55 protein-coding genes (2 of these 55 running past the window's edge) are annotated in these 57,207 nt (G+C 57.0%); 25 read left to right on the top strand and 30 right to left on the bottom strand.

Going from position 1 to position 57,207, the window contains the following annotated elements:
* The 6 genes from phnK to phnP all read left to right on the top strand — a co-directional run.
* Nucleotides 1-63: the final stretch of a phosphonate C-P lyase system protein PhnK gene (gene phnK / locus N6P30_RS15125; protein WP_006177354.1), read on the top strand. Its footprint begins 693 nt before the window's first position; only the last 63 of its 756 coding nucleotides appear in the window; its start codon lies off the left edge, out of view; the stop codon is at nt 61-63.
* A gap of 106 nt (nt 64-169) precedes the next feature.
* Complete coding sequence (phnL, locus tag N6P30_RS15120) at nt 170-850, top strand: phosphonate C-P lyase system protein PhnL (protein WP_023293496.1); 681 nt, start codon at nt 170-172, stop codon at nt 848-850.
* Nucleotides 847-1,983: an alpha-D-ribose 1-methylphosphonate 5-triphosphate diphosphatase gene (gene phnM, locus N6P30_RS15115; RefSeq protein WP_023293497.1), complete on the top strand. Its 1,137-nt coding sequence runs from the start codon at nt 847-849 to the stop codon at nt 1,981-1,983. Before phnL ends, phnM begins: the two co-directional genes overlap by 4 nt.
* Nucleotides 1,980-2,531 carry a ribose 1,5-bisphosphokinase gene (phnN, locus tag N6P30_RS15110; protein ID WP_031275336.1) on the top strand — a complete coding sequence of 184 codons (552 nt, stop codon included), beginning with the start codon at nt 1,980-1,982 and terminating at the stop codon, nt 2,529-2,531. The genes phnM and phnN overlap by 4 nt, the downstream gene beginning before the upstream one ends.
* Nucleotides 2,524-2,958 (top strand): aminoalkylphosphonate N-acetyltransferase, encoded by a 435-nt coding sequence (gene phnO / locus N6P30_RS15105; RefSeq protein ID WP_021242924.1) that lies wholly within the window; start codon nt 2,524-2,526, stop codon nt 2,956-2,958. Before phnN ends, phnO begins: the two co-directional genes overlap by 8 nt.
* Nucleotides 2,959-2,967: 9 nt before the next feature.
* Nucleotides 2,968-3,726, top strand: coding sequence for a phosphonate metabolism protein PhnP (gene phnP / locus N6P30_RS15100; RefSeq protein ID WP_023293498.1), 759 nt, complete (start codon nt 2,968-2,970; stop codon nt 3,724-3,726).
* A gap of 82 nt (nt 3,727-3,808) precedes the next feature.
* Here phnP and yjdP read toward each other — a convergent pair whose 3' ends face one another.
* The 6 genes from yjdP to N6P30_RS15070 all read right to left on the bottom strand — a co-directional run bounded on the left by yjdP (nt 3,809) and on the right by N6P30_RS15070 (nt 12,120).
* A complete protein-coding gene (gene yjdP / locus N6P30_RS15095) occupies nt 3,809-4,132 on the bottom strand; it encodes a DDRRRQL repeat protein YjdP (protein ID WP_008500050.1) in 324 nt (107 codons plus the stop codon).
* A 92-nt stretch (nt 4,133-4,224) separates the two neighbouring features.
* Nucleotides 4,225-6,009: a DUF2235 domain-containing protein gene (locus N6P30_RS15090; protein ID WP_023293499.1), complete on the bottom strand. Its 1,785-nt coding sequence runs from the start codon at nt 6,007-6,009 to the stop codon at nt 4,225-4,227.
* A 3-nt stretch (nt 6,010-6,012) separates the two neighbouring features.
* Nucleotides 6,013-6,555 (bottom strand): hypothetical protein, encoded by a 543-nt coding sequence (locus N6P30_RS15085; RefSeq protein ID WP_260629959.1) that lies wholly within the window; start codon nt 6,553-6,555, stop codon nt 6,013-6,015.
* A 9-nt stretch (nt 6,556-6,564) separates the two neighbouring features.
* On the bottom strand, nt 6,565-7,392 hold the full coding sequence (locus tag N6P30_RS15080) for a DUF4123 domain-containing protein (protein WP_021242930.1): 828 nt from the start codon (nt 7,390-7,392) through the stop codon (nt 6,565-6,567).
* A 3-nt stretch (nt 7,393-7,395) separates the two neighbouring features.
* Entirely contained in the window at nt 7,396-9,735 is a 2,340-nt protein-coding gene (locus tag N6P30_RS15075) for a type VI secretion system Vgr family protein (protein WP_023293501.1), read from the bottom strand.
* Between the two features lie 105 nt (nt 9,736-9,840).
* Nucleotides 9,841-12,120: an ATP-binding protein gene (locus N6P30_RS15070; RefSeq protein ID WP_023293502.1), complete on the bottom strand. Its 2,280-nt coding sequence runs from the start codon at nt 12,118-12,120 to the stop codon at nt 9,841-9,843.
* Nucleotides 12,121-12,301: 181 nt separating this feature from the next.
* On the opposite strand from N6P30_RS15070, the gene N6P30_RS15065 reads away from it, so the two are divergent.
* From N6P30_RS15065 to lpxO, 7 genes are all read left to right on the top strand, one after another.
* Nucleotides 12,302-13,822 carry a sugar ABC transporter ATP-binding protein gene (locus N6P30_RS15065; protein ID WP_021242933.1) on the top strand — a complete coding sequence of 507 codons (1,521 nt, stop codon included), beginning with the start codon at nt 12,302-12,304 and terminating at the stop codon, nt 13,820-13,822.
* On the top strand, nt 13,819-14,814 hold the full coding sequence (locus N6P30_RS15060; protein ID WP_023293503.1) for an ABC transporter permease subunit: 996 nt from the start codon (nt 13,819-13,821) through the stop codon (nt 14,812-14,814). Before N6P30_RS15065 ends, N6P30_RS15060 begins: the two co-directional genes overlap by 4 nt.
* A gap of 30 nt (nt 14,815-14,844) precedes the next feature.
* On the top strand, nt 14,845-15,786 hold the full coding sequence (locus N6P30_RS15055) for an ABC transporter substrate-binding protein (protein WP_021242935.1): 942 nt from the start codon (nt 14,845-14,847) through the stop codon (nt 15,784-15,786).
* A gap of 49 nt (nt 15,787-15,835) precedes the next feature.
* Nucleotides 15,836-16,522: a D-lyxose/D-mannose family sugar isomerase gene (locus N6P30_RS15050; protein WP_023293504.1), complete on the top strand. Its 687-nt coding sequence runs from the start codon at nt 15,836-15,838 to the stop codon at nt 16,520-16,522.
* A 10-nt stretch (nt 16,523-16,532) separates the two neighbouring features.
* Nucleotides 16,533-17,393, top strand: coding sequence for a ketose 1,6-bisphosphate aldolase (locus N6P30_RS15045; protein ID WP_032664714.1), 861 nt, complete (start codon nt 16,533-16,535; stop codon nt 17,391-17,393).
* On the top strand, nt 17,390-18,397 hold the full coding sequence (locus N6P30_RS15040) for a carbohydrate kinase family protein (RefSeq protein ID WP_023293506.1): 1,008 nt from the start codon (nt 17,390-17,392) through the stop codon (nt 18,395-18,397). The genes N6P30_RS15045 and N6P30_RS15040 overlap by 4 nt, the downstream gene beginning before the upstream one ends.
* 143 nt (nt 18,398-18,540) lie before the next feature.
* Nucleotides 18,541-19,449 (top strand): lipid A hydroxylase LpxO, encoded by a 909-nt coding sequence (lpxO, locus tag N6P30_RS15035; RefSeq protein ID WP_023293507.1) that lies wholly within the window; start codon nt 18,541-18,543, stop codon nt 19,447-19,449.
* 3 nt (nt 19,450-19,452) lie between these two features.
* Here lpxO and N6P30_RS15030 read toward each other — a convergent pair whose 3' ends face one another.
* Entirely contained in the window at nt 19,453-20,184 is a 732-nt protein-coding gene (locus N6P30_RS15030) for a response regulator (RefSeq protein WP_023293508.1), read from the bottom strand.
* 256 nt (nt 20,185-20,440) lie between these two features.
* Here N6P30_RS15030 and fdhF point away from each other — a divergent pair, with 256 nt between their 5' ends.
* The 3 genes from fdhF to N6P30_RS15015 all read left to right on the top strand — a co-directional run bounded on the left by fdhF (nt 20,441) and on the right by N6P30_RS15015 (nt 23,860).
* The gene (fdhF, locus tag N6P30_RS15025) at nt 20,441-22,588 is read left to right on the top strand and encodes a formate dehydrogenase subunit alpha (RefSeq protein ID WP_084831941.1); all 2,148 of its coding nucleotides are present in this window, start codon (nt 20,441-20,443) and stop codon (nt 22,586-22,588) included.
* Between the two features lie 323 nt (nt 22,589-22,911).
* Nucleotides 22,912-23,064, top strand: a complete 153-nt coding sequence (locus N6P30_RS15020) for a Hok/Gef family protein (protein WP_008500037.1) — start codon at nt 22,912-22,914, stop codon at nt 23,062-23,064.
* 121 nt (nt 23,065-23,185) lie between these two features.
* Nucleotides 23,186-23,860 (top strand): tetratricopeptide repeat protein, encoded by a 675-nt coding sequence (locus N6P30_RS15015; protein ID WP_023293510.1) that lies wholly within the window; start codon nt 23,186-23,188, stop codon nt 23,858-23,860.
* Nucleotides 23,861-23,943: 83 nt separating this feature from the next.
* On the opposite strand, the gene gltP is transcribed toward N6P30_RS15015, so the two are convergent.
* Nucleotides 23,944-25,257, bottom strand: coding sequence for a glutamate/aspartate:proton symporter GltP (gene gltP, locus N6P30_RS15010; protein WP_008503398.1), 1,314 nt, complete (start codon nt 25,255-25,257; stop codon nt 23,944-23,946).
* A gap of 423 nt (nt 25,258-25,680) precedes the next feature.
* Between gltP and acs the strand changes: the two genes are divergently transcribed.
* The 3 genes from acs (at nt 25,681) to actP (ending at nt 29,682) form a co-directional block, all read left to right on the top strand.
* Nucleotides 25,681-27,639, top strand: a complete 1,959-nt coding sequence (gene acs / locus N6P30_RS15005) for an acetate--CoA ligase (protein ID WP_008503397.1) — start codon at nt 25,681-25,683, stop codon at nt 27,637-27,639.
* 82 nt (nt 27,640-27,721) lie between these two features.
* Nucleotides 27,722-28,036, top strand: coding sequence for a DUF485 domain-containing protein (locus N6P30_RS15000; protein ID WP_008503396.1), 315 nt, complete (start codon nt 27,722-27,724; stop codon nt 28,034-28,036).
* Nucleotides 28,033-29,682, top strand: coding sequence for a cation/acetate symporter ActP (actP, locus tag N6P30_RS14995; protein WP_023293511.1), 1,650 nt, complete (start codon nt 28,033-28,035; stop codon nt 29,680-29,682). The genes N6P30_RS15000 and actP overlap by 4 nt, the downstream gene beginning before the upstream one ends.
* Nucleotides 29,683-29,714: 32 nt before the next feature.
* On the opposite strand, the gene N6P30_RS14990 is transcribed toward actP, so the two are convergent.
* Nucleotides 29,715-30,404 carry an LrgB family protein gene (locus tag N6P30_RS14990; protein WP_023293512.1) on the bottom strand — a complete coding sequence of 230 codons (690 nt, stop codon included), beginning with the start codon at nt 30,402-30,404 and terminating at the stop codon, nt 29,715-29,717.
* Nucleotides 30,397-30,807: a CidA/LrgA family protein gene (locus N6P30_RS14985; RefSeq protein WP_021242769.1), complete on the bottom strand. Its 411-nt coding sequence runs from the start codon at nt 30,805-30,807 to the stop codon at nt 30,397-30,399. Before N6P30_RS14985 ends, N6P30_RS14990 begins: the two co-directional genes overlap by 8 nt.
* A 102-nt stretch (nt 30,808-30,909) precedes the next feature.
* On the opposite strand from N6P30_RS14985, the gene N6P30_RS14980 reads away from it, so the two are divergent.
* Nucleotides 30,910-31,797: a LysR family transcriptional regulator gene (locus N6P30_RS14980; protein WP_021242768.1), complete on the top strand. Its 888-nt coding sequence runs from the start codon at nt 30,910-30,912 to the stop codon at nt 31,795-31,797.
* 81 nt (nt 31,798-31,878) lie between these two features.
* On the opposite strand, the gene N6P30_RS14975 is transcribed toward N6P30_RS14980, so the two are convergent.
* From N6P30_RS14975 to soxR, 4 genes are all read right to left on the bottom strand, one after another.
* Nucleotides 31,879-33,525, bottom strand: a complete 1,647-nt coding sequence (locus N6P30_RS14975) for a Na+/H+ antiporter (RefSeq protein WP_023293513.1) — start codon at nt 33,523-33,525, stop codon at nt 31,879-31,881.
* Between the two features lie 150 nt (nt 33,526-33,675).
* Nucleotides 33,676-35,025 carry a guanine/hypoxanthine transporter GhxP gene (gene ghxP, locus N6P30_RS14970; protein WP_008503390.1) on the bottom strand — a complete coding sequence of 450 codons (1,350 nt, stop codon included), beginning with the start codon at nt 35,023-35,025 and terminating at the stop codon, nt 33,676-33,678.
* 294 nt (nt 35,026-35,319) lie between these two features.
* On the bottom strand, nt 35,320-35,991 hold the full coding sequence (locus N6P30_RS14965; RefSeq protein WP_008503389.1) for a glutathione S-transferase family protein: 672 nt from the start codon (nt 35,989-35,991) through the stop codon (nt 35,320-35,322).
* Nucleotides 35,992-36,365: 374 nt separating this feature from the next.
* Nucleotides 36,366-36,824 (bottom strand): redox-sensitive transcriptional activator SoxR, encoded by a 459-nt coding sequence (gene soxR / locus N6P30_RS14960; protein WP_008503388.1) that lies wholly within the window; start codon nt 36,822-36,824, stop codon nt 36,366-36,368.
* A 98-nt stretch (nt 36,825-36,922) separates the two neighbouring features.
* On the opposite strand from soxR, the gene soxS reads away from it, so the two are divergent.
* Nucleotides 36,923-37,249, top strand: a complete 327-nt coding sequence (soxS, locus tag N6P30_RS14955) for a superoxide response transcriptional regulator SoxS (RefSeq protein WP_008503387.1) — start codon at nt 36,923-36,925, stop codon at nt 37,247-37,249.
* Between the two features lie 6 nt (nt 37,250-37,255).
* Here the strand turns inward: soxS and N6P30_RS14950 are convergent, their stop codons facing one another.
* Entirely contained in the window at nt 37,256-38,821 is a 1,566-nt protein-coding gene (locus N6P30_RS14950) for an EAL domain-containing protein (RefSeq protein ID WP_023293514.1), read from the bottom strand.
* Nucleotides 38,822-39,456: 635 nt separating this feature from the next.
* On the opposite strand from N6P30_RS14950, the gene N6P30_RS14945 reads away from it, so the two are divergent.
* A complete protein-coding gene (locus tag N6P30_RS14945) occupies nt 39,457-39,738 on the top strand; it encodes a YjcB family protein (RefSeq protein ID WP_008503385.1) in 282 nt (93 codons plus the stop codon).
* A gap of 63 nt (nt 39,739-39,801) precedes the next feature.
* Here the strand turns inward: N6P30_RS14945 and ssb1 are convergent, their stop codons facing one another.
* Nucleotides 39,802-40,326, bottom strand: coding sequence for a single-stranded DNA-binding protein SSB1 (gene ssb1, locus N6P30_RS14940; protein ID WP_008503384.1), 525 nt, complete (start codon nt 40,324-40,326; stop codon nt 39,802-39,804).
* A gap of 251 nt (nt 40,327-40,577) precedes the next feature.
* Between ssb1 and uvrA the strand changes: the two genes are divergently transcribed.
* The gene (gene uvrA / locus N6P30_RS14935) at nt 40,578-43,400 is read left to right on the top strand and encodes an excinuclease ABC subunit UvrA (protein WP_008503383.1); all 2,823 of its coding nucleotides are present in this window, start codon (nt 40,578-40,580) and stop codon (nt 43,398-43,400) included.
* Nucleotides 43,401-43,403: 3 nt separating this feature from the next.
* On the opposite strand, the gene N6P30_RS14930 is transcribed toward uvrA, so the two are convergent.
* From N6P30_RS14930 to dnaB, 8 genes are all read right to left on the bottom strand, one after another.
* The gene (locus N6P30_RS14930) at nt 43,404-43,757 is read right to left on the bottom strand and encodes an MmcQ/YjbR family DNA-binding protein (RefSeq protein ID WP_008503382.1); all 354 of its coding nucleotides are present in this window, start codon (nt 43,755-43,757) and stop codon (nt 43,404-43,406) included.
* Nucleotides 43,758-43,759: 2 nt separating this feature from the next.
* Nucleotides 43,760-44,176, bottom strand: coding sequence for a secondary thiamine-phosphate synthase enzyme YjbQ (locus N6P30_RS14925; RefSeq protein ID WP_023293516.1), 417 nt, complete (start codon nt 44,174-44,176; stop codon nt 43,760-43,762).
* Between the two features lie 113 nt (nt 44,177-44,289).
* Entirely contained in the window at nt 44,290-45,003 is a 714-nt protein-coding gene (aphA, locus tag N6P30_RS14920) for an acid phosphatase AphA (RefSeq protein ID WP_023293517.1), read from the bottom strand.
* Between the two features lie 253 nt (nt 45,004-45,256).
* Complete coding sequence (gene tyrB / locus N6P30_RS14915; protein ID WP_023293518.1) at nt 45,257-46,450, bottom strand: aromatic amino acid transaminase; 1,194 nt, start codon at nt 46,448-46,450, stop codon at nt 45,257-45,259.
* 75 nt (nt 46,451-46,525) lie between these two features.
* Nucleotides 46,526-47,536: an AAA family ATPase gene (locus N6P30_RS14910; protein ID WP_023293519.1), complete on the bottom strand. Its 1,011-nt coding sequence runs from the start codon at nt 47,534-47,536 to the stop codon at nt 46,526-46,528.
* Nucleotides 47,533-48,090, bottom strand: a complete 558-nt coding sequence (gene pnuC / locus N6P30_RS14905) for a nicotinamide riboside transporter PnuC (RefSeq protein ID WP_023293520.1) — start codon at nt 48,088-48,090, stop codon at nt 47,533-47,535. Before pnuC ends, N6P30_RS14910 begins: the two co-directional genes overlap by 4 nt.
* A gap of 22 nt (nt 48,091-48,112) precedes the next feature.
* Nucleotides 48,113-49,192, bottom strand: a complete 1,080-nt coding sequence (alr, locus tag N6P30_RS14900) for an alanine racemase (RefSeq protein ID WP_008503376.1) — start codon at nt 49,190-49,192, stop codon at nt 48,113-48,115.
* 16 nt (nt 49,193-49,208) lie between these two features.
* Complete coding sequence (gene dnaB, locus N6P30_RS14895) at nt 49,209-50,621, bottom strand: replicative DNA helicase (RefSeq protein WP_008503375.1); 1,413 nt, start codon at nt 50,619-50,621, stop codon at nt 49,209-49,211.
* 60 nt (nt 50,622-50,681) lie between these two features.
* On the opposite strand from dnaB, the gene N6P30_RS14890 reads away from it, so the two are divergent.
* On the top strand, nt 50,682-51,665 hold the full coding sequence (locus tag N6P30_RS14890; RefSeq protein WP_008503374.1) for a quinone oxidoreductase: 984 nt from the start codon (nt 50,682-50,684) through the stop codon (nt 51,663-51,665).
* 184 nt (nt 51,666-51,849) lie between these two features.
* Here the strand turns inward: N6P30_RS14890 and pspG are convergent, their stop codons facing one another.
* The 4 genes from pspG to N6P30_RS14870 all read right to left on the bottom strand — a co-directional run bounded on the left by pspG (nt 51,850) and on the right by N6P30_RS14870 (nt 55,278).
* Nucleotides 51,850-52,092, bottom strand: coding sequence for an envelope stress response protein PspG (gene pspG, locus N6P30_RS14885; protein ID WP_023293521.1), 243 nt, complete (start codon nt 52,090-52,092; stop codon nt 51,850-51,852).
* A 136-nt stretch (nt 52,093-52,228) separates the two neighbouring features.
* Nucleotides 52,229-53,224: a tRNA dihydrouridine(20/20a) synthase DusA gene (dusA, locus tag N6P30_RS14880; RefSeq protein WP_023293522.1), complete on the bottom strand. Its 996-nt coding sequence runs from the start codon at nt 53,222-53,224 to the stop codon at nt 52,229-52,231.
* A gap of 82 nt (nt 53,225-53,306) precedes the next feature.
* Nucleotides 53,307-54,617, bottom strand: coding sequence for a conjugal transfer protein TraF (locus tag N6P30_RS14875; protein WP_021242754.1), 1,311 nt, complete (start codon nt 54,615-54,617; stop codon nt 53,307-53,309).
* 172 nt (nt 54,618-54,789) lie between these two features.
* A complete protein-coding gene (locus tag N6P30_RS14870) occupies nt 54,790-55,278 on the bottom strand; it encodes a cupin domain-containing protein (protein WP_023293524.1) in 489 nt (162 codons plus the stop codon).
* A gap of 115 nt (nt 55,279-55,393) precedes the next feature.
* On the opposite strand from N6P30_RS14870, the gene zur reads away from it, so the two are divergent.
* Complete coding sequence (gene zur / locus N6P30_RS14865) at nt 55,394-55,906, top strand: zinc uptake transcriptional repressor Zur (RefSeq protein WP_008503369.1); 513 nt, start codon at nt 55,394-55,396, stop codon at nt 55,904-55,906.
* Nucleotides 55,907-55,975: 69 nt separating this feature from the next.
* Here zur and N6P30_RS14860 read toward each other — a convergent pair whose 3' ends face one another.
* Both N6P30_RS14860 and dinF read right to left on the bottom strand, forming a co-directional pair.
* On the bottom strand, nt 55,976-56,185 hold the full coding sequence (locus N6P30_RS14860; protein ID WP_014830284.1) for a CsbD family protein: 210 nt from the start codon (nt 56,183-56,185) through the stop codon (nt 55,976-55,978).
* Nucleotides 56,186-56,305: 120 nt separating this feature from the next.
* Nucleotides 56,306-57,207: the 3' portion of an MATE family efflux transporter DinF gene (gene dinF / locus N6P30_RS14855; RefSeq protein ID WP_023293525.1), read on the bottom strand. It continues 436 nt past the right edge of the window; 902 of the gene's 1,338 nt are visible here — the last part of the coding sequence; its start codon lies beyond the right edge, outside the window; it ends in the stop codon at nt 56,306-56,308.

The raw sequence follows: 57,207 nt of genomic DNA, 5'->3' as shown, positions 1-57,207 counted from the left end.
GTGCTCGACGATCCCCATCATCCGTACACCCAGCTTCTGGTGTCGTCCGTGTTGCAGAACTGAGGGGGCTGTTGCCGGGTGGCGCTGCGCTTACCCGGCCTACGAATAGCGCACCTGTGGGCCGGGTAAGGCGAAGCCGCCACCCGGCAAAACGAATCGCGAGGCCAACATGATCCACGTACAAAACGTAAGTAAGACCTTTGTGCTCCACCAGCAAAACGGCGTGCGCCTGCCGGTGCTGCAAAATGCCTCGCTGGAGGTTAATCGCGGCGAATGCGTGGTGCTGCACGGCCACTCCGGCAGCGGAAAATCGACCCTGCTGCGCTCCCTGTACGCCAACTATCTGCCCGACGAAGGCCATATTCATATTCGCCACGGCGATGAATGGATCGACCTGGTGCAGGCCCCGGCGCGTAAGGTGCTGGAGGTGCGCCGCTCGACGATCGGCTGGGTGAGCCAGTTTCTGCGGGTGATCCCGCGGATCTCCGCCCTGGACGTGGTGATGCAGCCCCTGCTGGATCTTGGCGTACCGCGCGAAACCTGTGCCGCCAAAGCCGCCAGCCTGCTGACGCGTCTGAACGTGCCCGAGCGCCTGTGGCACCTTGCCCCGTCGACCTTTTCCGGCGGCGAGCAGCAGCGCGTCAATATCGCCCGCGGCTTTATCGTCGACTATCCGATTTTACTTCTGGATGAACCTACCGCCTCGCTCGACGTTAAAAACAGCGCGGCAGTGGTTGAGCTGATCGAACAGGCCAAAGCGCGCGGGGCGGCGATCGTCGGGATCTTCCACGACGAGAACGTTCGCACCCGCGTCGCGGACAGGCTGCACCCAATGGGGACTCCCGCATGATTATCAATAACGTCAAGCTGGTACTGGACAATGAGGTGGTTGACGGCTCGATTGAGATCCAGGACGGAACAATCCGTGCATTTGCTGAAACCCAGAGCCGCTCGCCCGAGGCGATGGACGGCGACGGCGGCTGGCTGCTGCCGGGGCTGATCGAACTGCATACCGATAATCTGGACAAGTTCTTCACCCCCCGCCCGAAGGTGGACTGGCCCGCGCATTCAGCGATGAGCAGCCACGACGCGCTGATGGTCGCCAGCGGCATCACCACCGTACTGGACGCGGTGGCTATTGGCGACGTGCGCGACGGCGGCGACCGTCTGGAGAACCTGGAGAAGATGATCAATGCCGTCGAGGAGACGCAAAAGCGCGGCCTCAACCGCGCCGAGCACCGCCTGCACCTGCGCTGCGAGCTGCCGCACCACACCACCCTGCCGCTGTTTGAAAAGCTGGTCGGCCGCGAGCCGGTGTCGCTGGTCTCCCTGATGGACCACTCGCCGGGGCAGCGTCAGTTCGCCAACATTGAAAAGTATCGCGAATACTATCAGGGCAAATATTCTCTCAGCGACGCGGAGATGGCCCGTTACGAAGAAGAGCAGCTGGCGCTTGCGGCACGGTGGTCGCAGCCTAACCGTGTCCGAATTGCGGCGATGTGCCGGGACCGCAATATCGCGCTGGCCAGCCATGACGATGCCACGCACGATCATGTCCTTGAATCCCACCATCTTGGCAGCGTGATCGCCGAATTCCCCACCACGTTCGAGGCGGCTGAAGCCTCCCGCAAGCACGGCATGAACGTGCTGATGGGCGCACCGAACATCGTGCGCGGCGGCTCGCACTCCGGCAACGTTGCGGCAAGCAAGCTCGCGTCCCTCGGCCTGCTGGATATTCTCTCGTCCGACTACTACCCCGCCAGCCTGCTCGACGCGGCGTTCCGGGTGGCCGACGACGAGGGCAACCGCTTTACGCTGCCGCAGGCGATTCGCCTGGTGACGAAAAACCCGGCCTCGGCGCTTAACTTGCAGGATCGCGGCGAGATAGCCGAAGGCAAGCGGGCGGATCTGGTGCTGGCCCACCGCAGGGGCGAACACGTCCATATCGACCACGTCTGGCGTCAGGGAAAGAGGGTGTTCTGATGGGAAGACTTATCTGGTTAATGGGGCCGTCCGGCTCCGGTAAGGACAGCCTGCTGTCCGCCTTACGGCAGCAGGAGCATCCGCAGCTGCTGGTGGCGCACCGGTACATTACCCGCGCGGCAAATGCGGGGAGTGAAAACCATATCGCCCTGAGCGAGCAGGAGTTTTTTACCCGTGCCGGGCAAAATCTGCTGGCGCTGAGCTGGCACGCCAACGGCTATTACTATGGGATCGGCATCGAGACCGATCTGTGGCTGCATGCGGGGTTCGACGTGCTGGTCAACGGTTCACGGGCGCATCTTTCGCAAGCGCGCGCCCGCTATGGGGCGGCCCTGCTGCCGGTCTGCCTGCAGGTTTCACCGGACGTCCTGCGCAGCCGGTTGCAGAGCCGGGGTCGTGAATCCGCCCGTGAGATCGATCAGCGGCTTGCGCGTGCGGCGCGCTACACCCCGTCCGACTGCCATATCCTTAATAACGACGGAAGTTTGCTACAGTCAGTCGAGACCTTTTTATCGCTTATCCGTCAGAAGGAGAAACAGCATGCCTGACTGCACGCTTCGCCCCGCCACCGCCGACGATGCGCAAATCGTCTATGCGTTAATCTGCGAATTAAAGCAGGCCGAATTTGATCACCAGGCGTTTCACGCGGGCTATCTTGCCAATCTGCAGGATCACAACATGCGCTACCAGCTTGCCGAACTGGACGGGCAGGTCATCGGCATGATCGGCCTGCACATGCAGTTTCACCTCCACCACGCACGCTGGATCGGCGAGATCCAGGAGCTGGTGGTGATGCCGCAGGCGCGCGGGTTAAAGGTGGGCAGCCAGCTGCTGGCCTGGGCGGAAGGGGTGGCACGAGAGGCCGGTGCGGAGCTGACCGAACTCTCCACCAGTGTGAAGCGCACCGACGCCCACCGTTTTTACGTCCGTGAAGGATATACGCAGAGCCATTTCCGATTCACCAAACCGCTGTAGAGGTGCGTTATGAGTCTGACAATCACGTTAACAGGAACCGGAAGCGCGCAACTCGTGCCGGTCTTTGGCTGCGACTGCGCGGCGTGCCGCCGGGCGCGCCTGCAGGAGACCTATCGCCGTCGCCCCTGTAGCGCGGTGGTCAAATTCAACGATGCGGTGACCCTGCTGGATGCCGGTATTCCACACCTGATGGACGACTGGGCTGCAGGCAGCTTTCAGCAGTTTTTGCTGACCCATTACCATATGGATCACGTTCAGGGACTCTTCCCCCTGCGCTGGGGCGTGGGCGCGACGATTCCGGTTTACGGTCCGCCGGACGAAGCAGGATGCGACGACCTGTTTAAACATCCGGGGATTCTGGATTTCAGCCACACGGTCGACCCCTTTGTGATGTTTGAGCTTCAGGGTATGCGGGTTACGCCCCTGCCGCTCAACCATTCGAAACTGACCTTCGGGTATTTGCTGGAGTCAGCCCACAGCCGCGTGGCCTGGCTGTCCGACACCGCCGGGCTGCCGGAAAAAACGGTGAAGTTCCTGCTCAACAATCAGCCGCAGGCGATGATTATCGACTGCAGCCACGAACCGCGCGACGAGACGCCGCGAAACCATTGCGACTTAAATACCGTGATGGCGTTAAACGAAGTGATTGGCTGCCCGCAGGTGATCCTGACGCACATTAGCCATCAGTTTGACGTGTGGATGATGGATAACCCGCTGCCGTCCGGCATTGAAGCGGGGTATGACGGGATGGTGCTGGTTCTCGACTGAGTTTTGCCGGGTGGCGGCTGCGCCTTACCCGGCCTACGCGCCAGGGTTTTGCAGGCCTGCGTCAGCGAAGCGCCACCAGGCTTTAGCCTCGATCGTAATCGTCTTCTAACCTGCGCTCATCCTCTTCCAGACGGCGTCTGTCGTCATCCAGCTGGCGCTGACGCTCGTCTAAACGGCGGCGTCTGTCTTCAAGCTGCCGACGGCGATCGTCATACTGACGGCTATCCATGCGACGGTTATCGTCATAACGATCGTCATCATCGTTGCTGCGGCTGCTGCTGGGGTTATAGGCGTCGTTGATCGCCTGCTGAATGTTGCCAATGGCGTCATCAATCACATCGGCATGCGCCAGCTGGCTGGTGAGTGACAGCAGACCAAATAACAGAGCGGTAGAGTAACGTTTCATAATGCCAGACTCGCAGGTGAACTGGCCTTAAGGTAATGAACAGCAGGGTGTGGGGGTAGCGGAGGAATCTCAAATTCTGTCGCCCCCATAAGTCAGGCTTCAGGCATTTCCATCGAGCGGATAACAAAAAAGTCCTGCGAGATACCTGCGCCTTTGTCCACCGTTTGCAGGTCGTGTACAAACCATGCGTACATCTCGGGTGGGGCAGTGTCGATCGGGAACGGCTGGGGTTTACCGAGATTTGCCGCGTGGAAATAGTCGAGAAACCGCTTCGCGCGCCGCAACGCTGAGTCATACACCTCAGGTACAATTTCTCTGCGCCTGTCCGCCGGGTTTTGTTCCATACTGTTTCGCATTTTGATTGCTGCATCCTTCACGTCGTCGAGCCATCCCCAGTGCTGTTGTAACACGCTGAGTTCACTGGCGTACTCTCCGGCTCTGTTTTTCGCCTCCTGCGTAATGCCAGCAAACCCCGCAGATGCCCCAGCAGAGGCCAGCGTATCGCCGCGCTGCTTTTCATATTTCATGCATTCCGTGCGGTACTGATAGTATTGACGGCCCAGCCAGTCGATATAGCTGTCCAGATGACGGTTCTGGTTTGCCGTGTTTACTGACGTAAGCGGCAATGCGCTCTGGTACGCCTTTGCCCACTGAAGAACGGACTGATTTTTGACGTTGTCCTGGACGATGAAATAAGCAGCTACATCCGTATCTGTTTTATCAAGCATCTGAAAATAAGGGAAAGGCACGCCCGCCATGGTCGCCTCACGGTACATTCTGTGCAGCGCCACCCGGCAGAGTTCCGCACTCGGTTTCTGTTCGTCCGGTTTCAGACCCCCGCCGATATCCTCCGCGCACCCGGGATAGAGTTCTTCCTTATGCGCTGGATTACTGCCGGTGCGGTACAAGCAGCGCCAGACGCGGGTTTCATGGGCGGCAACCAGATGCAGGCTTTTCTTTACCGCTTCTGGCAGTGAGGTATCCTGGTCGATAGATTTATCCCCCAGTAATACGCTGATCCCTTTTACCGGACCGCCGAACGCAGAGATAAAGTAATCCACGCCGTTGTTGTTACTGGCAGATGTACGCCGCGAGCAGTCAAACAACCCGGTAAAGACAATATCGACCGGTATGCCCTGGTAAGTGTATTTATCGCCCTGTTTCTTACAGATATCTTTCAGCAGACTGTCCAGGAATTTACGTGCCAGGGTAGCGCCGAGATCAAAACCGAACAGTGAAACAGAGATGAGCCTGATGGGAACCGGGCTTTTTTTAATAGCTTCTTTGTAGCCTTCTTGAAACGTTAGCTTTGTGGAGGTGATACGGGTATCGACGCCTGTTACCAGCATATCGGCTACCGTAGGATTATCACGCAGCCAGGGCGTTGATTCGATACTAACTTTTTTAACAGCATTTTTAGCCGTATCAAAGGCCAGGTTTTTCCATTCCGTCGGGTTAAGAAGTTTCTTTCCCTGATTTTTTAAAACCTCGTACCAGTTGTCGCCTTTTATAAAATCCATACCCGCTTCTTTGGCCATTTCACCGGGCTGGCCTGTTATATCATCCGTTATGCTGCCCAGACCGCTGTCCATGATGGTATGAAGTTTTTCGGCGATAGTTTCCCTAAAAGGGGTCCCTAATCCTGAAATATAAAATGCATCATAACTTTCTCGAGGAGTGTTTTGCTGTATGCTTGGGAATGCTCTATACAAGCGAGCAATATTGCTGAGGCGATGTTCTGGTGTATCCTTTTCTATATTGCGATGAATCCCATCAAAAAAGAAGCCCGCATGCCATATCCGTGAACAGTTACCTAAATCAGCATCTTCCGCCTGCTGGGCCCGGTTTGCCGCGGCGATGAGACTTTCGATATCCATATGTTATTTTCCTTTTTTTAATTCTGTAGTTTGGTCATTAATATCGTGAGAGTCCGGATGATTAAATCCAGTGCTCCACCATAAATAGACTTTGTCACCCGGCAGGAAATAGGTATGGAGATAGTTTTCGCCCCACTCACGTTTTGGCAAAAGAGTTGTTAGCTTGCGAGTCTCTTTACGAAGCCCTGCATTGTATTGGGCTCTTGTGGTACTGAGCGTCCAGATAATTTCTGCCTTATCCCCGCTGATGCTTCCGCAGCAAGTTGATTTACCAGGACCGGTCCCGTACGGATTGCTTTTATCACGCGCGAACGCATTCCCCCCTGCCATGCCATTCACGCTAAACTCTAAAATGGGCCTGTCGAGTTCGCTGTGAATAATCAGCGTCACTGGCCCTGACGGCGGCCCCCAGATAGCAGCCCACACCGCCCAGCCAAGGTAAATCACCACCGGCAATAACAACACACCCCAGAGCCATTTTACCCAGCGGGCATAACCCCGGTTCACCGCACCGTCTACTTTGTCGAACGATTTAAAAAATCCCATTGTTTATTTTCATCCCTGAGAGTGAACATAGTTGGTTAAGACATATTCTAACGATACCTTTCCCTGGGTAACTTTATCTAATGCAGGTTGTATATCGACTGACTCCAGCATTTGTTTACCGCCATTAAGGTAATAAAGGGCATACAGTTTTTGTTCGGTACCTGCTTTCATTTTCGCTGCGCTGGCTTTGTTAAGAGCTTTTTCAACCATGTCCCGTTGAACACAAGGTGGGAAATGCTGGCTGGACGGCATTTTTTGCCATGATGCTAATACTGCGGTTACCTCAGGTTTATCCATGAGGTATTGCCATTCTTTTTCATTCAATTGAATGGCGCAGTTTCTGGCATCGGTCACCAGGGAAGAGGGAATGTTTACAGGTTGCCATTCATTCTTTTTGGGTGACCACCATTGAGAAATCCCATTAAATAAAAAACGATGCCATTCTTGATCGTGGCATCCAGCCAGGAGGCTTATGACATTGTGCATATAAAAACGCACTACAGCCGCTTTTCCGTCAGGAGATATAATTGTGCAGGCAGCAGAAAGCTGAACGGCTAAAGCCCCACCTGAGCGTGAAGAAGCAATAACAGCAACCAACCCCGGTGTGGACTTGATACGAGTTTCTAACGCTTCTTTATCCCTTATCGCAAACAACCATGGGCCATAGTTTCTGGCTTCGACAAGCTGCGGATGAAGATACAGCGAATGCATAGCTGAAGCATGTTCGTTATAAAATGTCTGAAAAGCATCCGTTGTTTGCGCCCCGCCCTCCAGTAACAGAAACATACTTGCGTTATTCGATTCCGGTAACGTTTGGATCATCCTTGTGGCATCCATTTACTACACTCCCTGTACAATTGCGTCATTGCCTTTGATGGCGTTGAGGAGGCACTCGATGCAAATCTTTCCTTCAAGCGATGGATACTGACCGGGAAGAAGTGGAATAGGTAATGGCATGGTGGCCGGAGCCGCCGCCATCGTCCGCTTCACTTTGCGCAGATACATCGCCGTCGTGCCGTACTCGATCTTCCCCGCCTCCAGCCGCAGGTAACTGCCACCACCTATCAGCGTGATGCGTTTTTTACCGGCAAACGTGATATCACTCGCCGAGCTCATCGTCAGCTTTTTCTCTGCAAACAACCGCAGGCTGGCGTTCTGCGCCTGGACCTCCACCGGCCCTTCGCTGGCCTTCAGGCTCAGCTGGCCGGTTCGCGCGAACAGGCCGAGCTTTTCTCCCGCCAGGGCGGTCATGCTGCCCATGACGCCGGTGCTGATATCCCCTCCGGCGTTAAGGGCGACGTTTTTCGTGGCCGCCATCTGCAGATGTTCCCCGCTGGTCAGCGCCATCCCTTCCGGGGCCGACATCAGCAGCGCCTCGTTCAGCGGTTTCAGTCGCTGCTCAAACATCTGTATCTGGCTGTCAACGTCCGCCTTCAGGGCCTGCGCCTGTTCTGCCGCGATTTCCAGTTGCTGCAGCTGCTGGTTAAGCCGGTCGATTTCCTGCAGGGCGGCGCTCATATCAAGTGCGTCACCCTGCGCTTTCGCCTGCGCATCCGCGCTGACAAACAGTCCTTTACCGGCACGTATCGTGCCCCACTCATCGGTGCGCAGCTCTGAGCCTGTGCCGCGACGCTGCCCCTGGCTGTCCACCAAGTGCCCGCTGTTGAGCTGCGTTTTGCCGTACTCCGTGGCGAGCTTGATATGCTCCTCACCACGCCTGTCTTCCATCCGCAGCTTGTTGTTCGCCGGGGTGCGCAGCACGTTGCGCGTGTGGTTGTCGCGGGAGACAGGGTCCGGATGTTCAGAATCGTGCAGGGCATATGCGATATACGGCAGGTCAATATCACCGTTGCTGTACGCTATCGCCACTTCGGTCCCGTCGGTGAGCGGTGTGTGCCACCCCAGCGTGTCTCCGGCATAAGGCTTTGCCATCCGCAGCCACAGGTAGCCGTACCCGGGTTCTGTCCCTTCCCGGTCGAAGTCGAGCTTCACCCGGTAGCGCCCCTGTTCGTCAAGGTGAGCGTAAATATCGTTCTTTTCCCGGCTCTCAATACGGGCCGGAAGCGTGCCGTGGATTTCCGGACGCGGGATGTCCGCCGGGCGGAAGCAGTAACGCTCGGTGTAGGGCATGCCCCACACCGACACGTGCAGGCGGGAATCACGGGCTCCCCGGAAGGTCACGAGCGTGAGGACAACCCCCTCTTTCAGGGCCGTAATGACGTCGCCCTGCGGCTCCAGCACCTGCCCGGGCGTGAGATGGGCAGCATTGCTGAACAGGTGGATGCGGGCTGATTTGTTCAGTTCCCGCTCATGATGGATGCGGGCATAAAAGGCGCCGGATTCGGTTTCCGGCTCCGGGCTGGTGTCGTCACCTGCGTCACGGTAAGGCGCTGCGTAGCGGTAATACTCCCCGGTGGTGACCGCATCGTTACGCACGCTGACCGTCGCATCCATCGGCGTGGAGGCAGTCCGGTAGTTGTAATCCCGCGTGGCGACGGTGCCGGTGGCAACCCTGTGCCAGGTCCGCACATCCCAGACCGATTCTGCCGCGCCGTCAAACAGGCCCGATGGCTCGCTGTAAGGCAGGCGCACGTCAAACCGGTAGTTAAGCTGGCTGTCGGCAAATATGTACGTATCCAGACCGCGCACGTCGTCCATCTCCGTACGCCAGTAAATGCCCACCTCGGACAGAATGCGCCGGATAAACTCCAGGTCCGTTTCCCGCCACTGGGTGATAATTTCACGCGGCGGGTAGGTGCGCGCCAGCCTGAATTCAAAATCAGGTCCCTCCAGCCCGTGTCTGCGCAGCACCTGCTCCACCACCTCAGGAACGGACTGGTTCTGAAACACGGCGCACTGCCGGGTGTATCCCAGCAGCGCCAGGCGGGAACTGAGCGTAAGCCGGTAGTGAGACTGGTCTTTTGAGGTGGAGAGCCATTCCAGGCGGGTCACCCTGCCGTGAACACTTTTACCGCTTCGCATCCGGAAGGTGGCATATTTCATCAGCACCTGTTCCGGGGGGATGTTCGCCTGCGGCGTGGTGAACTCAATGTCCCATCTGAACGGCTCACTCAGGGCTTCCCTACCGCGAAAGCGCAAAACATCCGGCTTCACTGGACTGTCAAAAATATCCAGAAAGTAACGGGTCTGTCCGTCAAAAAGCGCCAGCCAGTTATCCATAACAAAGCCTTATTATTAGCATGGTTAAATCAGAATGGTTGCATGGAGAAACGGCGCTGTAAACGGTTGAAACACGTGTCAAATTCTGAAAATAAAGGGCAAATCTCAAATTACCATCACTCTCCGCAGCGCCTGCGCCAGCTGCACCCGCGTAAACGGCTTGCGCAGTAGCTGAACGTCCGGCAGCTGAGGATTATGCGTGGGCCGTAAATCCTGTCCGCTGATCAGCAGCACCGGAAGCTGCGGATAGTGGCTGCGCACATGGCTAATCACCTCGGCTCCGCTCAGGCTTCCCGGCAACATCAGGTCGCTGATAAACATGCCAATATCCGGCGACGCCGCCAGCATGTTCAGCGCCTGCTCGCCGTTTTCCGCTTCGAGCGTCAGGTAGCCAAGCTGGTGCAGCTGCTCGCACAGGGTCTGACGGACATCAGCTTCATCTTCCAGCACCAGTACCAGCCGCTCGCTATCGACGGAGGCGGTGGCAGAGAGCGTTTCATCTTCAGGAACTACGGGTAGCGTCGATCGCGGAAGGTGAAGCCGGACGGTCGTCCCCTGCCCCGGCGCGCTCTCGATCTCCACGCGGCCGCCGGACTGGCGGACAAAGCCGTACACCATCGACAGGCCTAACCCGCTCCCGCTCCCGGTCTGTTTGGTGGTGAAGAACGGCTCAAAGACGCGGGATTTCACCTCCTGAGACATCCCGCAGCCGCGGTCAATGACCTCCAGCGCCACCATATCCTGCCTGCGCCCGTCGCTGCGGGTGACGCGCTGATTCCAGGTGCGGATTTTTATCACCCCGCTTTGCCCTTCCATTGCATCGCGCGCGTTCATCACCAGATTAATGATGGCGTTTTCCAGCTGGCTAACGTCTATCCAGGCGGGCCATGCCGGGGATTGCGCTTCGATCTCCAGGGTCAGGGTGGCAGGGAGGGAGTGACGCAGCAGTTCCCGGAGGTTCTCCAGCAGCGGCTGCATCTCTACCGCATGCGGGGTCAGGGATTGCTTGCGGGAAAACGCCAGCAGGCGCTGGGTCAGCAAGGCGCCACGCTCGGCCGCCTTCAGCGCCCGGGTAATGCGCGGCGCGTCGTTTGATTCGGGGTCGGTCAGCTCAAGGCTGCCGATGATCACCGCCAGCAGGTTATTAAAATCATGCGCCAGCCCGCCCGTCAGCTGTCCGACGGCCTTCATTTTCTGGCTGTGCAGGAGCGCCTCTTCCAGCCCCTGACGCTCAATGCGGTCGATCTCCATCTGCGTGGTTTTTTCTTTCAGCAGACGCGTGGTGTGCTCAAGCGAGGCGGTGTTGCGGGCAAAAACGTTGAACGCGCGCGCCAGTTCACCCAGCTCATCACGCCGCTGCAGCGCGGGAACGGAAACATCCTGTTCGCCGTGCGCAAGGCGTGACATCGCCCGGGAAATGGCCGTCAGATTGGAGGCCAGATGGCGGTAGATATACCAGCAGGCACACCCGGTGATGATCAGCGCCAGCACGGCGAAAATGGTGATAAACACGCTGATGGATTGCAGTTCGTGATGGCTCTGGGCCGTGCGAAGCCGGGAGGCCTGCGCCACCTGCTCAACGTACTGATTAATATCGCTGTTGAGGATCGCCACCAGCGCCTTGATGTGGAACATGTACCAGCTTATCGTCAGATCGCTCTCCTCCAGCTGCTTCGACAGCGGGGCGAGCTGACCTAGCTCGGCATTAAAATCAGGCAGAACCGCCTTCACAACCGGCTGTGCGGCACTCCGGGGCAGCGTTGCGGCCACCGCGTCCAGTTGCTGAACGGTCGCACGCGGCGAAGGGGTATCGATGGCGGCGGCGATCAGCCGGTCCATCTCCATCAGCTGCTGCGCATCCGGTACGTTACTGTGATAGCGGCGGTTGATATCCTGCAGATGGCGCAGGTAGCTCTGGCTTTGGTACAGCGAGCTCAGCAGCGCGTTACGCTCCAGATGGCGTCGCTGTCCGCGCTCCAGCATCTCCGTCACGCTCTGCTGTAGCTCATTGCTTCGTTGAATAATACGCGCCACCAGGGCTGGCTCCTGCTGCGCCAGCGGCGCCTCCGCAAGCTGCTCCAGCGAGTGGCGCAGGGCCATTTGCGTCTGCTTCAGGCGCTCGGCTTCACCTTTGTACTCGAGCGCCCCGACCACCTGCGAGAGCCGCACCGCCGCCGTTGCCACGCTGGCGGTGTCGCGGGCCAGGTTCATGCTGCCGGTCATGTCGTCCAGCGTTTGCTGCTGGACCTGCTCCTGGATTTGGCTGGCGTGGCGGAAGCCGAGCACCGCCACGCCGCTCACCATCAGCGTCACGGCGACCACCAGCAGATTGAAAATCAGCAGGCGGCCTCGGGCGCTGGCGAAGAACGGGGGGCGTGATGGCATGGGGTTGGGCTCCTGTGCGGTTTGGTGCCCTCACCCTGGCCCTCTCCCACAGGGAGAGGGAAAAGGAAAATGTGATGGCGATTAGCTATTCATAACTATGACAAATATGAACAGCTTCTGACATTTTGCATTTACGCACCTGTGATGAAGTGCAGAAATCGGCATTCACAGGAGATCCGCCATGAGCAGAACCCCGGTATTAGAGATGCGCAGCATTGCCAAAACGTTTGGCAGTTTCCACGCGCTCAAGGGTGTGGATTTGACAGTCTTTGCCGGTGAGATCCACGCGCTGATGGGTGAAAACGGCGCAGGCAAAAGCACGCTGATGAAAATCCTTGCGGGCGCCTATACCGCCACCGGCGGCGAGATCCTGATCGACGGCCAGCCGTTTCACATTAAAGGGCCGAAGGATGCGCTGGCCGCAGGCATCACGCTGATTTACCAGGAGATGCAGCTCGCGCCCAATCTGACCGTAGCCGAAAATATCTTCCTCGGCAGCGAGCTGTCGCGCGGCGGGCTGGTCCAGCGCAAGGAGATGGCCGCCCAGGCGCAGGCGGTGATTGACCGCCTCGGCGCGCAGTTTAGCGCCACCGATCTGGTGATGAAGCTCACCATCGCCGAACAGCAGCAGGTGGAAATTGCTCGCGCGCTGCACCGCAACAGCCGCATTCTGGTGATGGATGAACCCACCGCCGCCCTCTCCTCCCGCGAAACCCATCGCCTGTTTGAACTGATTTTGCGCCTGCGCGATGAAGGGATGGCGATCATCTATATCAGCCACCGCATGGCGGAGGTCTATGAACTCTCTGACCGCGTCAGCGTTCTGCGCGACGGGCAGTACGTCGGGAGCCTGACGCGCGACAAGCTGAACGCGTCGGAACTGGTAAAGATGATGGTGGGCCGCCCGCTAAGCGACCTGTTCAACAAGGAGCGTGATATTCCCCTCGGCAGCCCGCGTCTCAACGTCCACCACCTCACCGACGGTAAAAAAGTACAGCCGTGCAGCCTGCAGGTGCGTTCCGGCGAAATCGTCGGGCTGGCGGGACTGGTCGGGGCCGGACGTTCCGAGCTGGCACAGCTTATCTTCGGCGTACGTAAAGCCACGGGCGGGATGATTGAGGTCGACGGCGAGCCGGTGGTGATCCACTCCCCGCGCGCGGCCATCGAAAACGGCATCGGTTTTCTCACCGAGAACCGCAAGGAGCAGGGGCTGTTTCTGGAGCTGGCGGCGCAGGAGAACATCACTATGGCGACGCTGGAGCGCGACGCCACCTTCGGCTGGCTGAACCGCAAAAAAGCCCAGTCCATTTCCGATGACGCCATTGCCCTGCTCAATATCCGCGTGCCCCATTCGCAGGTGCGCGCAGGCGGTCTTTCCGGCGGCAACCAGCAAAAACTGCTCATCTCCCGCTGGGTCGCCATCGGCCCGCGCATTCTGATTCTGGATGAACCCACGCGCGGCGTGGACGTCGGCGCAAAAAGCGAGATCTACCGCATCATGAACCAGATGGCGCGCAAAGGCGTGGCGATCCTGATGATCTCCAGCGAGCTGCCGGAAGTGGTGGGGATGAGCGACCGGGTTTACGTGATGCGGGAAGGCAGCATCGCGGGCGAGCTTCACGGGCGTGACATCTCTCAGGAAAACATTATGACGCTGGCAACCGGCGTGAACGACACTCATCATCAGGCGGTGCAATCATGACAACTCCAACCCAACCGCAGCAGGTGGCGAAATCCGCCTCCGCCAAAAAAATGCTGATGAGCGATCTGATGCAAACGGTCGGTATTTTGCCGATTCTGATCCTGATTGTGGCGGTTTTTGGCTTTATTGCGCCCAACTTCTTCACTGAGAGCAACCTGCTCAACATCACCCGTCAGGCGTCGATCAACATCGTGCTGGCGGCGGGAATGACCTTTATTATCCTCACCGGCGGGATTGACCTCTCGGTGGGGTCGATTCTCGGCACCACGGCGGTGGCGGCGATGGTGGTGTCGCTCATTCCCGAATTCGCCGGGCTGTCCATTCCGGCCGCGCTGATGCTCGGCATGGTGCTGGGCCTGTTCAACGGCGCGCTGGTGGCCTTTGCCGGGCTGCCCCCCTTCATCGTCACGCTCGGCACCTATACGGCGCTGCGCGGCGCGGCCTATCTGCTGGCCGACGGCACGACGGTCATTAACTCCAACATCAACTTCGAGTGGATCGGCAATAACTACCTCGGCCCGATCCCCTGGCTGGTGGCGATCGCCCTGGCGGTCATTGTGGTGTGCTGGTTCATCCTGCGCCGCACCACGCTCGGCGTTCACATCTACGCCGTGGGCGGCAACATGCAGGCGGCGCGCTTAACGGGCATTAAGGTCTGGCTGGTGCTGCTGTTTGTCTACGGCATGAGCGGCCTGCTCTCCGGCCTCGGCGGCGTCATGAGCGCCTCACGCCTCTACAGCGCTAACGGTAACCTCGGCACGGGCTACGAGCTGGATGCGATTGCGGCGGTGATCCTCGGCGGCACCAGCTTCGTTGGCGGGATCGGCACGATCACCGGCACGCTGGTCGGTGCCTTGATCATCGCCACCCTCAACAACGGCATGACGCTGATGGGCGTCTCCTACTTCTGGCAGCTGGTGATCAAAGGGGCGGTGATCATCATTGCGGTGCTGATCGACAAATACCGTACCCGACACCATCAAAGTGCATAACAACAATACCCTACGAGTGAGGAAGACAAGATGCGTTTGAAACCCTTAGTGACCGCGCTCTGTGCTGGCGCGCTGCTTGCCGCAACGCCGTTTGCGCAGGCGAAAGATCTGAAGTCCATTGGCGTGACGGTGGGCGACCTGGCTAACCCGTTCTTCGTGCAGATCACCAAAGGTGCCGAGCTGGAAGCGCGCAAGCTGGCGGGCGATAACGTCAAGGTGACGCTGGTCTCCAGCGGGTACGATCTGGGCCAGCAGGTGGCGCAGATCGACAACTTCATTGCCGCGAAAGTGGACATGATCATCCTCAACGCCGCGGATTCCAAAGGGATCGGCCCGGCGGTGAAGCGCGCGAAGGACGCCGGGATTGTGGTCGTGGCGGTTGACGTGGCGGCGGAAGGGGCTGATGCCACCATCACCTCCGATAACACCCAGGCGGGTGAGATGGCCTGTAAGTACATTACCGACCGCCTGAAAGGGAAAGGCAACGTGGTGATCATCAACGGACCGCCGGTCTCTGCGGTACAAAACCGCGTAGAAGGGTGCCAGACGGAGTTCAAAAAACATCCTGATATCAAGGTGCTCTCGGATAACCAAAACGCCAAGGGCAGTCGTGAAGGCGGTCTGGAAGTCATGACCTCCCTGCTGGCGGCCAATCCGAAGATCGACGGCGTGTTTGCGATTAACGATCCGACCGCGATCGGCGCCGATCTGGCCGCGAAACAGGCGCAGCGCAACGAGTTCTTTATCGTTGGCGTGGATGGTTCACCGGACGGTGAGGAAGCGCTGAAGCGTGAAAACTCGCTGTTTGTTGCTACCCCGGCGCAGGATCCGCAGGTCATGGCGGCAAAAGCGGTGGAGATTGGCTATGACATTCTTCAGGGCAAACCTGCGCCGAAAGCGCCCGTGCTGATCCCGGTGACGATGATCGATAAAAAGAACGTCGGTACCTATAAGGGTTGGACGGTTAAATGATCCTTTTCCCTCTCCCGCAGGGAGAGGGAACTGTTTTCAAGGAGTCCCCATGAAACGCTCCGACATCAATGAAATCCTCGGCCACACGCGGCAGTTTTTCTCCATGCACGACGTTCATCTCCCGCCTTTTGCCAGCTTTCCGCCAACGAAATGGCAGCAGCTAGACCAGGCCGCATGGCAGGAAGTGTTCGATCTCAAGCTCGGCTGGGACGTGACGGCGTTCGGCGGCAACAACTTTGCCGCTGAGGGCCTGACGCTGTTCACCCTGCGCAACGGCTCGCCCAACGGCGTGCCTTATGAAAAAAGCTATGCCGAAAAAATCATGCACGTGCGCGACGGCCAGGTGACGCCGATGCATTTTCACTGGCGCAAGCGCGAAGACATCATCAACCGGGGCGGCGGGAATCTGATCATTGAGTTATGGAATGCCGGAGCGCATGAAGAGACGGAAAACACCGACGTGACCGTCACCGTCGACGGCTGCCGCCAGACCCACGCCCCCGGCAGCCAGCTGCGCCTCACGCCAGGGGAAAGCATCTGCCTGACGCCCACTCTTTACCACAGTTTCTGGGGCGAACGCGGCTTCGGCGACGTGCTGGTGGGGGAAGTCTCCTCGGTTAATGACGATGAACACGACAACCACTTTTTGCAGCCGGTTGCCCGCTATAACAACATCGAAGAAGACGAACCGGCACTGCTGGTGCTGTGCAACGAGTACAACCTGTTCCGGATATAAGGGGTGAATGATGCCATTGATTTCTCTTGCCGACGGTCTTGCGCACGCCAGACAACACCGCTATGCGCTGGGCGCGTTTAACGTGCTCGACTCCCACTTCCTGCGCGCGCTATTCGCCGCCGCAAAGCAGGAACGCTCGCCGTTTATCATCAACATCGCGGAAGTGCATTTTAAGTACGTGTCGCTGGATTCCCTTGTCGAAGCGGTGAAGTTCGAGGCCGCTCGCCACGCTATTCCCGTGGTGCTCAACCTCGACCACGGCCTGCATTATGACGCCGTCGTGCGCGCCCTGCGCTTAGGGTTCAGCTCGGTGATGTTCGACGGCTCTACGCTGAGCTATGAGGAAAACATCCGCCAGACGCGGGAAGTGGTGAAGATGTGCCACGCGGTGGGCGTCTCGGTGGAGGCGGAGCTGGGCGCGGTCGGGGGGGATGAAGGCGGCGCGCTTTACGGACATGCGGATGAAGCCTTCTTCACCGACCCACAGCTGGCGCGCGAATTTGTCGATTCAACCGGCATCGACGCGCTGGCCGTCGCCATCGGCAACGCACACGGCAAGTATAAAGGCGAGCCGAAGCTCGATTTCCCGCGTCTGGACGCCATTCGTCAGCAGACGGGGCTGCCGCTGGTTTTACACGGCGGCTCCGGGATTAGCGATGCCGACTTCCGCCGCGCCATCGAGCTGGGCATTCATAAAATCAATTTCTATACCGGCATGTCGCAGGCCGCGCTCGCCGCCGTGGAGCAGCGTATGGCAAAACGCCAGCCGCTGTACGACGAGTTTGCCGAGCTGCTGCTGGGGATAGAAGAGGCGATTACGGATACGGTCGCCGAACAGATGCGCATTTTCGGCAGCGCGGGGCAGGCATGATGGAACGCAAAGGCATCATCGCCGCAGGCAATATGCTGGTGGACCACGTCCACCAGATCGTGCAGTGGCCGGAGCGCGGCTGGCTGGCGGAAATCACCCACAGCGAACGCTCAACCGGCGGCGCGCCGCTCAACGTCCTGCTGACGCTGGCAAAAATGCACGTTGGCCTGCCGCTGCAGGCGGTGGGGCTGATTGGCGAAGACGGCGACGGGGACTACATTCTGGCGATGCTCGACCAGTACCACGTCAACCGCCAGCGCGTACAGCGCACCACCTTTGCGCCAACCTCCATGTCGCAGGTGATGACCGACCCCAGCGGACAGCGCACCTTTTTCCACTCGCCGGGGGCCAACCGCCTGCTGGATCTTCCTGCTTTCGATCGCTTAGACGGATCGATGAAGATCTTCCATCTCGGCTATCTCCTGCTGCTCGACAGCCTGGATATGCCCGATGACGAATTTGGCACCCGCAGCGCGCGGCTGCTGGCGCAGATGCGTGACCAGGGGTATGAAACCTCGCTCGATCTGGTTTCCCGTAAGGGCGACCCGCGCTATCAGCCGCTGGTGCTCCCTGCCCTTCGCCATCTCGACTATCTGGTGATTAACGAGCTGGAGGCCGGTGAGTTTAGCGGCCTGACAATGCGTGACGAAAACGACGCCCCGCACATTGCCCATATCGCGGACGCCGCGGCGCAGCTGCTGGCGGCCGGCGTACGCCAGCGGGTGGTGATCCACTGTCCGGAAGGCGCATGGGGAGAAGCTCGCGGTGAAGAGGGTCGCTGGATCCCGTCATGGATGCTGGAGCAGGAAGAGATTATCGGCAGCGTCGGCGCGGGCGATGCCTTTTGCGCGGGCTTTTTATACGGCTGCCATGAATCGCTCCCGCTAACAGAAAGTATTTATCTGGCGCACGCCTGCGCGCGGGCAAGCCTGCTGGCCGCCAATGCGATTGACGGCGCAAAAACGCTGGCCGAGCTGCAGGCGTTTATTCGCGAGAGCATTTAATTTAACAATAATTGCGATTTTTCATTACAGTTCTATGAATTTTATATTCCCGAACTACACTCTCTCCATCTGGCATATTCGGCGTGGGCAGCACTCTGTCCGCACGCTTTTCCGAAATGAGATAGAAAGAGGACAAGGGAAAAATGTTCGCAGTCATCATCATCGGTATTTTCATTATCAGCGTTATTTATGCGCATTCCCGCGGCAAAGAAAAACAGACGCTTTCCCGTCAGCTCTTCGACCATTCGACGTTTATGGCGCCCATCAATATGTTTATGACGGCGTTTTCTTCCCTGCCCGCCAGGCAGCCTTTCTTTGAAACAGAACGCTTCCCGGAATTAAATAAGCTGACGGAAAACTGGCTGGTTATTCGCGAAGAGGCGCTGCGTTTGCAGCATCATATTAAGGCAGCGGAAAATAATAACGACGCTGGCTTTAACACCTTTTTTAAACGCGGCTGGAAACGTTTTTATCTGAAGTGGTATGCCGATGCCCATCCCTCCGCGCAGTCTTTATGCCCGGTGACGACCCGGCTGGTGAGTGAAATCCCTTCGGTGAAGGCGGCCATGTTTGCCGAGCTGCCGGCGGGTGCAAAGCTTGGCAAGCACCGGGATCCGTATGCGGGCTCGGTTCGTTACCATCTGGGCTTATTCACCCCGAATGACGATCGCTGCTTTATTGAAGTCGACGGGCAGCGCCACAGCTGGCGGGATGGTGAAGCCGTTATTTTTGATGAGACCTACGTCCACTGGGCAGAAAATAAATCGGATCAAACGCGCATTATTCTCTTCTGCGATATCGAGCGTCCGATGAAATGGCGCTGGGCGCAGGCGGTTAACCATTGGGTGGGAACCACGCTGATGTCTGCGGCCAGCTCACCGAATGACGAGAATGACAGCACCGGCGGCATTAACCGCATTTTTAAATACGTTCATGCGGGCCGCGAACGGGGGCAGCGTCTGAAAAAAAGGAACCGCAAGGCCTATTACGCCCTCAAGTATTTGTGCATCATTGCGATTTTTGCCGCCATCATTGTTCCGGCGATAACGTAAGCCTTATGCCGCCTGTTCGGGCCGGCTCACGTCAGTGGCAAACACGTAACCCAACCCGCGGATGGTTTTGATGAGCGCAGGCTGATGCGGGTTAGCCTCTATTTTCCGGCGCAGGCGCATGATCAGCACGTCAATCGTGCGGTCGAACACGTCGGCGCTTTCGCTGTGGGTCAGCTCAAGCAGCCGATCGCGGCTCAGCACCCGGCGGGCATTTTGCGTGAGCGCCAGCAGCAGGCCGTACTCGCCCTGGGTTAAGGGCACGGTATTACGCTGCGGATCAATCAGCTCACAGCGGGTGGTATCAAGCGTCCATCCGTTAAACGCAATGCCCGCGACGGGCGCTGCGGAGGCTTCTGCCGCCAGCGCGCCCGTTCGGCGCAACACCGCTTTCACCCGGGCGACCACCACGCGCGGGTTGAACGGTTTGCCAATATAATCGTCGGCCCCCATCTCCAGCCCCACCACCACGTCTGACTCACTGCCCAGGCCGGTTAACATCACAACCGGTAGCGCCGGACGCTGCTTTTGCAGCTGCAGCAGAACCTGCAGGCCGTTGATATCCGGCAGCATCATATCCAGCAGCACAAGCGCGATATTCGGCTCCTGCTGCACCTGGCGCAGCGCATCCTGGCCGTTATGGCAGACAAGCACGCTAAAGACGTGCTCGCTCAGCACGTCCTGAAGCAGTTCGCAGACTGCCGTATCGTCATCAACCACCAGAATCGCCGGTTTCATCGTATGCTTCCGTCAGGGGATTATGTTAAGTCTGAACTATTCTGCCGTCGGCTCCAGTCAAAAGGTTTTTTCAGTGACGGAAATTCAACCCATGTCACATCCGCCGCCCTGTCGACACGTCAATTTTGACGATTGACTGCTTTTTGTCAGGGTTTTCACCCCGGATGGGCCGTAAAGTCAGGGGATACCCATACAAAAAACATGGCATAGAAGCTGCATAGTGGGTGCGAACGATTCGATTAACTGGAGCAGACTGATGAAAAAAGTCGTCACGGTTTGCCCTTATTGTGCCTCAGGTTGCAAGATCCACCTGGTGGTCGATAACGGCAAAATCGTCCGGGCGGAGGCCGCGCAGGGGAAAACCAACCAGGGCACGCTGTGCCTGAAAGGTTACTACGGCTGGGATTTTATTAACGATACCCAAATTCTTACCCCGCGCCTGAAAACCCCTATGATCCGCCGCGAGCGCGGCGGCAAGCTGGAAGCCGTCTCCTGGAACGAGGCGCTGGATTATGTCGCCACGCGCCTGAGTGCCATTAAGGCCAAGTATGGCCCGGATGCGATTCAGACCACCGGCTCTTCCCGCGGGACGGGAAATGAAACCAACTATGTGATGCAAAAATTCGCGCGCGCCGTTATTGGTACCAATAACGTCGACTGCTGCGCTCGCGTCTGACACGGCCCATCGGTTGCAGGTCTGCACCAGTCGGTCGGTAACGGCGCAATGAGTAATGCCATCAACGAGATAGATAATACCGATCTCGTCTTCATCTTTGGTTATAACCCGGCGGATTCTCACCCTATCGTCGCGAACCACGTTATTCGCGCTAAACAGAATGGGGCGAAAATCATCGTCTGCGATCCGCGCAAAATTGAAACCGCGCGCATTGCGGATATGCACATTGCATTGAAAAACGGCTCAAACATCGCGCTGTTGAACGCAATGGGGCACGTCATTATTGAGGAGAACCTGTACGACCAGGCGTTTGTCGCGACCCGTACAGAAGGCTTTGAAGAGTATAAGAAAATAGTCGAGGGCTATACGCCTGAATCCGTCGAAGCGATAACCGGCGTTAGCGCACAGGAGATTCGTCAAGCGGCCAGAATGTATGCCGGGGCAAAAACCGCCGCCATTCTCTGGGGTATGGGCGTGACCCAGTTCTACCAGGGCGTGGAAACCGTGCGCTCGCTCACCAGCCTCGCGATGCTGACCGGTAATCTGGGTAAAGCCCACGTTGGCGTGAACCCGGTGCGCGGTCAGAATAACGTGCAGGGTGCCTGCGATATGGGCGCGCTGCCGGATACTTATCCGGGCTACCAGTACGTGAAGTTCCCGGAAAACCGCGCCAAGTTCGCGAAGGCGTGGGGCGTGGAAAGCCTGCCGGAACACACCGGGTATCGCATCAGCGAGCTGCCGCACCGTGCGGCGCATGGCGAAGTGCGTGCGGCCTATATCATGGGTGAAGATCCGCTTCAGACCGACGCCGAGCTTTCTGCAGTGCGTAAAGGGTTTGAGGATCTGGAGCTGGTGATTGTCCAGGATATCTTCATGACCAAAACCGCGGCGGCGGCGGATGTCATTTTACCGTCGACCTCCTGGGGCGAGCATGAAGGCGTCTACACGGCGGCCGACCGCGGCTTCCAGCGCTTCTTCAAGGCGGTCGAGCCGAAGTGGGATCTGAAAACGGACTGGCAGATCATCAGTGAAATCGCCACCCGCATGGGCTACCCGATGCACTACAACAACACCCAGGAGATCTGGGATGAGTTGCGCAGCCTGTGTCCGGACTTCTACGGCGCCACCTATGAAAAAATGGGTGAGCTGGGCTACATCCAGTGGCCGTGCCGGGACGAGTCGGAGGCCGATCAGGGGACGTCCTATCTCTTTAAGGAGAAATTCGACACCCCGAACGGGCTGGCGCAGTTCTTCACCTGCGACTGGGTCGCGCCGATCGATAAACTCACCGATGAGTATCCGATGGTGCTCTCCACCGTACGCGAAGTGGGCCACTACTCCTGCCGCTCGATGACCGGAAACTGCGCCGCGCTGGCGGCGCTGGCGGATGAACCGGGCTACGCGCAGATCAACACCGCCGATGCGGAACGGCTCGGTATTGAGGATGAAGCGCTGGTGTGGGTGAACTCGCGCAAAGGGCGGATTATCACCCGTGCGCAGGTCAGCGATCGTCCAAACAAAGGGGCGGTCTATATGACCTACCAGTGGTGGATTGGTGCCTGCAACGAGCTGGTAACCGAGAACTTAAGCCCGATAACCAAAACGCCGGAGTATAAATACTGCGCCGTAAACGTTGAGCCGATTGCGGATCAGCACGCCGCGGAACAGTATGTGATCGACGAATATAACAAGCTGAAAGCCCGACTGCGCGAAAGCGCAATGGGTTGAAGCCGTTAATTCATCATTGAATAAAGGGAGTGAGATATTCACTCCCTTTTTATTTCCGATTAACTCATCAAATATATCAATTATTATTCTGGAAAGCGGCTCGCAGAAATAATGTAATTTTCGCGAAAAAGAATTACATCTTTGCATTTTAATTCAGAGGGATAAGATGTGCGGCGGGTGCTTAAGACTTTCTGTCTTGGGCATTGTTGAGGGACAGAAAGTAGAAAGCCCCGGGAAATTTTCATTTACCCGAGGCTACTCTCCCTCAACTCCAACAAGTTGAGAGTAGCCTCTTATTCTTTTTTTGACAAGGAGTAAAAGGCATGACGCCATTAAAAACTGCGTTAGGCATCGTCTTTATTGTTTGCCTGACGATAGTGATCTTTACCTTTATTACTCGCGGCAGGCTCTGCGAGTTTTCAATAAAGAGTGAGCATCAGGAGGTGGCGGCTAAATTAGCCTGCAACCCAGGCTAACCTCTACGGGCGGAACAACGGTTCCGCCCGGCTTGTAGGATGCTGAGGTCTTAATGCACCCATTTTTTTCTTTTGCGCCCGCGATTATACTGCGCGGCGTGTACCCAGATGATAAGAATCCATGAAAGCCATTTTTCTGTTGTTAGTGTTTTTAACATCCTTCGCCCGCGCCGATGAGATAGGCAGCCAGTATCGGAAACAGGCGGAAGCCGGTGATGCGCGTGCCCAGTATTATCTTGCCGATACGTACTTCAGCTCCGGCGACAGCAAGCAGGCCGCGCTGTGGGCCGAGAAAGCCGCGAAAGGCGGCGATGTCGACGCCATGGGGTTGCTCTCGCAAATCCTCTTTACGCAGGGCGATTACACACAGGCCAAAGCCCTGGCACAGCAGGCAAACATTGCTGGCAGCAAACGCGGCGCGATCATGCTGGCGCGCATTCTGGTGAATACTCAGGCGGGGAAAACGGACTATCCCCAGGCCATCAGACTGCTGCACACGGCAACCGAAGATATCGACAGCGACTCTGCGGTCGATGCACAGCTGCTGCTGGGGCTGATTTATGCCAACGGCGTCGAAGTAGCGCAGGATGACGTGCAGGCCGCCTCGTGGTTCAAGCGGAGTTCAGCCCTTTCGCGCACCGGCTACGCCGAGTACTGGGCTGGGATGTTGTTCAGGCAGGGTGAGAAAGGCTTTATCACGCCCAATAAACAGAAAGCGCTGTACTGGTTAAACCTGAGCTGTACGGAAGGGTTTGATACGGGGTGCGAAGAGTTTGATGCGTTGAGCGGGGAGTAAACCATTGCCCGGTGGCGCTGCGCTTACCGGGCCTACGGCTTGTGTAGGCCGGGTAAGGCGAAGCCGCCACCCGGCTTTTTACATCACTGGTCAGCCGTCTTATCAAAACGACCCAGCACCTCGCGTTCATACGCCAGCGCCTTTTTACGGTCGAATTTGTGTTCCCACTTGGCGATAACCAGCACCGCCAGCGCATTCCCCACCACGTTCAGCGCCGTACGCGCCATGTCGAGGATACGGTCCACACCCGCGATAAAGGCCAGGCCTTCCAGCGGAATGCCTACGCTGCCCAGCGTCGCCAGCAGTACCACGAACGAAACGCCCGGTACGCCTGCGATACCTTTAGACGTCACCATCAGGGTCAGCACCAGGACGATCTCCTGCCACAGCGACAGGTCAATGCCATACAGCTGCGCAATAAAGATAGCGGCGATACTCTGGTAGAGCGTGGAACCATCCAGGTTAAAGGAGTAACCGGTCGGCACCACGAAGCTGGTGATCGACGCTGGCGCGCCGTAGGCTTCCATCTTCTCAATAATACGCGGCAGCACGCTCTCAGAGCTTGCCGTGGAGTAGGCCAGAATCAGCTCATCTTTCAGGATACGAATCAGGATCCAGATGCTCAGCCCACACAGACGCGCCACAATTCCCAGCACCACCAGCGCAAAGAACAGGATGGCAAAGTGCACCAGGAGCACCAGCTTCGCCAGCGGCCAGAGGGAGGCAAAACCGAAGTTCGCCACGGTGACGGCGATAAGCGCAAACACCCCTACCGGCGCGTAACGCATCACCATGTGGGTCACTTTAAACATGGTTTCGGAGATCGAGCGGAACACGGTCACCAGCGGTTCGCGGTGCGTCGCGGGCAGTGAAGAGAGCCCCAGACCAAACAGGACCGAGAAGAAGATAATAGGCAGCATCTCGCCCTTCGCCATCGACGCCACGATGTTGGTCGGTACCAGAGAAAGGATCGTGCCCATCAGGCCGTGTGCATGGCTTTGCACGTCAGCGGTCGTACTTTGGTATTTCGAAATATCCACCGTCGCCAGCTGCGACATATCAATCCCGGAACCCGGCTGGAAAACGTTCGCCAGGGTGATACCGAGAATGATCGCAACCGTAGTGATCACTTCGAAATAGATAATGGTTTTCGCACCAATACGACCTAACTGCTTCGCATCGCCGACGCCTGCAATACCCACCACCAGCGTCGAGATCACAATCGGTACTACGATCATCTTGATCAGGTGAATAAAGATATCCCCTGCCGGTGAAAGCAGGTTCGCAATCAGCCAGTCGCGGCTGTCGCTGTGATAGTGGAGGTAACTGCCCAGCAGGATGCCCAGCACAAGGGCGATTAAGATCTGCCAGGCCAGGCTGACTTTAACGTTTTTCATAGAAACTGACTTCCTCAATGAAGCGCCTTATTCACTTAAACTGCATGAATATGGGGACATACTGAAAGGGTATGAATTGTGTTGCGTCGATTTATGGGATTTTTTAACGCGGCGTATGAGTATCATTTGCGCGGCCTGTTGCGCAAGCCTTAAAGAACGACGCATTTCACTCGTAAAAGCGTCTGTGACGGGAGTTTCTCCTGATTCTAATAAATAACCTTTTGTTATAAAAAACCTTTTTTAAACATAAATGTGAATAATCGTCAGCATAAATTATTTTCCTTCAAAGTTTCATTCGCTCATTTTTCAACCTGTTCAAACAATGCGTGATCTGTCGCCCAAATAATAAACAAAGCTTGTAAAGCCCCTACTATTAACGTTTTTGCGACATATTATTAACATCTTACAAGGAGAAAAAAAGCCATGAGCCAAATACACAAACATGACATTCCCGCAAACATTGCGGACCGTTGCCTGATCAACCCGGAGCAGTACCACGAGAAATATCAGCAATCTATTACCGCCCCGGACACCTTCTGGGGTGAGCAGGGCCATATCCTTGACTGGATCAAACCTTATCAGAAGGTAAAGAACACCTCCTTTGCGCCCGGTAACGTCTCCATTAAATGGTATGAAGATGGCACGCTGAACCTGGCGGCAAACTGTCTGGACCGTCACCTTGCCGCGCGCGGGAACGAGACGGCGATTATCTGGGAAGGCGATGATGCCTCGCAGAGCAAACACATTACCTATAAAGAACTGCACCGCGACGTGTGCCGCTTTGCCAACGTCCTGCTGGATAAAGGCATTAAAAAAGGCGACGTGGTCGCTATCTATATGCCGATGGTGCCGGAAGCGGCGGTGGCCATGCTGGCCTGTGCGCGTATCGGCGCGATTCATTCCGTTATTTTCGGTGGGTTCTCGCCAGAGGCGGTTGCGGGTCGTATTGTCGATTCAAGCTCAAAACTGGTGATCACCGCCGATGAAGGCGTGCGCGCAGGACGCAGTATCCCCCTGAAAAAAAACGTCGACGAAGCGCTGAAAAACCCGAACGTCAACACGGTCAGCAACGTCATCGTCCTTAAGCGTACCGGCGGCAAAATCGACTGGCACGAGGGGCGCGACCTGTGGTGGAGCGACCTGATTGAAAAGGCGAGCGACCAGCATCAGCCGGAAGAGATGAACGCGGAAGATCCGCTCTTCATTCTTTATACCTCTGGCTCAACCGGCAAACCGAAAGGCGTGCTGCACACCACCGGCGGTTATCTGGTCTACGCGGCCACTACCTTCAAATACGTCTTCGACTACCACCCGGGCGACATCTACTGGTGTACCGCCGACGTGGGCTGGGTCACCGGACACAGCTACCTGCTGTACGGTCCGCTGGCCTGTGGCGCCACCACGCTGATGTTTGAAGGCGTGCCGAACTGGCCGACCCCGGCGCGTATGTGCCAGGTGGTCGACAAACACCAGGTCAACATTCTCTACACCGCACCAACGGCCATCCGCGCGTTAATGGCGGAAGGCGACAAAGCCATCGAAGGCACCGACCGCTCTTCATTGCGCATCCTCGGTTCCGTGGGTGAGCCTATTAACCCGGAAGCCTGGGAGTGGTACTGGAAGAAAATCGGCAACGAGAAATGCCCGGTCATGGACACCTGGTGGCAGACCGAAACCGGCGGCTTTATGATCACCCCGATGCCGGGCGCCACGCAGCTGAAAGCGGGCTCGGCAACCCGTCCGTTCTTCGGCGTACAGCCTGCGCTGGTGGATAACGAAGGCAACCCGCTGGAAGGGGCCACCGAAGGCAACCTGGTGATCACGGACTCGTGGCCAGGTCAGGCGCGTACCCTGTTCGGCGATCACGATCGCTTCGAGCAGACCTACTTCTCGACCTTTAAAAACATGTACTTCAGCGGCGACGGCGCGCGTCGTGATGAAGATGGCTATTACTGGATCACCGGACGCGTAGACGACGTGCTGAACGTCTCCGGCCACCGTCTGGGCACCGCGGAGATTGAATCGGCGCTGGTGTCGCATCCGAAGATTGCCGAAGCCGCCGTTGTCGGCATTCCGCACAACATCAAGGGCCAGGCAATTTACGCTTACGTCACCCTGAACCACGGGGAAGAGCCGTCGCCAGAGCTCTATGCTGAGGTGCGCAACTGGGTGCGTAAAGAGATTGGCCCGCTGGCGACGCCGGACGTGCTGCACTGGACCGACTCGCTGCCGAAAACCCGCTCCGGCAAAATCATGCGCCGTATCTTGCGCAAAATCGCGGCAGGGGACACCAGCAACCTCGGTGATACCTCAACGCTCGCGGATCCTGGCGTGGTGGAAAAACTGCTCGAAGAGAAGCAGGCCATCGCAATGCCTTCCTAGTGTTTTCTCCCTCTCCCCTCACCCTCTCCCCATAGGGGAGAGGGGATAAAAACAAACCAACCTTACCTTTGGAGACTCTGTGATGAATGACCATATTTGTCAGCAGATAGAGAATAGTGCGCACTACAGGGAGCTCGTCGATAAGCGGCAACGGTTTGCCTTCACCCTTTCCATCATCATGCTGATTATCTATGTCGGCTTTATTCTGCTGATCGCCTTTGCGCCGCACTGGCTGGGCACCCCGCTGCACGAGGGCACCAGCGTGACGCGCGGTATTCCCATTGGCATTGGCGTCATCGTGATTTCATTTGTGCTGACCGGCGTCTACGTCTGGCGCGCGAACGGTGAATTCGATCGCCTTAATAAAGCGGTACTGCAAGAGGTAAAAGCATCATGAAGAGAATTCTGACGGCGCTCGCCGCCACGCTTCCCTTTGCCGCCCACGCGGCAGATGCGATTACCGGCGAGGTAAAGCGCCAGCCAACCAACTGGCAGGCGATTGTGATGTTCCTGATTTTCGTGGTGCTGACGCTGTACATCACTTACTGGGCGTCGAAACGCGTGCGCTCCCGTAACGATTACTACACCGCAGGCGGCAACATTACCGGCTTCCAGAACGGGCTGGCGATTGCGGGTGACTTTATGTCCGCCGCCTCGTTCCTCGGGATCTCCGCGCTGGTCTACACCTCCGGCTATGACGGCCTGATTTACTCCCTCGGCTTCCTCGTCGGCTGGCCGATCATTCTGTTCCTGATTGCCGAGCGCCTGCGCAATCTGGGCCGCTACACCTTCGCCGACGTGGCCTCGTATCGCCTGAAGCAGGGACCGATTCGCACCCTCTCCGCCTGCGGTTCGCTGGTGGTGGTGGCGCTGTATCTGATTGCGCAGATGGTGGGCGCGGGTAAATTGATCCAACTGCTGTTCGGCCTGAACTACCACATCGCGGTGGTCCTGGTGGGCGTGCTGATGGTGATGTACGTGCTGTTCGGCGGCATGCTGGCGACGACCTGGGTGCAGATCATCAAAGCCGTGCTGCTGCTGTTTGGCGCCAGCTTTATGGCCTTTATGGTGATGAAGCACGTCGGGTTCAGCTTCAATAACCTGTTCACTGAAGCCATGGCGGTCCACCCGAAAGGGGAAGCCATCATGAGCCCGGGCGGGCTGGTGAAAGACCCGATATCGGCCCTGTCGCTCGGTCTGGGCCTGATGTTTGGCACGGCGGGTCTGCCGCATATCCTGATGCGCTTCTTCACCGTGAGCGACGCGCGTGAAGCGCGCAAGAGCGTCTTCTACGCGACCGGCTTCATGGGCTACTTCTATATCCTGACCTTTATTATCGGCTTTGGCGCGATCATGCTGGTGGGGGCAAACCCGGCGTTTAAAGACGCCGCGGGCGCGCTGATTGGCGGTAACAACATGGCGGCGGTGCATCTGGCCGACGCGGTGGGCGGCAACCTGTTCCTCGGCTTTATCTCCGCCGTGGCCTTCGCCACCATTCTTGCGGTGGTTGCGGGTCTGACGCTGGCTGGCGCGTCGGCGGTTTCGCATGACCTCTACGCCAACGTCTTCCGCAAAGGCGCGAGCGAGCGCGATGAGCTGAAGGTTTCTAAAATCACCGTGCTGGTGCTGGGCGTCGTGGCGATCCTGCTGGGCATTCTGTTCGAGAAGCAAAACATCGCCTTTATGGTGGGGCTGGCCTTCTCCATCGCGGCAAGCTGTAACTTCCCGATCATCCTGCTCTCCATGTACTGGTCGAAGCTGACCACCCGTGGCGCGATGATTGGCGGCTGGCTGGGGCTGCTGACGGCGGTGATCCTGATGATTCTGGGCCCGACGATTTGGGTGCAGATCCTCGGTCACGAAAGCGCTATCTTCCCGTACGAGTACCCGGCGCTGTTCTCCATTGCCGTGGCGTTTATCGGTATCTGGGTCTTCTCGGCTACCGACAACTCGCCGGAGGGTAACCTGGAGCGTGAGAAATTCCGCGCCCAGTTTATTCGTTCACAAACCGGTCTTGGCGTTGAGCAGGGCCGCGCGCACTAAACCTTTCTCCCCGGCCGCTCTGGCCGGGGAGTTCAAAACATCATCCACGCCACCAGCGGTGCAACCAGCACCATCGTCACGCCCGAGAGCATCATCACCAGGCTTGCGACAACCCCCTCCTGCTGACCGAGTTCATACGAACGCGCCGTCCCCGCGCCGTGCGACGCCGCGCCAAACCCCGCGCCTTTGGCCATCCCTTCCCGGATGGAAAGCCGCAGAAAGAGCATATCGCCCACCGCCATCCCAAAGACGCCCGTCACCACCACAAACAGCGCCACCAGGTCCGGCTGTCCGCCGAGGGGTTTCGCCGCCGCGAGCGCAAACGGCGTGGTCACCGAGCGCACGGCCAGGCTGCGCTGAATTTCGTCGGGCAGCGTAAACAGTCTCGCCAGCCAGACGGAGCTACAGACCGCGACCACCGTGGCGGTGATGACGCCTGCGCTGAGCGACATCCAGTGGCGCCTGATAATCGCCAGGTTGTCGTAAACGGGCACGGCAAAGGCGATGGTCGCCGGGCCGAGCAGCCACAGCAGCCAGTGGGATTCACCAATGTAGTTCTGCCAGGAGATATGGCCGAAGACCAGCATCAGCACCAGCAGGATCGGCGTGAAGACCAGCGGCATCAGCGGCAGCGCATGAAACCGGCGATACAGCCGCTTGTTGGCAAAGTAGATCGCCAGCGTCGCGATCAGGCACAAAACGCTGATCTGAAAGTTAGTCATGTTTGTGCCTGCTGATTTCAAAGCGATACACTTTATCCACCACCCAGGCGGTCGCTCCCAGCACCATCAGCGTACTCAGCGCGATCACCGCGAAGATGCGCCAGCCGTCCACCATCAACAGCTGCGCATAGTTCACCACCGCCACCACGGCAGGCACAAAGAACAGCAGCATCTCCGCCAGCAGCCAGCGCGCCCCGGCGCGCACCCAGTTAAGGGGGATCACGCGACAGAGGATGAGCGTCAACATCAGCAGCATCCCCACCAGGTTGGCAGGCAGCGGCAGGTGGAGCCAGCCGACAAGATATTCGGCGAAAACAAACAGTCCCGCGTAGAGCAGTACCTGAACCGGGACCTGGAGTCGTTGCACAACGGCAGGCGTAACACGGCTTAACGCCACGGCCATGGGGGTTTTCCTCAAAAATGAGACGAGGCGCCAGTATAGTGAGCGCACGGTATGGACTGAAATGAATTAAAATCATCACAGGTATAGTTTCGAGGAATAATCATGGACATAAGAACGCTGCGCTATTTTGTCGAAGTGGTTCGCCAGCAAAGTTTTACCCGCGCAGCGGAGAAGTTGTTTGTTACCCAGCCCACCATCAGCAAGATGCTGAAAAACCTCGAAGATGAACTTAACTGTACCCTGCTGATCCGCGACGGGCGCAAGCTGCTGCTGACCGACACCGGACGCGTGGTGTTCGAACGCGGGCTGGCCATTCTGGCGGAGTTCCGCCAGCTGGAAGCGGAGCTGGACGATATTAATCATCTGACCAAAGGGGTGCTTCGCCTCGGCATTCCACCGATGGTGGGGATGATGATGGCCGGGCCGATCGGCCTGTTTCGCCAGCGCTATCCTGGCGTAGAGCTGAAGATTTCGGAGTTTGGTGGCTTAACCGTCCAGCAGGCCGTCACTAACGGCGAGCTCGACGTGGCCATGACCGCCCTCCCCGTTGAGGAAGAGAGCGGCCTGGCGACGCTTCCGCTCTTTAGCCACCCGCTGTGCGTGCTGGTTCCCCGCTCCGGCGACTGGCTGAAAAGGGACGCGGTGAAGCCTGAGCTGCTCGGCGAACACCCTCTGCTGATCTACAACGAAGACTTCGCTCTCAGCCGCCAGCTGATGACGCTGTTTAACCAACATAACGTCAAGCCACGCATTGCGGTGCGCAGCGGTCAGTGGGATTTCCTGGCCGCGATGGTGCAGGCGGGCGTGGGGATTGCCATTCTGCCGCAGCCGATTTGCGAGCGTCTGGATAAAAACACGCTGCGCTGGATCCCGCTGGAGAGCGATCTGCACTGGCAGTTAGGGATGATCTGGCGTGAAGGGGTCTATTTGTCCCAGAGCGCGCAGGCGTGGCTGCAGTGTTGTGAGGGGTTTTGGGTGCGGTCTGAATAGTGCCCGGTGGCGGCTTCGCCTTACCCGGCCTACGGTTCAAATGTAGGCCCGGTAAGCGCAGCGCCACCGGGCAAAAGCGCGCTACTGATTCTCTATCAACAGCGCTTCCAGCAGGTCCAGATCGTGCAGCAGCTTTTGCAGCGTCTCGTTGCTGATCTGGCGCGTGGCGCGCAGGTGGTACAGTTCGGCACGCTCTGAGCGCAGCGCGGCCAGACGGAACCGGCGTTCCAGGTTCTCCTCCTGCAGCGAGCTTTCCACATCGTTACGCCCGTCCGCGCGGCGACGCAGGTTACCAATCACGCGGGAACTGACTTCCGTCAGCAGCTGATTATCGATGTTCTCTTCCGCATCCGCGGCCAGACGCTCCTCCATTTTCTGGATGGCGACAATCGCCACTTCGGCGGTGGCCGCACGCGCGATACGCTCTTCCTTCTGCTGCTGGGTCGAATCGCCAACATCAATATGCTGGAGCAAAATCGGCAGCATAATCACGCCGACGAACAGGGAGAACAGAATCACCCCCGCCGCCAGGAACACCAGCTCGTAACGCGCCGGGAAGACATCGCCCGTCGGCAGCAGCAGCGGAATGGAGAGCACACCGGCGAGGGTTATCGCCCCGCGTACGCCCGCAAAAGAGGCGATCAGCAGTTCACGCGTTGTCCACGAGCCGAACTCCATCGGTTTTTTCTTCAGGAAGCGGACGCTGAAGTTTTTCATCGTCCACAGCCAGCCGAAGCGCACCAGCATCAGCGCCAGGTAGATCAGCACGATGTCGGTAAAGAGCATCCAGACTTCAACGTTCGGATCGGCCTCCGCCGCCACCAGCGAGGATTCCATAATGCCCGGCAGCTGCAGGCCCAACAGCAGGAACACCATGCCGTTAAAGACAAACTCCAGCATCGCCCAGGTGCTGTTGGCACGCAGGCGCATCGCCAGCGGCGCGCGGCGCATCACGCCGGAGCGGGTGATGGTCATCCCTGCCGCGACCGCGGCCAGAATGCCCGACACGCCGATATGTTCGGCAATCAGATAAGAGGCGAACGGCAGCAGGAACAGCAGCACGATCTGCGTCGCGGGTTCATCGCCGCCCCAGCGGCTGAGGAAGCGCAATGAGCGGCCGTACAGCCAGCTCACCACGAAGCCCGCGAGAATACCGCCGATGGCTACCTTAAAGAACTCCAGCGTCGCGCCGCCGACGGTAAAGACCATCGTGCCCATCGCAACGGCCACGGCAAACTTCAGGGCAACCAGACCGGAGGCGTCATTCATCAGCGCCTCACCCTGTAAAATCCCCATGATTTTCTTCGGAATGCGGCCTTCGCCCACAATGCCGGACAGCGCCACGGCATCGGTTGGCGACAGCACGGCGGCCAGCGCAAAGGCAGGAATTAACGGGATACCCGGTACCGTCCAGTAGATCAGGAAACCAATCCCGACGACGGTAACCACCACCAGCGCAAGCGCCAGGCCGAAGATCTCTCGCCCGTGCTCAAGGAACTCGCGCGTGGGCGTTTTCCAGCCATCGGCAAACAGCAGTGGCGGGATGAACAGCACGAGGAACAGTTCGGGGTCAAATTCCACGTGCAGGCCAAACGTCGGCCACGCCAGCAGCGCACCGATGGCAATTTGCATTAATGGCAGGGGGACCTGAAAGGGCAGTACGCGTGTAACCACCCCGGATAGCGAGACCACAAGGGTCATGATGAGTATTGTGAAGAAGATTTCCATGCGTTCCCTGTTTGCTGTGTTGCTTATGTACTCCGGAAGGCGTCGTGCCTTTTATTCTATCTTCCCCAGAGTAACGCAAAAGGCAACAGGATGAGTCCTGAAAATAAAAACGGGCGGCCTGAGCCACCCGTTTTCGCATCAAAGGACAACTCAGATTGCCCAGCCGCCCGCGTAAAACGCCACCAGCGCAACGGCAATCACAACGGTGCCAACGTTCAGCTTGCGCCATTCACCGGAGACCAGACGACCAATCACCAGCGACGCGAAGCCGATCATAATGCCGGTCACGATGTTACAGGTCAGTACGATGAAGACCGCGGTAATCAGTCCAGACATCGCGTCAACGAAATCCGCAAAGTCGATTTTCGCCACGTTGCTCAGCATCAGCAGGCCAACGTACATCAGCGCTGGCGCGGTCGCGTACGCCGGAACCAGATAGGAGAGCGGGGAGAGGAACAGGATCAGCATGAACAGCACGCCCACGGTGATCGCCGTCAGGCCGGTTTTACCGCCCGCCGCCGTACCCGCTGCGGACTCGATGTACACCGCCGCAGGCGCTGCGCCCACCAGGCCCGAGAAGACGCTGCTCAGGGAGTCCGTAGTCAGCGCTTTGCCGCCGTCAATAATCTGACCGTCTTTATCCAGCAGGTTCGCCTGACCGGCCACCGCACGAATGGTACCGGTCGCGTCAAACACGGCGGTCATCACCAGCGCCAGCACGCTTGGCAGGATCACCGGGTTCAGCGCGCCAACGATATCGAGGCTGCCAATCAGAGAGTTGCCTTTGTCATCGCTCAGCGACGGCATGGCGAAAATGCCGGAGAAGTGGACGTTCGGATCGAAAATCAGGCCCACAATGGACACGCCGATAATGGTCAGCAGAATGCCGCCCGGGACTTTCAGTTTTTCCAGACCGATAATCACCGCCAGGCCGATCAGCGACATGATCACCGGGAAGCTGGCGAAGTGGCCCAGCGCAACCGGCAGGCCGTCCAGCGGGTTCTTGATAACCAGACCGACGCCATTGGCGGCGATCAGCAGCAGGAACAGGCCGATGCCGATGCCGGTACCGTGCGCCACGCCCTGCGGCAGGTTGCGCAAGATCCAGCTACGGATGCCGGTCGCTGAAATAACGGTAAACAGCACACCCATCAGGAACACGGCGCCAAGCGCTACCGGTACGCTGATGTGCTGGCCCAGCACCAGGCTGAACGCGGTAAACGCGGTCAGGGAGATGGCGCAACCGATCGCCAGCGGCAGGTTCGCCCACAGGCCCATCACGATAGAGCCCACGCCGGCCACAAGGCAGGTCGCCACAAAGACAGCCGCTGGCGGGAAGCCCGCTTTGCCCAGCATACCCGGCACAACGATGACGGAATAAACCATCGCCAGAAACGTTGTCAAACCGGCAACGATTTCCTGGCGCACGGTGCTGCCGCGGGCCGAAATTTTAAACATGGCGTCAAGTGAACCGCCAGTACGCGCAGATGGCGTAGACATAGAAAACATCCCCTGAGAGTTTTTTAGGAAGTCCGTAAGCGAGGTGGAGACGCCACTGCCAGCTAAACGTCAAATCCTTGTGTTGCGTTTGCGACGAAAGGGCGTCACAGAAAAAGCAAACGTTTAGCTCCGCGCTTACAAACGGGTGGTCAAATTAAGGCAAACGATTATCTAGCCTAATCCCCGCCCTTTTCAACTGAACTTTATCGTTTTTCGCTAAAATTCCCTTATGACGCTGAAGAAATAAACAGAGGATGCGCAAACGTTATCGTCTATGCGCAATTTGTTTACATTTCAATCCTCACCCGGAATGGATAACGGTCCCCCTTGTGCCAGGGTTCGTTGCCAGCCAGGGCTGTTTTCAACTTTCGTTTTCCATGCCTGACTATGCGGCAGGTTGTCGATACCGCCGCGCGCCAGCAGGGCAAAGATCGGGAAGCTCATTTGAATGTCGGCCATGCTGAGCGAATCCCCGGCAAACCAGCTGTTTTTAGCAAGGTGCGACTCAATAAAGCGCGCATGGGTTTCCAGCTGGCGGTTAAGGTACGCTTTCTGCACCCCCTGCCCAAGCGCTTTGCCCAGGGTTCGGATACCAAACGGCACCGGCGGCTTGCCGAGACTGCTGAAGACCAGCTTCATTAGCAGCAGCGGCATCAGCGATCCTTCCGCGTAGTGCAGCCAGAAGCGATACTGCACCTTATGCGCCGGATCTAAAGGCTTAAGCCGCGACTCGGCATCGTATGTTTCCTGCAGATACTCCAGAATGGCGCCAGACTCCGCGAGGATCAGCCCGTTATCTTCGATGACCGGCGATTTGCCCAACGGATGCACCTTTTTGAGAGCCTCCGGCGCAAGCATGTTCTTTTCGCGCTGATAGTGAACGATCTCATAAGGCAGGCCGAGTTCTTCCAGCGCCCAGATCACGCGGTGCGAGCGCGACTGGTTAAGGTGGTGTACCGTGAGCATGGTTTTCTCCTGTTATTCATACTTTTTAACTATAGAAAATCGAACAACACCGCGAAAAAAATTCGGCTAAAAACCGGTCAGCGACGCTGGCGAAAAAACGGGTCTTGCATAGAATTAAAGTGTCAGCACAATCCGGAACCTCCCCAACCAGCTCGACACGAGGGGTGCTGACGTCGGGGGAAACCCTCCCGTGAACCAGCGGGATAGAGAGAAAGACAAAGACCGGGAAAAACTAAAGCGCCCTTTGTGGCGCTTTAGTTCTTTATGTATGTGGGGTTTTGCCGGGTGGCGGCTGCGCCTTACCCGGCCTACATTTGACGGTTTGGTAGGCCGGGTAAGCGAAGCGCCACCCGGCGAATGGGCTACACGCACGCTCAATCCTCTTCCAGCAACCGCGCTCCCGTCCCCTGTTCGCCCAGTTTGTCGCCGGGGTTACGCAACGGGCAGTCGCTGCGCGACAGGCAGCCGCAGCCGATACAACCGTCCAGCTCATCACGCAGCGCGACCAGCGTATGGATACGCCTGTCCAGCTCTTCTCGCCACTGGGATGAAAGCTCTTTCCACTCTTTCGGGCTCAGCGTATGCCCTTCCGGCAGCACGCCAAATGCCTCGCCAATGGTAGCCAGGGGAATGCCGATTCGTTGCGCAATTTTGATAATCGCCACGTAGCGGAGCACGTCGCGGGTATAGCGACGCTGGTTGCCGCCGTTGCGGATGCTTTTAATTAACCCTTTGCTTTCATAGAAGTGGAGCGCCGATACCGCAACGCCGCTTCGCTTTGCCACTTCGCCGGGGGTTAACAGCGCTTTAATGCGCGGCAATCTCTTTTCCATAAAACCTCTTTACCTCAAGTTAACTTGAGGAATTATACTCCCCCGCAGAGAAAACGACGAATCAACCGAGAAAGTTGTATCTACAGAGGGGCAACCTTATGTCGCATCAGCAGATTATTCAGACGCTTATTGAATGGATTGACGATCATATCGACCAACCGTTGAACATTGATGTGGTCGCGAAAAAGTCGGGCTATTCGAAATGGTATTTACAGAGAATGTTCCGCACGGTCATGCATCAGACGCTGGGTGAGTACATTCGTCAGCGCAGGCTGCTGCTGGCGGCGCAGGCGCTACGCTCAACGCAGCGGCCGATTTTTGATATCGCGATGGATCTTGGCTATGTGTCGCAACAAACCTTTTCCCGCGTGTTTCGCCGCGAGTTTGACCGCACGCCGAGCGACTATCGCCACCAGTTGAATTAATTACTCTCAGTGCAAAGGTTGCTGCTGCCAGGTCATAAATTCCTGGGGCGGCATCGCTTTCGCGAAGTGCCATCCCTGACAAAACTGGACGCCGCGCTTCAACAGCCAGCTCACCTGCTCTGCCGTCTCGACCCCTTCCGCAATGGTTTTCAGCCGCAGGCTTTGCGCCATCTCGATAATATGCTCGGCGATCAGGTGGCTGGTGCTGTTGGTCGTTAAGGTATCGATAAACGATTTATCGATTTTCAGAATATCGACGTTCAGCGAGTAGAGGTTGTGCAGGTTCGAATAGCCGGTACCGAAATCATCGATCGCCACTTCATACCCCGCCTGACGGAAAGCCTGAATCACCGGCGTGGTTTTAGGCACATCGATAAAACCGCGTTCCGTCACTTCAATTTTGATTTGCTGCGCGCGGACGGCGTAGTGGCGAGCCTTCTCAGAAATCATGGCGATCAGCCGCGAGGAGTGGAAATCCGTGGCCGACAGGTTAATCGAAATATAGAGATGCGGATGCTCGGCCAGGAAATGGCCCAAATCGCTGAACACTTCCTCAACGACGTAATCCGTAATCCGCTCGCTCATCCCCTCATTTTCAGCCAGCGGAATAAACTCAGCCGGGCTCATCACCTGCCCGTTAAAACCCGGCCAGCGTAACAACGCCTCCGCGCCGACACACCGGTTGTTCTTAATATCAATAATCGGTTGATAGTGCACGCAAAGCTGGCGTTTGTTCAGCGCCCGGTGCAGTAAACGCCCCGGCGAATTAAGCTCACGATGAGTACGGGACCAGACCAGCAAAATAATAATGCTGCAGATCATGCCCAGCGGCAGCGTTAATGTCGCCTGATGATAAAGCGTTTCATAAAAGCGTTTATTCGATGTCGACACGATGGCCGCAATCGGTCTTTTAGGGGATGTGACGATCGTATAAAAGCGGTTATCTTTTTGAAATACCGATTCCTTATCCCGAATCAGCGAATTTAATAACGAAACGTTGGCTTTCTGACTGACGGAAAAGAAAGCATTGGTTACCGTGTCGTAAACCCCCCACGAGAGAGAATGATCCGCGGACATGACTTCGCTGTATGAAAGTGGATTAACGACCACTACATAATTTCCGCGCTGCATATATGTCATTTTATAGCCAGTATAAAATGGGGTGTCGCGATAATAATAGATAGCGACGTCAGGTTTTCGCGTGTAATTAGCGACGGGTATGGCGTAGGGTTGATCCGGTGTAAAAACGGTCGAACAAAGAAAATTCTGACCTTCAGCGTAAATTAAATCGGCAACAAACAGGCGACCACGAACAACGTTCAACATATATTGACGGTGTCCCGGGGTACAGAGCTCGCCCCGATATTTTTCTGCCTCGTCCCGGGCCAGATCAACCTGTTGTATAACCAGCTCAGTTTTGTCTAAAGCCAGTTCAGCAAATGTCCGTAGCTGGGCGCTTGTTTCAGACACGGCTCTTAGCTGGGCAAACCATAGCGCAAGCATCACCGGCAGCATAACTACCATGATGATCCCTACCACCCTGAGCATCTTGCGCCGCGCGCTACGATTCATTTCCCGCCCTATATCCCTGCATGTTGTACGCCTGTAGTAATGAAGGCCGGATGCTGTGTTAAACAGGTGATTACGTTGCATGAATCATGCGAAGTTAGCAACTGACTTTTCGTATTAAAAATCTTAAATTTCGTTATGACGATAATATTTTCCCGTAAGTGAAACTGTAAGTATTCGTTCCGTTTCAATTAAGGAAAATAATTATCCAGCCCTCGAGGACGGAGGGAAGATAACACAACAGACGATCGTTGATTAAGCCAAACTTCTGGCAGCATGAAAAAAGCGCACCTTTATCATGACGTTTTATGCTATTTACTGTGGGGCATTGTGTGCGTTGATTTATAAATAATCAGTCTTCGCCGCACTATTTTATGATTCGACTGAGCCCCTCTTATAAAAACCGAATTTGAGGTATCACCACTAGCCCGATGGACGTTTCCGGCACGCTGGGGGGCGCCTCCTCGCGCGCCGAAGGCAGGGCCAGCCTGCACACACTCTTTACCTGAGGAATAAAAACCGTTTTTTGATCGCACAGATACTGGCGAATAAATCAACAAATGTGATATAGTTCACACATATTCTGTAACGAGAAACACCGTTTCATTCAGGTCGTCTGTTTTGTAGAGGATGGGTTTATGGCAACCATTACTACCAGCATGGTTCTCCTGCGCTGGCCTTTGTTGAGTGCGGTACTGATGTTTTTGGCCAGCACGCTGAACATTCAGTTTCGTAAATCTGACTACGCGGGTCTCGCTGTCATCAGCACGCTGTTGGGGCTGGGTGCAGCATGTTGGTTTGCAACGGGGCTGCTTGGCATTACCCTGCTGGATATCGCCGCCGTCTGGGAAAATATCAAAGTGGTGATGGTTGAAGCGATGAGCCACACGCCACCAGACTGGCCAATGGTGATTACCTGATCCCTTTATGGAATAAAAAAAACCCAGACGATGTCTGGGTTTTTTGTTTGAAGGACGCACAAATCAGAACGGAATGTCGTCGTCGAAATCCATTGGCGGTTCGTTAGACGGCGCCGGAGCAGACTGCTGCTGCGGACGAGACTGCGCGCCGCCGCTGAACTGGTTGCCGCCCTGTGGCTGCTGAGGCTGACCCCAACCGCCCTGCTGCTGGCCGCCACCTGCTGGTGCGCCACCACCCTGACGGCCACCCAGCATCTGCATGGTGCCGCCGACGTTAACCACGACTTCAGTGGTGTACTTCTCAGCACCGGACTGATCGGTCCATTTGCGGGTACGCAGCTGGCCTTCGATATAGACCTGAGAACCTTTACGCAGATACTCACCGGCCACTTCTGCCAGTTTGCCAAACAGCACAACGCGGTGCCATTCGGTCTGCTCTTTCATCTCACCGGTCGCTTTATCACGCCAGGATTCGGAAGTAGCCAGCGTAATGTTGGCAACTGCGCCACCACTCGGCATGTAGCGTACTTCCGGGTCCTGGCCCAGATTACCGACGAGAATCACCTTGTTTACGCCTCTGCTGGCCATGTTCGTGTCTCCTGAATACGTTTCTTAATAGTGTAAACGCGCGAGTGTACCATTTCCACGCTGCATTTTGATAGCTGCGAGATGGATTCCAGAGTTCTCGTGCGAACATAACATTGTTACACAGTCCGTCAGAAAATGCATTCCAATACTGTATATTCAAACAGGTCAAATTGTGTCATAATTAGCCGTTTCTGACAGCCGTTTGTCCTTCAAACAAACCAGGCAATCCGTGTTCCAACCGGGAAAGGTGAATGGATAAGATCGAAGTTCGGGGCGCCCGCACCCACAATCTCAAGAATATCAACCTCATAATCCCTCGCGACAAACTCATTGTCGTGACCGGGCTTTCGGGGTCTGGCAAATCCTCACTGGCTTTCGACACTCTGTATGCCGAAGGACAGCGTCGTTACGTTGAATCGCTCTCGGCGTACGCGCGTCAGTTCCTGTCGCTGATGGAAAAACCGGATGTCGACCACATTGAAGGGTTGTCTCCTGCTATCTCTATCGAGCAGAAGTCCACGTCGCATAACCCGCGCTCCACGGTCGGTACCATTACTGAAATTCATGACTACCTGCGTCTGCTGTATGCCCGCGTGGGTGAGCCGCGCTGCCCGGACCACGACGTCCCGCTGGCGGCACAGACCGTGAGCCAGATGGTGGATAACGTGCTGTCGCAGCCGGAAGGCAAACGCCTGATGCTGCTGGCACCAATCATTAAAGAGCGTAAGGGTGAGCACACCAAAACGCTGGAAAACCTGGCAAGCCAGGGCTATATCCGCGCCCGTATTGACGGCGAAGTGTGTGACCTGTCCGACCCGCCCAAGCTAGAACTGCAGAAGAAGCACACCATCGAGGTGGTGATTGACCGCTTTAAGGTGCGTGACGATCTCGCCACGCGTCTCGCAGAATCGTTTGAAACGGCGCTGGAGCTCTCCGGCGGCACGGCCGTGGTTTCCGACATGGACGACCCGCAGGCGGAAGAGCTGCTCTTCTCCGCCAACTTTGCCTGCCCGATTTGCGGCTACAGCATGCGCGAGCTGGAACCGCGCCTGTTCTCGTTTAACAACCCGGCGGGCGCCTGCCCGACGTGTGACGGCCTGGGCGTGCAGCAGTATTTCGATCCGGACCGCGTGATCCAGAATCCGGAGCTGTCGCTGGCGGGTGGCGCCATTCGCGGCTGGGACAAGCGTAACTTCTATTACTTCCAGATGCTGAAGTCGCTGGCGGAGCACTACAAGTTCGACGTGGAAGCGCCGTGGGCGAGCCTGAGCCCGAACGTACACAAAGTGATCCTGTTCGGTTCTGGCAAAGAGAACATCGAGTTCAAGTATATGAACGATCGCGGCGATACCTCCGTGCGTCGCCACCCGTTCGAAGGGGTGCTGCACAATATGGAGCGCCGCTACAAAGAGACCGAATCCAGCGCGGTGCGCGAGGAGCTGGCGAAGTTCATCAGCAACCGCTCCTGCGCCACCTGCGAGGGCACGCGCCTGCGTCGCGAAGCGCGCCACGTGTTTGTGGAAAATACGGCGCTGCCGACCATCTCAGACATGAGCATCGGCCACGCGATGGACTTCTTCAATAACCTGAAGCTCTCCGGCCAGCGCGCCAAAATTGCCGAAAAAGTCTTGAAAGAGATTGGCGATCGCCTGAAGTTCCTGGTGAACGTCGGACTGAACTACCTGACGCTTTCACGCTCGGCAGAAACGCTCTCCGGCGGTGAAGCCCAGCGTATTCGTCTGGCGAGCCAGATTGGTGCGGGCCTGGTGGGCGTGATGTACGTGCTCGATGAGCCGTCCATCGGCCTGCACCAGCGCGATAACGAACGTCTGCTCGGCACCCTGGTTCACCTGCGTAACCTCGGTAACACGGTGATCGTGGTGGAGCACGACGAAGACGCGATCCGCGCCGCAGACCACGTGATCGACATCGGCCCGGGCGCTGGCGTGCACGGCGGCCAGGTGGTGGCGGAAGGCACGCTGAAGGACATTATGGCGGTGCCCGAGTCGCTGACCGGCCAGTACATGAGCGGCAAGCGCAAGATTGAAGTACCAAAACAGCGCGTGGCGGCGAACCCGGAAAAAGTGCTGAAGCTGACCGGCGCGCGCGGCAACAACCTGAAAGACGTTACCCTGACGCTGCCGGTGGGCCTGTTTACCTGCATTACCGGCGTGTCCGGTTCCGGTAAGTCGACGCTGATCAACGATACGCTGTTCCCGATTGCGCAGACGGCGCTGAACGGCGCGACCCTGGCCGAACCTGCACCGTACCGTGACATTCAGGGGCTGGAACATTTCGATAAGGTTATCGATATCGACCAGAGCCCGATTGGCCGTACGCCACGCTCTAACCCGGCAACCTATACCGGTGTTTTCACGCCCGTACGTGAACTGTTTGCCGGTGTGCCGGAAGCGCGTTCACGCGGCTACACGCCGGGACGTTTCAGCTTTAACGTGCGCGGCGGCCGCTGTGAAGCCTGCCAGGGCGACGGCGTGATCAAGGTTGAGATGCACTTCCTGCCGGATATCTACGTGCCGTGCGACCAGTGCAAAGGCAAGCGCTATAACCGCGAAACGCTGGAGATTAAGTACAAGGGCAAGACCATCCACGAAGTGCTGGATATGACCATCGAAGAGGCGCGCGAGTTCTTTGACGCCGTCCCTGCGCTGGCGCGTAAGCTGCAGACGCTGATGGACGTCGGCCTGACCTACATTCGTCTGGGGCAGTCCGCCACGACGCTGTCCGGCGGTGAAGCGCAGCGCGTGAAGCTGGCGCGCGAGCTGTCAAAACGCGGCACCGGTCAGACGCTGTATATCCTGGATGAGCCGACCACCGGTCTGCACTTTGCCGACATCCAGCAGCTGCTGGACGTGCTGCATCAGCTGCGCGATCAGGGCAACACCATCGTGGTCATCGAACATAACCTGGACGTGATTAAAACCGCGGACTGGATTGTCGATCTTGGCCCGGAAGGCGGCAGCGGCGGCGGTGAAATCCTCGTCTCCGGTACGCCAGAGACCGTTGCAGAGTGCGAAGCCTCGCACACCGCGCGCTTCCTTAAACCGTTGCTGTAATTGTCACACGGAGAGTTGCTGTCGGGTCGTTTCCGGCAGCAGCTCAACCGCCTGCTGATAGGACGCGTCCACCAGGTAGTAAATTTGCGAGCCTGGAATCGATCCATCCAGATAGACGGTGCTCCAGTGCGCCTTATTGAGGTGCTGGCTCGGCCTCACGTCATCATGCTGCTGACGCAGTAAATCCGCCAGTTCAGGGCTGGTTTTCAGCGACGCCGCCGGACGGCCTTCTACCTCTTTCACCATCGCAAACAGCACATCCCCCACCTTAACCTGCGTGGCTTTCCAGTCGCTATGGACGCTCTGCTCCGCGCCGGGCTTGCTCATGCAGTACTGAAGTATCTCCGAAATTGTCATCTTTATTCCCCTTGTAGCGTGGCGATAATTTTACGCGAACCACCGTGAATGCGATGTTCTCCCAGCCAGATCCCCTGCCACGTGCCCAACAGCAGCCGTCCGTTGTGGACCGGCAGCGTCAGCGATACGCCCAGCAGGGAAGATTTGATATGCGAAGGCATATCGTCCGCCCCCTCATAGTCATGCTCGTAGGGCGCGTTGTCCGGGACGCTCTTCAGAAAATGACGCTCCATGTCAGACCGGACGGTGGGATCGCAATTTTCATTCAGCGTGAGAGAGGCTGACGTGTGCTGAAGTAGCAGATGCAGCAAACCCGTTTTGACCCGCGACAGGTCGCGGAGCTGCCCGATGACTTCATCCGTCACCAGGTGAAAACCGCGTGGTTTAGCGCTTAAGGTCAGGGTCTGTTGGTACCACATCTGCTGCTCCGTAATGAAAGATGAATCTTTCTAAGTGTGCAGCAAGAAGGCGAAAGGTAAAACCCGCAGCAGCGAGATTTGATTAAAAAAGAGTCAAACTCGCTGCCAGAGACTTAATACTCCGAGTTGACGATCACCTCTTCACCAAACTTTCCGGCCATCGGCAGCGGTCGATAGGTCGAGTTAGACGCGCGTAACACCCTGATCCCTCTGGCACCAGCATCCTGCGCGGCGGTAATGTCGTTATCCGAATCGCCATAAAACACTTTGATGTTTTTCTTTTCCAGCCACTGGATTTTGGTGTTTTGCCCCTCTTTGTCACCCGCAAAAATGACCGGATTCATATTGGCAGCCGGGATCTGGAAATCGTCCTGCAGTGTTCTGGAGACGGTTTCCGTTTTGGTCTGGCTACGGCCGGTAACGAAGTAAATGCTGTCACCGCGCTTAACGTGCATAGCAATAAGCGCCCGGGCGACCTCTTTCGGGATGCTGTAATCGTCCCAGCCGTTATTCATTTTTTCCCAGAACTCCGGATTCTTCAGATACGCTTCGCTGTCCGGTGAATACATTTTTTTGCCGCGCCAGAAGCCAGGGCTTGAGAACAGCACGGTATCGTCAATGTCGAAGCCCACGGCCATTGGCGCGCGTCCCATCAGGCTGTTTTCGATTTGGGCCACGGAGACCCAGTGAATGGGCGCCTGTTCGGCAAGCATGGCGGCGGTGGTGCCGGTGTAAAGCGGCGTCGGCGCCGAGGCACGTGCGACGACGGCGCTATTAAGTGAGAACAATAAGCAGGCGGCGCTGAGCGCCAGTGTGATCTTGCGCATATTTTCCCCTGAATATTCAGCTTGTTATGGTTTTATTTTGAGTGAATGGTCAAAAAACTATCCGACCTTAACCCCAGCGGGAGGTGAAGGGAAGGAGTTTTTGCTTATGAAGCGGAATAAAAAGAAGACGATCACAAAGTGTGGATGAGTGATGTAGGCCCGGTAAGGCGCAGGCGCAGCCGCCACCGGGCAAGATTTTCTGCGGCCTGATGCCCTCTCCCACAGGGAGAGGGCGATAATAAGTAGTGAGTACTTACATCACAGCTGCAAACGCCTGCGCCACGCGGTGAACGTTGCTGGCATTCAGGCCCGCCACGCACATACGGCCGCTGGCGATCAGGTAGACACCGAACTCTTCGCGCAGGCGATCGACCTGCGCCGCGCTCAGTCCGGTATAGCTGAACATCCCGCGCTGCTTGAGCAGATAGTCAAAGTTATGCCCTGGCACGGCCTCTTTCAGGACGTTAACCAGCGCCTGACGCATCGACAGGATGCGCTTACGCATCGCTTCCACTTCGGCAAGCCAGGATGCTTTCAGCGTTTCGTCACCGAGAACCGTCGCCACCACCTGAGCACCAAAGTTTGGCGGGCTGGAGTAGATACGGCGCACTGTCGCTTTTAGCTGGCCCAGCACGCGGCCCGCCGCTTCGGCGTCTTCACACACCACGGACAGGCCACCAACGCGTTCACCGTACAGGGAGAAGATCTTAGAGAAGGAGTTACTCACCAGTACAGGCAGCCCGGCGCTGGCAGCGGCACGGATGGCATAGGCGTCTTCTTCCATACCCGCGCCAAAGCCCTGGTAGGCAATGTCGAGGAACGGGATCAGGTCGCGGGCCTTCAGCACCTCGATCACCGCATCCCACTGGGCATTGGTGAGATCCGCCCCGGTTGGGTTATGGCAGCATGGGTGCAGCAGCACAATACTGCGCGCTGGCAGCGTGTTCAGCTTTTCCAGCAGCGCGTCAACGCGCACGCCGTTCGTTTCGCTGTCGAACCACGGATAGGTCGCCACCTTAAAGCCCGCGCCCTCGAAGATCGCAACGTGGTTTTCCCACGTCGGGTCGCTGACCCACACGCCTGAATCCGGGAAGTATTTTTTCAGGAAGTCTGCACCGACTTTCAGCGCACCCGAGCCGCCCAGCGTCTGGATGGTCGCCACGCGTTTTTGCGCGAGCACAGCGTGATCGGCGCCGAACAGCAGCGGTGCAATGGTGTTGCGATAAGCGTTTAGCCCTTCCATCGGCAGATACAGAGACGCGCCGTGTGGAACCGCGTTCAGACGCGCTTCGGCTTCGGCAACGGCTTTTAATTGAGGAATAATGCCCTCCTCGTTGTAATACAGACCGATGCTGAGGTTCACTTTGTCGCTGCGAGGATCTTCTTTGAAACGCTCCATTAAGGAGAGGATAGGGTCGCCGGCATAGGCGTCAACTTTCTGAAACACGCGATGGTTCTCCGGAATTCGATGAGGCAGGGATTTCAACAATAAACCGGAAGCAGATGAAGGTCGAGAGCGATATCAGATCGGTCCCTGGATATATCGGCAAATGTGATCGATTCGCTCAGGCAGTGAGCCCTGCACGCGCAGAAAAGGAATATTTCGTGCCGACAGCTCTGCTTCATACCATACTTGCTGTCGGTGGCGAAACGCCTCGCCCTGCCGGGTGCCATCCTGCACAAACGGAAATTCATCTCCGCAAAGTACGACCAGCGCATAGTCTCGTTCAGCTAACTCCTTTAACGCCTGCGGCGCGCTGCCAAACTGATCGAGTGCGTAAAACAGGGTCGTTAAAGGTGAGGTATCACAGACCAGATAAGGCGCCGTGCAGGCTAATGCTTCCCGACGTACTTGCTCGCGGGCAATATGCAGCAAATCCTCCCGATCCAGGATACCGTTCTTCGCTTCCCAGTGTTCACGGCCATACTCTGCAACGTACGGAACGTTTAGCGTCTGCGCCAGAGCCTTTGCTAGCGTGCTTTTGCCCGTCGATTCTCCACCTAATAAGCAGATACGAAAAACAAAGCTGCGGTACACCTCTGGGGACATCATCTTACGATAACGATGAACATCAGAACGGATGAGCGTTCCCGAAGGGGCCTCTGGTCCCCGTTGACGCTGGAGACGCACGTGCGCAACCGGTCGTCCGAAACGCTGGCTCAGGACAACGGCAAACCCGTCTCCATAGTCTTCGGCAGTAAATACCGCCTCTGGCTGACAGTGCAAAATGTCCTCACACAGCGTTGCAACATAATGCCGGTGGAGATCGTCATCAGCGTCATTCGGTGGCGGTGGCGCAAGGCCATATGTAGCCAACACATGCGGCGAAAGCACGAGGTGGCGACATTGCGGAAAGCGCGTTGTTAACCAGTTAAGCCGCTTTTCAGGTTCGTAACCGCGTATTTCCGGCGACGAATAGCTGATGATACAGACCGTCTCGCACTGCTCAAGTGCCGTATTGATAAGCGCTTCATGGCCTGCATGTAATGGTGCGAATTTGCCTACCACCAGGCCGTTAGCATACAGCGTCATTGCGCACGGATCTCCTTGCGCCACTGATACAGTCCGTGCCACGCATTAAACCAAAACACCAGATATAAACCGGCGGTCAGATACAGTTCTCTCGTCGCGTACAGCGGTACTGCCAGCGTGTTAACGGCAAGCCAGATGTACCAGTTTTCCAGACGCCGTCCCATCAACATAAACTGAGCAAGAATGCTGAATGTCAAAATGATGGAGTCCAGCCAGGGGGCCCATGCATTGGTATAGAGATGCAATATCCACCCGTACGCCGCTGCTACGCTTACGGCGCAGGCTAAAAGCATAAAAAAATGTCCCGGTCTGGTACGACGGACAGGCAAGACCTCTCCATGATTGCCTTTAAGCCAATGCAGCCAGCCGGTTATGCTCGTTATGATGAAAAAGAACTGAAGGGTAACGTCAGCATAAAGCTGCACAGAATAGAAGACCCAGGCATAAAGCCCGCTACCGATGATGCCTATCCACCACGTATGGATATTGTTTCTGGCGGCCAGCCAGACGGAGAGAGCATAGGCCAGACATGCAGCGATTTCTGAAGGGGACATTATCCTTCCCTGGAATGAAATGTTAGTCGATGTACTTCATCGCCACCCGAGACGTCAGGCGGGTGATAAGTTCGTAAGCACTCACTTTAGTGATTTCAGCAATACGTTCAACGGGTAAACCTTCCCCCCACATCACCACATCGTCGCCGGGTTTATCCTGCGCTTCTGGCCCCAGATCGACGCAAATCATGTCCATCGCCACGCGGCCAACGATCTTCACCTCGCGACCGTTGACCAGCACCGGCGTACCCGTTGGTGCTGCGCGCGGATAGCCGTCGCCGTAGCCCATCGCCACCACGCCGAGACGCGTGTCGCGCTCGCTGGTCCAGGTGCCACCATAGCCCACCGGTTCACCGGCTTTGTGTTCACGCACGGCAATCAGAGTAGACACCAGAGACATGACTGGCTGGAAACCCATGTCCGGCCCCCAGGGTTTATTCTCCAGCGGCGACACACCGTAAAGAATGATGCCCGGTCGCGCCCAGTCGAAATGCGACTGCGGCCACAGCAGAATACCGCCGGATGCGGCGATCGAGCGCATCCCCGGCTTGCCTTCGCAGAAGGTATTAAAGATATCCAGCTGTCGCTCGGTCGCACCGCACTCGGGCTCATCGGCACGGGCGAAGTGGCTGACAATATTCACCGGCTGGCGCACGTTTTTGCACCGGCATAAACGCTGATAAAACGCTTCGGCGCTTTCCGGACGTACGCCCAGACGGTGCATGCCCGTATCAAGCTTCATCCACACGGTCACCGGCTCGCTCAGCTCAGCGGTTTCCAGTGCGGCCAGCTGTTCTTCGTTGTGTACCGCCGTGTGCAGATGCTGATCCGCGATAGTTGGCAGATCGGCGGCTTCGAAAAAGCCTTCGAGGAGCAGAATCGGCTGGGTAATCCCCCCCGCGCGCAGGCGAAGGGCTTCTTCAAGACGGGCGACGCCAAAGGCGTCGGCATCGGGGAGCGTTCGCGCGGTCTCAAGAAGACCGTGTCCGTAAGCGTTCGCTTTCACGACTGCAACGAGCTTGCTGGCGGGTGCCAGTTCACGCAGACGTTGCAGGTTGTGTCGCAGAGCGCGGCGGTTAATGACAACAGTTGCCGCTTGCATTTGAATTCCTTAGAAATTACTCATCATCATATTGAGGACCGGCATAGTTGTCGAAACGCGACCACTGGCCGTTAAAGGTCAGACGCACCGTCCCGATCGGGCCGTTACGTTGTTTACCAATAATAATTTCGGCGATCCCTTTCAGGTCGCTGTTCTCGTGATAAACCTCATCACGGTAGATAAACATGATTAAGTCGGCATCCTGCTCGATCGAGCCGGATTCACGCAGGTCGGAGTTGACCGGACGTTTGTCGGCACGTTGTTCCAGAGAGCGGTTAAGCTGCGACAGCGCCACCACCGGCACGTGCAGCTCTTTGGCTAACGCCTTGAGCGAGCGGGAAATTTCGGCGATCTCCAGCGTACGGTTGTCGGAGAGCGACGGGACGCGCATCAGCTGAAGGTAGTCGATCATGATAAGGCCGATACCGCCGTGTTCACGGGCGATACGACGCGCGCGGGAACGGACTTCCGTCGGCGTCAGGCCGGAAGAGTCATCAATATAGATGTTACGTTTTTCCAGCAGAATGCCCATGGTGCCGGAGATGCGCGCCCAGTCCTCATCGTCGAGCTGGCCGGTACGGATGCGGGTCTGGTCCACGCGCGAGAGCGATGCCAGAGAACGCATCATGATCTGCTCGGAGGGCATCTCAAGACTGAAAATCAGTACCGGCTTATCCTGCAACATCGCCGCGTTTTCGACGAGGTTCATCGCAAAGGTCGTTTTACCCATCGACGGACGCGCCGCGACGATAATCAAATCCGACGGCTGCAGACCGGCGGTTTTCTTGTTGAGATCGTCATAGCCGGTGTTCACCCCGGTCACACCGTCGTGCGGCTGCTGGAACAGCTGTTCGATACGGGCAACGGTGGCGTCGAGGACGTCGGCGATATTTTTGGGGCCTTCGTCTTTGTTGGCGCGGCTTTCGGCGATTTTGAAGACGCGAGACTCGGCAAGGTCGAGCAGGTCTTCACTGGTGCGACCCTGCGGATCAAAACCCGCTTCGGCGATCTCATTCGCCACCGAGATCATCTCGCGGACAACGGCGCGTTCACGCACGATGTCAGCATAAGCGCTGATGTTCGCCGCACTTGGCGTGTTTTTTGACAGTTCTGCCAGATAGGCAAACCCGCCGACGCTGTCCAGCTGTCCCTGACGCTCCAGCGACTCCGCGAGCGTGATCAGGTCAATCGGGCTACCCGACTCCTGCAGACGCGCCATTTCGGTAAAGATATGACGGTGCGGACGGGTGTAGAAATCCTCAGACACCACGCGCTCGGCGACGTCGTCCCAGCGCTCGTTATCCAGCATTAAACCGCCCAACACCGACTGTTCCGCTTCAATCGAGTGCGGCGGGACTTTTAACCCTGCGACCTGGAAATCACGCTCGCGAGGTTCAGTCTGTTTGTTGAAGGGTTTGTTTCCTGCCATAGTGAATGGAGTTACCGAGATAAAGAGTGGGTCGAAAGATTACCACATTCTGGAGGAAGCATGGCAACACGTATTGAATTTCACAAGCATGGTGGCCCTGACGTACTCAACGCGGTGGAGTTCACCCCCACCGCGCCTGGCGAAAACGAAGTGCAGGTTGAAAACAAAGCCATCGGCATAAACTACATCGACACCTATATTCGCGGCGGGCTCTACCCGCCTCCGTCGATGCCGAGCGGACTGGGCACCGAGGCGGCCGGCGTCGTCGTCAAAGTGGGCAGCGCGGTTAAGCATATTAAAGAAGGCGACCGCGTGGTGTACGCGCAATCTCCGCTGGGCGCTTACAGCTCCGTCCACAACGTCCCGGCGGATAAAGCCGCCCTGCTGCCCAACGCCATCTCCTTTGAGCAGGCGGCGGCCTCCTTTCTGAAAGGGTTAACCGTTTACTACCTGCTGCGCAAAACCTATGAAATTAAACCCGACGAGCAGTTCCTGTTTCATGCCGCGGCGGGTGGCGTCGGGCTCATCGCCTGTCAGTGGGCAAAAGCGCTGGGCGCAAAACTGATCGGCACCGTGGGCAATGCCCAAAAAGCGCAGCGCGCGCTGCAGGCGGGTGCCTGGCAGGTGATTAACTACCGTGAAGAGAGCATTGTCGAACGGCTGAAGGAGATCACCAGCGGCAAAAAGGTGCGCGTGGTGTATGACTCGGTAGGGAAAGATACCTGGGAAGCGTCGCTGGACTGCCTGCAGCGTCGTGGGCTGATGGTGAGCTTCGGGAATGCGTCAGGCGCAGTCACCGGCGTGAATCTGGGCATCCTTAACCAGAAAGGCTCGCTGTACGTCACGCGCCCTTCCCTGCAAGGCTACATCACCAACCGGGAAGAACTTGAGGAAGCCAGCAACGAGCTGTTCTCGCTGATCGCCAGCGGCGTCATTAAGGTGGATGTGGCAGAAGCGCAGAAATACCCGCTAGCCGACGCGCAGCGCGCGCATGAGGTGCTGGAGAGCCGGGCAACGCAGGGATCGAGCTTGTTGATTCCCTGAGCCCCAAAAAGAAATTGGGCTTCCCGTGGGAAGCCCTTTCTTTTTTTAGTTCGGCTGTATGTAGGGTACAGCGCGATGAATTCTTTAACGGCAGTCATAGTGACAGATTCGATAAGTAAATCCTATTCTGTTCTAAGCCAGGCTGCCGGAAAAGTTACAACTCTGTGACGAACCCCTCAATACCTTAGTAACGGAAGCGGTTATTGCGCTGATAACTGGGCACTTTTGGCGATTTAATCGCCCGTATCACCCACACCGCCGCGACGGCCAGCAGTAACCACGGCAGCAGTTTGATCGTCAGGGCAAACAATCCGCCAATAAACATGACGACCGTCGCCACCACGATAGCCGCCAGAATGCCGAGCAGCGAAATGCCCGTTGCTAACAGCATGACAAAAAAGCCAATCACAAAAAGTAGTTCCAGCATGGTGCTCTCCCACGAGTTCCCGAATGATGCAGCAAACATTACAAGAATCATGCCAGACATAACGTGTTGTTCTTAAAACAAAACGCCCCGCGAGAATTCGCAGGGCGTGGTGAATTTGACGAACTTTTAGCGAAAGTTATCGCTTGTCCGCCACCAGGCGCAACGCATGTTCCAGCACCTCAATATCGGCCCCGGCTTTATGGGCGTTTTCGCTCAGGTAGCGACGCCACTGACGCGCGCCCGGAATGCCCTGGAACAGCCCAAGCATATGGCGAGTGATATGGCCGAGATACGTACCGTTGCTCAGCTCGCGCTCAATGTAAGGATACATCGCACGCACGACGCCAACCGGATCGGTGTCTGCACCTTCGATGCCAAAGATTTCGCGATCGACCGTCGCCAGAATGCCCGGGTTCTGATACGCCTCGCGCCCGACCATCACCCCATCCATATGTTCGAGATGCGCTTTGGCCTCTTCCAGCGACTTGATGCCGCCGTTAATGGACATCGTCAGGTGCGGGAAGTCACGCTTCAGCTGATACACGCGCGGGTAGTCCAGCGGCGGGATTTCACGGTTCTCTTTCGGGCTCAGGCCGGAGAGCCAGGCTTTTCGCGCATGGATGATGAACATCTCGCATTCGCCCTTGCCGGAGACCGTATTGATGAAATCGCACAGGAATTCGTAGCTGTCCTGGTCGTCAATCCCGATACGGGTTTTGACCGTCACCGGAATGGAAACGACGTCGCGCATCGCCTTGATACAGTCCGCCACCAGCTGGGCATTTCCCATCAGGCAGGCACCGAACATACCGTTTTGCACGCGATCGGACGGGCAGCCAACGTTGAGGTTGATCTCGTCGTAGCCGCGCGCTTCAGCCAGCTTCGCGCACTGCGCCAGGGCGGCCGGATCGCTGCCGCCCAATTGCAGGGCAACCGGATGCTCTTCTTCGCTATAGGCCAGATAGTCGCCCTTGCCGTGAATGATTGCGCCTGTGGTCACCATTTCGGTGTACAGCAGCGTATGGCGGGAGAGCTGGCGCAGGAAATAGCGGCAGTGTCTGTCCGTCCAGTCGAGCATCGGCGCAATGGAAAAACGGTGTGCAGGGAAAGCGGTCTGTAATTCTGACGACATGGCGAAGTTTTAAGCATCTGGTGGAAAAGGGGCGCTACTATAGCACAAAGAAAAGCCGGAGGCGCAGCGCCTCCGGTGGACTTTAGAACGTCATGCTCAGCTGAGCCCCTGCGCCCCAGGTTTCGTCTTCACCGTACAGGCCCATCAGGTCAACATGCACGGTGCTAAACGGCGCGAAACCGACACCGCCGGTAAAGACATTGCTGTCGTTACCCTTCACGTCGGCACGATAACCCGCACGCACCGCCAGCCAGCTCAGCGGCGTCACCTCGGCACCGACACCCACGTACTGCGATGTATCTTCGCTCTTGAAGCCTTTGGTTTCGGTCAGATCGCCATCGGCGGTCAGCGTCACCAGGTCGTTGTGCCAGGCAGCACCGGCGGTCACCAGCGGACGGATCTGATAGGTGTCTTTATAGCTCACCACTTCTCCCGTACGGCCGTTGCGAATACGGATGTCTTTGGTGTCGATATCACGCGACATCAGGTTTTGTCCGCTCACGCCCACGGTCCAGTGTTCGCCGAAATCGGCCGCAATACCGGCATCCACGTTGAAGCCCGTATCGTCAGTGCGGTAGCGGCTGTCGTTCCACTTGTTACTGTCGTAATCGTAGATTGACGTGGTGTAGTTATAGACCCAGGTTTTTTGCAGTTTTGGCGTAACCCCCACGGAAACCGGGACGCCACCCAGATCGAACTGACGGGCAACAGCAACACCGTAATCGGAGACTATCGCCGCCCGGCCGGATGCCGTTGAGTTGAGGTTTTTGGTGATCTGATCCGTACCATTCAGCGCAGCGTCCAGCGCGACACCGGCAGCCACGACATTGCTTCGTTGAATACGGCGAAGGTAATCAATATCTTGCTGATCGATAGACGAGCTCACCCGGCCATGGGCATAGCCTTTCGCCATGAAGGCTACCGAAAGGACATCGTTAGGGATACTCACCGCAAGCCCTGCCCCTGCCGTTGCGCGTGCGGTTTTGCCTTTGAGATAGTCCAGTTCATCGGCCAGATCTTTGGCCGCGCCCTGGAATTGATTAATGGAACCTAATGGATTGGTGATAATTTCTCGTGGCGTGAGATTATCAACCACATCCTTGTAGTGATTAATTTTGTCGTTGATGTTATCAATCTCGTCCTGAAGATTGTCTTCATCCGTGATTTGCGCGCCAACCGAAGGCAATATGACCGTCACATCATCGTCCGGCTTTGCCTTTGCCAGCAGCGCGGGGTTGATTAACGCCCCACTACCATAGCTTCCCGAAGCCACGCCGGTGCCACCCATTGCGTCGCTGCGTGATTCTGTCCAGGTATTGGCTGCTCCCGCCTGATTTGCCATAAACAAGGAGACAGCAATGCTAACCACCGAAAATTTAAAATTTTTTTTCACAGTATGCCCGTTATAGTCTGTTATGAAATAACCCCTGTCTGTTATCACCCAAACAGGAACGAACTATTGCTGTGAATAAGTAGTAAAAGACCCGCTATTTCTTTCCCTAAGTAAAACTCCCTTACGGCCTGTTATATTTTGTGACGGCCCTCAATATTTATAGAAGAGGAAATTATTTTTTCCCAGGTTTTCCATCATGCGGCCCAAAAAACTGCGGGGGATGATCTACCCAGCGATCTTCCCGCGTGGCGGCATACACGGGGTTGAGCGGGTAGTAGATGCGGTTGTGCTTCTTGTTGGCCTCGCCAACGACCAGGAGCCGAACCTCATCGTCCGTGTTGTTGATAAAGGTATGACAGATGCCGGTTCCGGCGGGAAAACCTACGCTGTCGCCAGGCTCCAGTTTCCACAAGTGGCCGTTAATCCAGGCTTCAGGGTAGCCTTCGAGCACGTAAACAAACTCTTCTTCGTCGCTCTCCGCATGCGGATAGGACGTTCTGCGCCCAGGCGGCAGGCGCTCATGATGGATGCCAATACGCCCGAGCCCAAGCTTGCGAGCCAGCGGAGCACCAATGGAAAACAGCTCATCGCTGTCGGGGTAGGTCGAGTCATCCGCGCCTTCCACGTCGCGCCAGTGTCGAATGCAGTCAGGTCTTTTCATTCTGGTTCTCCCGGTTTTCGATGGGTCAGGTATAGCACAGACTGGCGGATCTCGGTGTTTTTAGCAGAACATGATAAAGTGAAGGTTTTCCGTCCTATAACATCCGGGGTGCTACATGGATAAGTCCACAAAAGAGCTGTTAGCGCAGGCCGAAAAGCTGTGTGCGCAACGCAATGTGCGCCTGACTCCGCAGCGCCTTGAAGTATTACGTCTGATGAGCCTGCAGCAGGGTGCCATCAGCGCCTACGATCTGCTGGATCTGCTCCGCGAAAGCGAGCCGCAGGCAAAGCCGCCGACGGTCTATCGCGCGCTGGATTTCCTGCTTGAACAAGGGTTCGTGCACAAGGTGGAATCCACCAACAGCTATGTGCTATGCCATCTGTTTGATCAGCCCACCCACACATCGGCGATGTTTATCTGTGACCGCTGCGGCGTGGTGAAAGAAGAGGCTGCGGAAGGCGTGGAAGATATTATGCATACGCTGGCAGCGAAAATGGGCTTTGCCCTGCGTCATAACGTGATTGAAGCGCACGGGCTCTGTTCCGCGTGCGTGGAGGTGGAAGCCTGTCGCCATCAGGACGCGTGTCAGCACGACCACTCTATCCTGGTGAAGAAAAAGCCGCGTTAGCGGCAAAAGCAAAGGCGGCTCATGGCCGCCCTCAGGGTGTACTTCCTTGTACTTTCGGGTGTAGCCCGGTTACCAGCGGTAGTCGTTGCGTTTTTCCCAGTCGCCCACTTCTTTTTCCGCCTGGTCTTTTGCGTAGCCGTAACGCTCCTGGATTTTACCAACAAGCTGATCGCGTTTACCTTCGATGACGGTCATGTCGTCATCCGTCAGCTTACCCCACTGTTCTTTCGCTTTACCTTTGAACTGCTTCCAGTTGCCGCCGATTTCGTCTTTATTCATCATCGTGTCCTCTTCGTTAAGCGTCGGGTCGTAACGTCCGTTACGTTCTTTTCTGCTGGACGTGATAATTATTGTAGTTAAGGATTCCGTGGTTAATTTCATATTCGGAATCTTTAACCGTCACGATATATCGGAGCGCGAGGGAAACCAGGTATTGTTTTGCCAGTGCCGGTGCCAGATAAACGCCAGCGATAACCCGCGCAGCGAGAGGAAGACGGCCAGGGCCAGCCACAGGCCATGATTACCCAGCCAGGGGAGCGTCAGGAGCGTCAGGCCAAATCCGGCCGCCGCGACAGCCATACTGTTGCGCATTTCGGCTCCGCGCGTCGCCCCAATAAACATGCCGTCCAGCAGATAACACCAGACGCCAACCACCGGTAAGACGACTTGCCAGATGAGATAGTGGCTCGCCAGCTCGCGCAGCGCAGGGAGAGAGGTAAGCAATGCAACGATTTGCTCACCGAAGCAGGCGTAAACCAGACCAAAGGCCAGCGCCACCAGCCCCGACTGACGGCAGGCAGCCCGCCACACCTCCCGAAGCTGCCCGCTTTCGCGCGCGCCGTACGCCTGTCCGGAATGCGCTTCAACCGCGTAGGCAAAGCCGTCCAGCGCATAGGCGGTAAAGGTCATAAGCGTCATCAATACCGCATTCACCGCAACGATTTCCGGCCCCAGTCGAGCCCCGAAAACCGTCAGCGCACCAAAGCAGAGCTGAAGAAGAAGCGAGCGCAACATGATGTCACGGTTGAGCGCCAGCAGCTTACGGATATTGCCGCGCCATGCGGTTTTGAGCAGCGCCAGGGAGATCCCGCGCATGGCCAGCACACGCCGGACCATCCACAAGCCAATGATAAAGGTCCCGTATTCGGCAATCGCCGTCGCCAGCGCCGCGCCCTGCACGTTCATATGCAGACCCATGACCAGCCAGACGTCCAGAACAATGTTGAGCAGGTTACCCACCACCAGCAAAATCACGGGCGCGCGGGCGTACTGCACGCCCAGTAGCCACCCCAGAAGAACCA

This window comes from Enterobacter sp. PL1 (assembly GCF_945957325.1).
GTDB classification, from domain to species: Bacteria; Pseudomonadota; Gammaproteobacteria; order Enterobacterales; family Enterobacteriaceae; genus Enterobacter; species Enterobacter roggenkampii.
The sequence above is the reverse complement of the archived record's forward strand: the minus strand, read 5'-3'. Positions and strand labels throughout refer to the sequence as shown.

Bases quoted from the DNA above. Each gene is read 5' to 3' on its own strand.
- N6P30_RS14980 (WP_021242768.1), top strand. From the start codon at position 30,910: ATGGACATAAGAACGCTGCGCTATTTTGTCGAAGTGGTTCGCCAGCAA.
- alr (WP_008503376.1), bottom strand. From the start codon at position 49,192: ATGCAAGCGGCAACTGTTGTCATTAACCGCCGCGCTCTGCGACACAAC.
- ssb1 (WP_008503384.1), bottom strand. From the start codon at position 40,326: ATGGCCAGCAGAGGCGTAAACAAGGTGATTCTCGTCGGTAATCTGGGC.
- N6P30_RS14950 (WP_023293514.1), bottom strand. From the start codon at position 38,821: ATGAATCGTAGCGCGCGGCGCAAGATGCTCAGGGTGGTAGGGATCATC.
- yjdP (WP_008500050.1), bottom strand. From the start codon at position 4,132: ATGAAACGTTACTCTACCGCTCTGTTATTTGGTCTGCTGTCACTCACC.
- N6P30_RS14945 (WP_008503385.1), top strand. From the start codon at position 39,457: ATGGCAACCATTACTACCAGCATGGTTCTCCTGCGCTGGCCTTTGTTG.
- N6P30_RS15040 (WP_023293506.1), top strand. From the start codon at position 17,390: ATGATGGAACGCAAAGGCATCATCGCCGCAGGCAATATGCTGGTGGAC.
- phnO (WP_021242924.1), top strand. From the start codon at position 2,524: ATGCCTGACTGCACGCTTCGCCCCGCCACCGCCGACGATGCGCAAATC.
- actP (WP_023293511.1), top strand. From the start codon at position 28,033: ATGAAGAGAATTCTGACGGCGCTCGCCGCCACGCTTCCCTTTGCCGCC.
- uvrA (WP_008503383.1), top strand. From the start codon at position 40,578: ATGGATAAGATCGAAGTTCGGGGCGCCCGCACCCACAATCTCAAGAAT.
- N6P30_RS15085 (WP_260629959.1), bottom strand. From the start codon at position 6,555: ATGGGATTTTTTAAATCGTTCGACAAAGTAGACGGTGCGGTGAACCGG.
- dusA (WP_023293522.1), bottom strand. From the start codon at position 53,224: ATGTCGTCAGAATTACAGACCGCTTTCCCTGCACACCGTTTTTCCATT.
- phnP (WP_023293498.1), top strand. From the start codon at position 2,968: ATGAGTCTGACAATCACGTTAACAGGAACCGGAAGCGCGCAACTCGTG.
- N6P30_RS15000 (WP_008503396.1), top strand. From the start codon at position 27,722: ATGAATGACCATATTTGTCAGCAGATAGAGAATAGTGCGCACTACAGG.
- dnaB (WP_008503375.1), bottom strand. From the start codon at position 50,621: ATGGCAGGAAACAAACCCTTCAACAAACAGACTGAACCTCGCGAGCGT.
- N6P30_RS14930 (WP_008503382.1), bottom strand. From the start codon at position 43,757: ATGACAATTTCGGAGATACTTCAGTACTGCATGAGCAAGCCCGGCGCG.
- N6P30_RS15090 (WP_023293499.1), bottom strand. From the start codon at position 6,009: ATGGATATCGAAAGTCTCATCGCCGCGGCAAACCGGGCCCAGCAGGCG.
- lpxO (WP_023293507.1), top strand. From the start codon at position 18,541: ATGTTCGCAGTCATCATCATCGGTATTTTCATTATCAGCGTTATTTAT.
- N6P30_RS15030 (WP_023293508.1), bottom strand. From the start codon at position 20,184: ATGAAACCGGCGATTCTGGTGGTTGATGACGATACGGCAGTCTGCGAA.
- N6P30_RS15070 (WP_023293502.1), bottom strand. From the start codon at position 12,120: ATGCCATCACGCCCCCCGTTCTTCGCCAGCGCCCGAGGCCGCCTGCTG.
- N6P30_RS14985 (WP_021242769.1), bottom strand. From the start codon at position 30,807: ATGGCCGTGGCGTTAAGCCGTGTTACGCCTGCCGTTGTGCAACGACTC.
- N6P30_RS15020 (WP_008500037.1), top strand. From the start codon at position 22,912: ATGACGCCATTAAAAACTGCGTTAGGCATCGTCTTTATTGTTTGCCTG.
- pnuC (WP_023293520.1), bottom strand. From the start codon at position 48,090: ATGTCCCCTTCAGAAATCGCTGCATGTCTGGCCTATGCTCTCTCCGTC.
- N6P30_RS15060 (WP_023293503.1), top strand. From the start codon at position 13,819: ATGACAACTCCAACCCAACCGCAGCAGGTGGCGAAATCCGCCTCCGCC.
- N6P30_RS15075 (WP_023293501.1), bottom strand. From the start codon at position 9,735: ATGGATAACTGGCTGGCGCTTTTTGACGGACAGACCCGTTACTTTCTG.
- zur (WP_008503369.1), top strand. From the start codon at position 55,394: ATGGATAAGTCCACAAAAGAGCTGTTAGCGCAGGCCGAAAAGCTGTGT.
- N6P30_RS15015 (WP_023293510.1), top strand. From the start codon at position 23,186: ATGAAAGCCATTTTTCTGTTGTTAGTGTTTTTAACATCCTTCGCCCGC.
- N6P30_RS14860 (WP_014830284.1), bottom strand. From the start codon at position 56,185: ATGAATAAAGACGAAATCGGCGGCAACTGGAAGCAGTTCAAAGGTAAA.
- soxR (WP_008503388.1), bottom strand. From the start codon at position 36,824: ATGGAAAAGAGATTGCCGCGCATTAAAGCGCTGTTAACCCCCGGCGAA.
- N6P30_RS15080 (WP_021242930.1), bottom strand. From the start codon at position 7,392: ATGGATGCCACAAGGATGATCCAAACGTTACCGGAATCGAATAACGCA.
- N6P30_RS14910 (WP_023293519.1), bottom strand. From the start codon at position 47,536: ATGACGCTGTATGCTAACGGCCTGGTGGTAGGCAAATTCGCACCATTA.
- N6P30_RS15050 (WP_023293504.1), top strand. From the start codon at position 15,836: ATGAAACGCTCCGACATCAATGAAATCCTCGGCCACACGCGGCAGTTT.
- N6P30_RS14990 (WP_023293512.1), bottom strand. From the start codon at position 30,404: ATGACTAACTTTCAGATCAGCGTTTTGTGCCTGATCGCGACGCTGGCG.
- N6P30_RS14925 (WP_023293516.1), bottom strand. From the start codon at position 44,176: ATGTGGTACCAACAGACCCTGACCTTAAGCGCTAAACCACGCGGTTTT.
- N6P30_RS14975 (WP_023293513.1), bottom strand. From the start codon at position 33,525: ATGGAAATCTTCTTCACAATACTCATCATGACCCTTGTGGTCTCGCTA.
- phnM (WP_023293497.1), top strand. From the start codon at position 847: ATGATTATCAATAACGTCAAGCTGGTACTGGACAATGAGGTGGTTGAC.
- aphA (WP_023293517.1), bottom strand. From the start codon at position 45,003: ATGCGCAAGATCACACTGGCGCTCAGCGCCGCCTGCTTATTGTTCTCA.
- ghxP (WP_008503390.1), bottom strand. From the start codon at position 35,025: ATGTCTACGCCATCTGCGCGTACTGGCGGTTCACTTGACGCCATGTTT.
- soxS (WP_008503387.1), top strand. From the start codon at position 36,923: ATGTCGCATCAGCAGATTATTCAGACGCTTATTGAATGGATTGACGAT.
- N6P30_RS15045 (WP_032664714.1), top strand. From the start codon at position 16,533: ATGCCATTGATTTCTCTTGCCGACGGTCTTGCGCACGCCAGACAACAC.
- pspG (WP_023293521.1), bottom strand. From the start codon at position 52,092: ATGCTGGAACTACTTTTTGTGATTGGCTTTTTTGTCATGCTGTTAGCA.
- N6P30_RS15055 (WP_021242935.1), top strand. From the start codon at position 14,845: ATGCGTTTGAAACCCTTAGTGACCGCGCTCTGTGCTGGCGCGCTGCTT.
- N6P30_RS14965 (WP_008503389.1), bottom strand. From the start codon at position 35,991: ATGCTCACGGTACACCACCTTAACCAGTCGCGCTCGCACCGCGTGATC.
- acs (WP_008503397.1), top strand. From the start codon at position 25,681: ATGAGCCAAATACACAAACATGACATTCCCGCAAACATTGCGGACCGT.
- N6P30_RS14890 (WP_008503374.1), top strand. From the start codon at position 50,682: ATGGCAACACGTATTGAATTTCACAAGCATGGTGGCCCTGACGTACTC.
- N6P30_RS15065 (WP_021242933.1), top strand. From the start codon at position 12,302: ATGAGCAGAACCCCGGTATTAGAGATGCGCAGCATTGCCAAAACGTTT.
- gltP (WP_008503398.1), bottom strand. From the start codon at position 25,257: ATGAAAAACGTTAAAGTCAGCCTGGCCTGGCAGATCTTAATCGCCCTT.
- N6P30_RS14870 (WP_023293524.1), bottom strand. From the start codon at position 55,278: ATGAAAAGACCTGACTGCATTCGACACTGGCGCGACGTGGAAGGCGCG.
- phnL (WP_023293496.1), top strand. From the start codon at position 170: ATGATCCACGTACAAAACGTAAGTAAGACCTTTGTGCTCCACCAGCAA.